This window comes from Agromyces ramosus (assembly GCF_030817175.1).
Lineage (GTDB): Bacteria > Actinomycetota > Actinomycetes > Actinomycetales > Microbacteriaceae > Agromyces > Agromyces ramosus_A.
The window spans coordinates 2,878,475-2,936,145 of record NZ_JAUSYY010000001.1; the positions used below are offsets into that span (position 1 = coordinate 2,878,475).

The 57,671-nt window shown below is 70.9% G+C and carries 48 protein-coding genes (2 of these 48 running past the window's edge); 25 read left to right on the top strand and 23 right to left on the bottom strand.

What is annotated here, in order from left to right; all coding sequences use genetic code 11:
- A protein-coding gene (locus QFZ26_RS13530) for a hypothetical protein (protein WP_307042947.1) crosses the window boundary here: on the top strand, positions 1 to 232 show its 3' end. 650 nt of this gene lie to the left of the window's left edge; 232 of the gene's 882 nt are visible here — the last part of the coding sequence; the start codon falls outside the window, past its left edge; its stop codon occupies positions 230 to 232.
- A gap of 263 nt (positions 233 to 495) precedes the next feature.
- Positions 496 to 4,500 (top strand): metallophosphoesterase, encoded by a 4,005-nt coding sequence (locus QFZ26_RS13535; RefSeq protein WP_307042949.1) that lies wholly within the window; start codon positions 496 to 498, stop codon positions 4,498 to 4,500.
- A 156-nt stretch (positions 4,501 to 4,656) separates the two neighbouring features.
- On the opposite strand, the gene QFZ26_RS13540 is transcribed toward QFZ26_RS13535, so the two are convergent.
- From QFZ26_RS13540 to QFZ26_RS13550, 3 genes are read right to left on the bottom strand one after another with little or no spacing between them, the layout of a single operon-like run.
- Positions 4,657 to 5,535, bottom strand: a complete 879-nt coding sequence (locus tag QFZ26_RS13540; RefSeq protein WP_307042951.1) for a sugar phosphate isomerase/epimerase family protein — start codon at positions 5,533 to 5,535, stop codon at positions 4,657 to 4,659.
- Positions 5,532 to 6,791: a dihydrodipicolinate synthase family protein gene (locus QFZ26_RS13545; RefSeq protein WP_307042953.1), complete on the bottom strand. Its 1,260-nt coding sequence runs from the start codon at positions 6,789 to 6,791 to the stop codon at positions 5,532 to 5,534. The genes QFZ26_RS13540 and QFZ26_RS13545 overlap by 4 nt, the downstream gene beginning before the upstream one ends.
- Positions 6,792 to 6,793: 2 nt before the next feature.
- Entirely contained in the window at positions 6,794 to 7,987 is a 1,194-nt protein-coding gene (locus QFZ26_RS13550) for a Gfo/Idh/MocA family protein (protein WP_307045081.1), read from the bottom strand.
- A gap of 284 nt (positions 7,988 to 8,271) precedes the next feature.
- Here QFZ26_RS13550 and QFZ26_RS13555 point away from each other — a divergent pair, with 284 nt between their 5' ends.
- Genes QFZ26_RS13555 through QFZ26_RS13570 form a run of 4 tightly spaced genes read left to right on the top strand, consistent with a single transcriptional unit; the run spans position 8,272 to position 12,977 of the window.
- Positions 8,272 to 9,129: an SDR family NAD(P)-dependent oxidoreductase gene (locus QFZ26_RS13555; protein ID WP_307042956.1), complete on the top strand. Its 858-nt coding sequence runs from the start codon at positions 8,272 to 8,274 to the stop codon at positions 9,127 to 9,129.
- The gene (locus QFZ26_RS13560; protein ID WP_307042958.1) at positions 9,126 to 10,697 is read left to right on the top strand and encodes an aldehyde dehydrogenase (NADP(+)); all 1,572 of its coding nucleotides are present in this window, start codon (positions 9,126 to 9,128) and stop codon (positions 10,695 to 10,697) included. Before QFZ26_RS13555 ends, QFZ26_RS13560 begins: the two co-directional genes overlap by 4 nt.
- The gene (locus QFZ26_RS13565; RefSeq protein WP_307042960.1) at positions 10,697 to 12,001 is read left to right on the top strand and encodes an enolase C-terminal domain-like protein; all 1,305 of its coding nucleotides are present in this window, start codon (positions 10,697 to 10,699) and stop codon (positions 11,999 to 12,001) included. The genes QFZ26_RS13560 and QFZ26_RS13565 overlap by 1 nt, the downstream gene beginning before the upstream one ends.
- 7 nt (positions 12,002 to 12,008) lie before the next feature.
- Positions 12,009 to 12,977, top strand: a complete 969-nt coding sequence (locus QFZ26_RS13570; protein WP_307042962.1) for an MBL fold metallo-hydrolase — start codon at positions 12,009 to 12,011, stop codon at positions 12,975 to 12,977.
- Positions 12,978 to 13,050: 73 nt separating this feature from the next.
- Here QFZ26_RS13570 and QFZ26_RS13575 read toward each other — a convergent pair whose 3' ends face one another.
- Genes QFZ26_RS13575 through QFZ26_RS13615 form a run of 9 tightly spaced genes read right to left on the bottom strand, consistent with a single transcriptional unit; the run spans position 13,051 to position 22,472 of the window.
- Positions 13,051 to 13,977, bottom strand: coding sequence for a 5-dehydro-4-deoxyglucarate dehydratase (locus tag QFZ26_RS13575; RefSeq protein ID WP_307042964.1), 927 nt, complete (start codon positions 13,975 to 13,977; stop codon positions 13,051 to 13,053).
- Positions 13,974 to 14,699: a GntR family transcriptional regulator gene (locus QFZ26_RS13580; protein ID WP_307042965.1), complete on the bottom strand. Its 726-nt coding sequence runs from the start codon at positions 14,697 to 14,699 to the stop codon at positions 13,974 to 13,976. The genes QFZ26_RS13575 and QFZ26_RS13580 overlap by 4 nt, the downstream gene beginning before the upstream one ends.
- Positions 14,700 to 14,749: 50 nt before the next feature.
- A complete protein-coding gene (locus QFZ26_RS13585) occupies positions 14,750 to 15,748 on the bottom strand; it encodes an aldo/keto reductase (protein ID WP_307042967.1) in 999 nt (332 codons plus the stop codon).
- Entirely contained in the window at positions 15,745 to 16,635 is an 891-nt protein-coding gene (locus QFZ26_RS13590) for an amidohydrolase family protein (RefSeq protein ID WP_307042969.1), read from the bottom strand. The genes QFZ26_RS13585 and QFZ26_RS13590 overlap by 4 nt, the downstream gene beginning before the upstream one ends.
- Positions 16,636 to 17,439: a ribonuclease activity regulator RraA gene (locus QFZ26_RS13595; protein WP_307042971.1), complete on the bottom strand. Its 804-nt coding sequence runs from the start codon at positions 17,437 to 17,439 to the stop codon at positions 16,636 to 16,638.
- Positions 17,436 to 19,394 (bottom strand): hypothetical protein, encoded by a 1,959-nt coding sequence (locus QFZ26_RS13600; RefSeq protein WP_307042974.1) that lies wholly within the window; start codon positions 19,392 to 19,394, stop codon positions 17,436 to 17,438. The genes QFZ26_RS13595 and QFZ26_RS13600 overlap by 4 nt, the downstream gene beginning before the upstream one ends.
- A 3-nt stretch (positions 19,395 to 19,397) precedes the next feature.
- Positions 19,398 to 20,258 carry a carbohydrate ABC transporter permease gene (locus QFZ26_RS13605; protein ID WP_307042976.1) on the bottom strand — a complete coding sequence of 287 codons (861 nt, stop codon included), beginning with the start codon at positions 20,256 to 20,258 and terminating at the stop codon, positions 19,398 to 19,400.
- A complete protein-coding gene (locus tag QFZ26_RS13610) occupies positions 20,255 to 21,232 on the bottom strand; it encodes a carbohydrate ABC transporter permease (RefSeq protein ID WP_307042978.1) in 978 nt (325 codons plus the stop codon). Before QFZ26_RS13610 ends, QFZ26_RS13605 begins: the two co-directional genes overlap by 4 nt.
- On the bottom strand, positions 21,222 to 22,472 hold the full coding sequence (locus tag QFZ26_RS13615) for an ABC transporter substrate-binding protein (RefSeq protein ID WP_307042980.1): 1,251 nt from the start codon (positions 22,470 to 22,472) through the stop codon (positions 21,222 to 21,224). Before QFZ26_RS13615 ends, QFZ26_RS13610 begins: the two co-directional genes overlap by 11 nt.
- Before the next feature lie 175 nt (positions 22,473 to 22,647).
- Between QFZ26_RS13615 and QFZ26_RS13620 the strand changes: the two genes are divergently transcribed.
- The gene (locus QFZ26_RS13620; protein ID WP_307042982.1) at positions 22,648 to 23,586 is read left to right on the top strand and encodes an aldose epimerase family protein; all 939 of its coding nucleotides are present in this window, start codon (positions 22,648 to 22,650) and stop codon (positions 23,584 to 23,586) included.
- Entirely contained in the window at positions 23,583 to 25,544 is a 1,962-nt protein-coding gene (locus QFZ26_RS13625) for a hypothetical protein (RefSeq protein ID WP_307042985.1), read from the top strand. Before QFZ26_RS13620 ends, QFZ26_RS13625 begins: the two co-directional genes overlap by 4 nt.
- Positions 25,545 to 25,571: 27 nt before the next feature.
- Here QFZ26_RS13625 and QFZ26_RS13630 read toward each other — a convergent pair whose 3' ends face one another.
- On the bottom strand, positions 25,572 to 26,435 hold the full coding sequence (locus tag QFZ26_RS13630; RefSeq protein ID WP_307042988.1) for a helix-turn-helix domain-containing protein: 864 nt from the start codon (positions 26,433 to 26,435) through the stop codon (positions 25,572 to 25,574).
- A gap of 105 nt (positions 26,436 to 26,540) precedes the next feature.
- Here QFZ26_RS13630 and QFZ26_RS13635 point away from each other — a divergent pair, with 105 nt between their 5' ends.
- Positions 26,541 to 29,609, top strand: a complete 3,069-nt coding sequence (locus tag QFZ26_RS13635) for a DUF5107 domain-containing protein (protein WP_307042990.1) — start codon at positions 26,541 to 26,543, stop codon at positions 29,607 to 29,609.
- A 43-nt stretch (positions 29,610 to 29,652) separates the two neighbouring features.
- On the opposite strand, the gene QFZ26_RS13640 is transcribed toward QFZ26_RS13635, so the two are convergent.
- Positions 29,653 to 30,702 carry a LacI family DNA-binding transcriptional regulator gene (locus tag QFZ26_RS13640; protein WP_307042992.1) on the bottom strand — a complete coding sequence of 350 codons (1,050 nt, stop codon included), beginning with the start codon at positions 30,700 to 30,702 and terminating at the stop codon, positions 29,653 to 29,655.
- 215 nt (positions 30,703 to 30,917) lie between these two features.
- Between QFZ26_RS13640 and QFZ26_RS13645 the strand changes: the two genes are divergently transcribed.
- A complete protein-coding gene (locus tag QFZ26_RS13645; protein WP_307042994.1) occupies positions 30,918 to 32,243 on the top strand; it encodes a Gfo/Idh/MocA family protein in 1,326 nt (441 codons plus the stop codon).
- Positions 32,244 to 32,323: 80 nt separating this feature from the next.
- Here QFZ26_RS13645 and QFZ26_RS13650 read toward each other — a convergent pair whose 3' ends face one another.
- From QFZ26_RS13650 to QFZ26_RS13675, 6 genes are all read right to left on the bottom strand, one after another.
- The gene (locus QFZ26_RS13650; protein ID WP_307042996.1) at positions 32,324 to 32,794 is read right to left on the bottom strand and encodes a DUF4383 domain-containing protein; all 471 of its coding nucleotides are present in this window, start codon (positions 32,792 to 32,794) and stop codon (positions 32,324 to 32,326) included.
- A 147-nt stretch (positions 32,795 to 32,941) separates the two neighbouring features.
- Entirely contained in the window at positions 32,942 to 34,102 is a 1,161-nt protein-coding gene (locus QFZ26_RS13655; RefSeq protein WP_307042998.1) for an MFS transporter, read from the bottom strand.
- On the bottom strand, positions 34,103 to 35,587 hold the full coding sequence (locus QFZ26_RS13660; RefSeq protein WP_307043000.1) for an aldehyde dehydrogenase (NADP(+)): 1,485 nt from the start codon (positions 35,585 to 35,587) through the stop codon (positions 34,103 to 34,105).
- Complete coding sequence (locus QFZ26_RS13665) at positions 35,584 to 36,696, bottom strand: mandelate racemase/muconate lactonizing enzyme family protein (RefSeq protein ID WP_307043002.1); 1,113 nt, start codon at positions 36,694 to 36,696, stop codon at positions 35,584 to 35,586. Before QFZ26_RS13665 ends, QFZ26_RS13660 begins: the two co-directional genes overlap by 4 nt.
- Positions 36,693 to 37,634 carry a 5-dehydro-4-deoxyglucarate dehydratase gene (locus tag QFZ26_RS13670; protein ID WP_307043004.1) on the bottom strand — a complete coding sequence of 314 codons (942 nt, stop codon included), beginning with the start codon at positions 37,632 to 37,634 and terminating at the stop codon, positions 36,693 to 36,695. Before QFZ26_RS13670 ends, QFZ26_RS13665 begins: the two co-directional genes overlap by 4 nt.
- Positions 37,631 to 38,548: an NAD-dependent epimerase/dehydratase family protein gene (locus QFZ26_RS13675; protein ID WP_307043006.1), complete on the bottom strand. Its 918-nt coding sequence runs from the start codon at positions 38,546 to 38,548 to the stop codon at positions 37,631 to 37,633. The genes QFZ26_RS13670 and QFZ26_RS13675 overlap by 4 nt, the downstream gene beginning before the upstream one ends.
- A 143-nt stretch (positions 38,549 to 38,691) precedes the next feature.
- On the opposite strand from QFZ26_RS13675, the gene QFZ26_RS13680 reads away from it, so the two are divergent.
- The 10 genes from QFZ26_RS13680 to QFZ26_RS13725 all read left to right on the top strand — a co-directional run bounded on the left by QFZ26_RS13680 (position 38,692) and on the right by QFZ26_RS13725 (position 49,268).
- Entirely contained in the window at positions 38,692 to 39,705 is a 1,014-nt protein-coding gene (locus QFZ26_RS13680) for a LacI family DNA-binding transcriptional regulator (RefSeq protein WP_307043007.1), read from the top strand.
- Positions 39,706 to 39,737: 32 nt separating this feature from the next.
- Positions 39,738 to 40,820, top strand: coding sequence for a M24 family metallopeptidase (locus QFZ26_RS13685; RefSeq protein ID WP_307043009.1), 1,083 nt, complete (start codon positions 39,738 to 39,740; stop codon positions 40,818 to 40,820).
- Positions 40,821 to 40,877: 57 nt separating this feature from the next.
- A complete protein-coding gene (locus QFZ26_RS13690) occupies positions 40,878 to 41,894 on the top strand; it encodes a DUF6807 domain-containing protein (RefSeq protein WP_307043011.1) in 1,017 nt (338 codons plus the stop codon).
- Positions 41,887 to 42,987, top strand: coding sequence for a Gfo/Idh/MocA family protein (locus QFZ26_RS13695; protein WP_307043013.1), 1,101 nt, complete (start codon positions 41,887 to 41,889; stop codon positions 42,985 to 42,987). The genes QFZ26_RS13690 and QFZ26_RS13695 overlap by 8 nt, the downstream gene beginning before the upstream one ends.
- Positions 42,980 to 43,966, top strand: coding sequence for a hypothetical protein (locus tag QFZ26_RS13700; RefSeq protein WP_307043015.1), 987 nt, complete (start codon positions 42,980 to 42,982; stop codon positions 43,964 to 43,966). The genes QFZ26_RS13695 and QFZ26_RS13700 overlap by 8 nt, the downstream gene beginning before the upstream one ends.
- Before the next feature lie 116 nt (positions 43,967 to 44,082).
- The gene (locus QFZ26_RS13705; protein WP_307043017.1) at positions 44,083 to 45,384 is read left to right on the top strand and encodes an ABC transporter substrate-binding protein; all 1,302 of its coding nucleotides are present in this window, start codon (positions 44,083 to 44,085) and stop codon (positions 45,382 to 45,384) included.
- Between the two features lie 147 nt (positions 45,385 to 45,531).
- Positions 45,532 to 46,479 (top strand): carbohydrate ABC transporter permease, encoded by a 948-nt coding sequence (locus QFZ26_RS13710; protein WP_307045083.1) that lies wholly within the window; start codon positions 45,532 to 45,534, stop codon positions 46,477 to 46,479.
- The gene (locus QFZ26_RS13715) at positions 46,476 to 47,396 is read left to right on the top strand and encodes a carbohydrate ABC transporter permease (protein ID WP_307043019.1); all 921 of its coding nucleotides are present in this window, start codon (positions 46,476 to 46,478) and stop codon (positions 47,394 to 47,396) included. The genes QFZ26_RS13710 and QFZ26_RS13715 overlap by 4 nt, the downstream gene beginning before the upstream one ends.
- A gap of 7 nt (positions 47,397 to 47,403) precedes the next feature.
- Positions 47,404 to 48,066, top strand: coding sequence for a hypothetical protein (locus QFZ26_RS13720; RefSeq protein ID WP_307043021.1), 663 nt, complete (start codon positions 47,404 to 47,406; stop codon positions 48,064 to 48,066).
- Entirely contained in the window at positions 48,063 to 49,268 is a 1,206-nt protein-coding gene (locus QFZ26_RS13725; protein WP_307043022.1) for an alpha-L-fucosidase, read from the top strand. The genes QFZ26_RS13720 and QFZ26_RS13725 overlap by 4 nt, the downstream gene beginning before the upstream one ends.
- A gap of 17 nt (positions 49,269 to 49,285) precedes the next feature.
- Here the strand turns inward: QFZ26_RS13725 and QFZ26_RS13730 are convergent, their stop codons facing one another.
- On the bottom strand, positions 49,286 to 49,798 hold the full coding sequence (locus tag QFZ26_RS13730) for a hypothetical protein (protein WP_307043025.1): 513 nt from the start codon (positions 49,796 to 49,798) through the stop codon (positions 49,286 to 49,288).
- Between the two features lie 156 nt (positions 49,799 to 49,954).
- Positions 49,955 to 50,905 (bottom strand): DMT family transporter, encoded by a 951-nt coding sequence (locus QFZ26_RS13735; RefSeq protein ID WP_307043027.1) that lies wholly within the window; start codon positions 50,903 to 50,905, stop codon positions 49,955 to 49,957.
- Between the two features lie 98 nt (positions 50,906 to 51,003).
- Here QFZ26_RS13735 and QFZ26_RS13740 point away from each other — a divergent pair, with 98 nt between their 5' ends.
- The 5 genes from QFZ26_RS13740 to QFZ26_RS13760 all read left to right on the top strand — a co-directional run bounded on the left by QFZ26_RS13740 (position 51,004) and on the right by QFZ26_RS13760 (position 57,228).
- Positions 51,004 to 53,067: a beta-galactosidase gene (locus tag QFZ26_RS13740; RefSeq protein ID WP_307043028.1), complete on the top strand. Its 2,064-nt coding sequence runs from the start codon at positions 51,004 to 51,006 to the stop codon at positions 53,065 to 53,067.
- Positions 53,068 to 53,110: 43 nt separating this feature from the next.
- Positions 53,111 to 53,836, top strand: a complete 726-nt coding sequence (locus QFZ26_RS13745; protein WP_307043030.1) for a ThuA domain-containing protein — start codon at positions 53,111 to 53,113, stop codon at positions 53,834 to 53,836.
- On the top strand, positions 53,833 to 54,921 hold the full coding sequence (locus QFZ26_RS13750; RefSeq protein ID WP_307043031.1) for a glycerate kinase: 1,089 nt from the start codon (positions 53,833 to 53,835) through the stop codon (positions 54,919 to 54,921). The genes QFZ26_RS13745 and QFZ26_RS13750 overlap by 4 nt, the downstream gene beginning before the upstream one ends.
- 205 nt (positions 54,922 to 55,126) lie before the next feature.
- Positions 55,127 to 56,401, top strand: a complete 1,275-nt coding sequence (locus QFZ26_RS13755) for a multidrug effflux MFS transporter (RefSeq protein WP_307043033.1) — start codon at positions 55,127 to 55,129, stop codon at positions 56,399 to 56,401.
- A gap of 83 nt (positions 56,402 to 56,484) precedes the next feature.
- Positions 56,485 to 57,228, top strand: coding sequence for a phosphatase PAP2 family protein (locus QFZ26_RS13760; protein WP_307043035.1), 744 nt, complete (start codon positions 56,485 to 56,487; stop codon positions 57,226 to 57,228).
- Positions 57,229 to 57,583: 355 nt separating this feature from the next.
- Here QFZ26_RS13760 and QFZ26_RS13765 read toward each other — a convergent pair whose 3' ends face one another.
- Positions 57,584 to 57,671: the 3' portion of a LacI family DNA-binding transcriptional regulator gene (locus QFZ26_RS13765; RefSeq protein WP_307043037.1), read on the bottom strand. The gene runs 935 nt beyond the window's last position; the window shows 88 of its 1,023 coding nt (coding positions 936–1,023); its start codon lies beyond the right edge, outside the window — the gene reads right to left on this strand; its stop codon occupies positions 57,584 to 57,586.

The window sequence follows — 57,671 nt, forward strand, 5'->3', positions numbered from 1 at the left end:
CATCTGGATGCTGTGGGACTCGCGCTGGTCGGCGTTCCGGTGGGTGTTCCAGGCGCAGCTCGTGAGCCTCGGCTGCATCGTGCTCGCGATCGTGCTGCGGTTCGGCGACTTCGAGTGGGAGCGCCCCTCGGCCTGGATGTTCACCGCCTGCATCGCCGTCTCCGCGGTGGTGTACGTGGTGTTCTACACCGCACTCGAGCGGCGGCGGCACCGCGCCAGCGCCAGCCTGTAGCACGGCGCCCGTACCGCTGCGGTTCGGCGACCGTTCCGAGCGGGCGGCGTACCACCGCCCGTCGCCGCGTCTTCCCCCGGCGCTTGCCCGGCGTTCACCCCGCCCGTCCACTGTGAGCCTGTGGCGTGCCATCGAGCCTCGGCTCGAGACCGCCCACTCATCGTCGACGAAGAGGAAGGACCGCACACATGCGGCCGAGCACGAGAAGCCCCGGTTCGGGTGGGGCGACACGATGGACAGCACGAGGCGTCGCGGCGACGGCCGTGGTCGCCGCAGCAGTACTCGTGGCGGGCATGACCGCGCCCGCGGCATCCGCTGCCCAACTGCCGATGCCGAAGCCGAAGCCGGCGCCGACCGCGCAGGCGAGCGCGCCGACCCTCACGCCCGAGGACGGCGCGTGGCTCGAGGGAACCGTGACGGTCGCCGCCGACGCGACCACCGCGGGCGACTCCGTTGCGAGCCTCGTGATCGACGGGCAGCCGATCGGCGCGTCGACGACCCCGGGCGTCTCGCACCTGCGCTTCGACATCGGCAGCAACTCCGCCGCGCTCTCGTTCCACAACTGGATCGTCGTCAACGGCCAGCGCATCGACCAGGACCGTACGTGGGTCTCGGAGCGGGTCGACCTCGAGGTGCCGAACGACTGGCTCGTCACCGGTGAGAACATCGTCGAGATCTTCGCGGGCACTGCGAACGCCGCGTGCGGCGTCAACTACGACGACTTCGTGGTCAACGACGTGAGCCTCGAGCTGGTCGGCGAGGTCGCCGACGGCGAGGACAACCCCTTCAGCTTCAGCTTCGGCGACGGCGACTGCGGCAGCCAGGCCGGCGACATCGTGCACGCGGAGCTCTCGTTCTTCGTGCTCGGCGACCCGATGGGCTCCACGGGCCTCGCGGCGGAGGTCGACACGACCACGCTCGCGAACGGCCCGCACTCGATCGTCGCGACGACCGCCGCCGGCGGCACCGTCTCGCACGCCGTCTCGGTCAACAACGCGCCCGTGGGTGCGCCGCTCGTCGCACCCGTCGACGGCACGCTCGTTCGCGGCATCCACACCGTCTCGGCGTCGCAGCCCGCTGGCGCCGACGGCGGCGTCTCCACGCTCACCGTCGACGGCGCCGCGCCGCCGGCAGCCGCCAGCCTCGGCACCGGCTCCTCGACGTTCAGCTTCGACGTCGGCAGCAACTCGATCGAGCACCGCTACCAGAACCACCTGCTCGTGAACGGCCACAAGGTCGACCTCCTCGGCGACCACGTGAGCACGCGAGTGGATGTCCCGGTGCCGAACCGCTACCTGGTGGCGGGCGTCAACGTCGTCACGATCGTCGCGGGCGACATCAGCTCGACGTGCGGCGCGAACCTCGACGACTTCACGATCTCCAACCTCGCGCTGACGATCGACGCGGGCACGGCGGCCGGCGACGGCGTCGCGCCGTCGTACGTGATGGGTGACGGCAACTGCGGCTCGTCGACGACGGCCCTGCCGACCGCCGAGACGCGGTGGACGATCGACGCGCCCGCCGTGGCCGTGCTGCCGACGCTCGGCTCCGGCGAGGCGACCCTCAGCTTCGACGTCGGTTCGAACTCCATCGACTCCTCCTTCGTGAACCTGCTCTTCGTCAACGGCGTCCGTTACGTGCTCGGCGGCGACTTCGTGAGCGAGCGCGCGAACGTCGTGATCCCCAACGAGTGGCTGCTTCCCGGCTGGAACACCATCGACGTCGTCACCGGAACGCAGCCGAACGCCTGCAACCGCGACGACTTCGTGATCTCCAACGTCTCGCTCACGCCCGCCTCGGGCACGGCGAGCGGCCAGCGACTCAAGTCCACGTACGCGATGGGCGACGGCACGTGCGGCTCGAACATCAACTCGTTCCGCGAGATCGACCTGCACTTCGTCGTCGAGGGCGCCACCGCCCAAGGCCTGCGCGCCGAGCTCGACACGACGGCCATCGCCGACGGCGCGCACGTGCTCGCCGCGGCATCCACCACCGGCGAGACCGCGACCCGGCAGCTGCTGACCGACAACACGGCGCCCGCGATCTCCGCGAGCACGCCGGGGGCCGGCGCCACCATCGACTCGTCGGTCGCGCTCGACGTGCAACTCGACGACGCTTCGGGGCTCATGGGCACTCCCGAGCTCACGCTCGACGGGGAGCCCGTCACCCTCGGGTCGCTCGTCGGACCGGGGCTCGGCGCCGGCGACCACACCATCGCCGTGACCGCGACCGACGCGCTCGGCAACCAGGCGACGCGCGAGGTCGTGTTCGCCTCGGCGGGCATCCCCGGCGTGCCGGCCGACCTCGCTCCCGAGTCGGGTGCCACCGACGTGTCGGGCACGGTCACGCTCGAGGCGACCGTCGGCGAGCCCGACGGCGGCGACGTGGCGGCGACGTTCACGCGGGCCGAGATCCTCACGCCGAACCAGGGCTGGCAGGGGTCGTCGACCGAGGTGCCGACGAGCCTCACCGTTCCGGGTGAGGCGAAGGTAGGCGACACGAAGGCGCTCGCGCCCGGCGACGGCGTGACGCTCGACTCGCCCGCGAGCCGTGAGGTCGCGTACCAGCGCTTCGACGTGCAGGTGAAGGGCCAGGTCGCCGAACCGGTCCTGCGCTGGGAGGGCGTCATCGACCCGACCCGCGTCGTCTCGCTGCGGGCGTGGAACCTCCAGACCGCCGCCTGGGACGTGCTCGCGAGCTCGCGAGGCGCACTCGACGGCAACACCGTGCTCACCGCGATCGTCGACGCGCGCTACCTCGACCGGCAGCAGGTGCACGTCATGGTCACCGGCGAGGACCCCTTCGCCGACGAGCTCGACGCCGGCGTCGAGGGCTTCGCCGACCCGTCGTCGTACGACTTCTCGATCGCGCACTTCACCGACACGCAATACCTCTCCGAGGGTGCGGTCGAGCAGGAGACCGAGGCGGAGCGTGCGATCTGGGAGCGGGCCTACGGCGAGACCACCCGGTGGATCGCGGAGAACGCCGGCGAGCGCAAGATCGAGTACGTCGCGCACACGGGCGACATCATCGAGAACAACATCCGCACGCCGGCGGATGAGGCGATGATGCAGCAGGTGATCGGCGAGTTCGAGGTGTCGTCACGTCAGCAGCAGGTGCTGGATGACGCGGGCGTGACGAACCAGGTCATCGCCGGCAACCACGACAACCGTTCGGGCAGCGAGAACGGTGCGGGGGCGATGTACAACCAGTACTTCGGTCCCGACCGCTACGCGGCGGCAGACGACCTGTGGATCGACGCCGAATACGGCGGTCCGTGGCGCGAGGGCGACAACCAGAACAACTACACGCTGTTCTCGGCTGGCGGGCTCGAGTTCGTCTCGGTCGGCCTGTCGTACGGGGTCACGCGCGAGGAGGCCGAGTGGGCGAACTCGATCTACCAGCGCTATGCCGACCGCAACGGCATCCTGCTCTCGCACGACTACCTCGCGGCGAGCCCGCAGCGCGACGGCCGCAACTCGGGCTTCGCGGCCCCCGACGGCTCGATGCTCTACAAGACGGTCGTGGAGGCGAACCCGAACGTGTTCCTCATCCTCGCCGGTCACGTGCACGGCGTGGGGACGAACGTCAAGCCCGAGGTCGGCCAGGTCGGCCACGGCGTCGTCGAGCTGCTCGCCGACTACCAGGCCTACACGGTCACGGCCGAGGAGCTGGGACTCACCGAGATCGGCGGCTACCAGCCGACCGACCGGCTGCGGTTCGGCGCGAGCTACCTGCGCCTGCTGCAGTTCGACGTGGATCGAGCCGAGATGATCGTCGACACGTACTCGCCGTTCCTCGACGACTTCGGGGCGGGCGAGTACGACCCGGCGCTGCGGTACGACCCGCAGGCGGACAACATGGTGCTCCCCGTCGACATCACCTCGCGCACGACGAGCTTCCACACGGACTCGCTCGCGCTCTTCAACCCGGTCGCGGTGATCGGTGAGACGACCGCCGCGTCGGGCGGTGTCGCCTCGGTGGAGTGGCGCGGGCTCAAGCCCGCCACCGCGTACGCCTGGTTCGTCGTGGCGCGCTCCACGGGCGGCGGCGCGACGCCGTCGCTGCCGAGCGTCTTCGTGACCACGGATGAGCGCGGCGAGAAGGGCAGGCTCGCGCCGGAGCTCGCGCCGTACGCGACGCCGACGCCGAGCCCGTCGCCGACGCCGAGCCCGTCGCCGACGCCGACACCGTCGCCGACACCGACCGCGCCGGCCACCGGCGCGCCGACCGCGCCCGAGCCGACGGAGGTCGCGCCGGGCGAGTGACACGCACCCGCTGAAAGAGGGACGCCGCCCCGGCCTCGTGAGGTCGGGGCGGCGCTTCTGGTCCACACCCGGCGCCGAGAGTGCAGTCGATGTCGGAATGCGCGGGCTATTCCGACACCGGGAGCACTCTCGGTGCGCCGGCGCATCTCGCGCGGGCTATGCGGTGACGGATGCCGCAAGGTGCGGCGCGACCACCCGGTCGAACGAGGCGGCGGTGCGCTCGACGACCTCGGGCCACGGGGCATCCCAGATGCCCTGATTGAAGATCTCGACCTCGATGTCGCCCGTGTATCCGGCCGCTTCGACGGCCTCGGTGAACGCGGCGAAGTCGATGACGCCGTCGCCCGGGTAGTGCCGGGCGAGCAGCACGTCGGCGGGCAGCGGGGTGGCCCAGTCGCACACCTGGTAGCTCGCGATGCGGCCGGATGCCCCGGCGCGGGCGATCTGCGCGAACGCCTCGGGATCCCACCAGATGTGGAACGTGTCGACGACGACGCCGACCGCGGCCGCGTCGAACGGTTCGGCGAGGTCGAGCGCCTGCTCCAGCGTCGAGACGACGGCGCGGTCGGACGCGTACATCGGGTGCAGCGGCTCGATCGCGAGGGTGACCCCGGCGGATGCCGCGTCGGGCGCGAGCTCGGCGAGGGCGTCGGCAACCCGTGCGCGGGCGCCCGCGAGGTCGGTGGATCCGGCGGGGATGCCGCCGGCGACGAGCACGAGCACCGCCGCCGAACCCGGCGCCCCGGCCGCGGCGAGGGCGGCGGTCTCGTCGATCGCCCGGCGGTTCTCGTCGATCGCGGCACGGCGCTCGGCGCCCTCGGGCAACGTGAAGAAGCCGCCACGGCAGAGGCTCGAGACGCGCAGGCCCGAGTCGGCGAGTCGTCGCGCCGCCTCGTCGAGGCCGACCGCGGCGACGGGCTCACGCCAGAGGCCGATCGACTCGTAGCCGCCGGCCACGGTGAGCCGCAACGCCTCGTGGAACGGGGCGTACTTGATCGTCGCCTGGTTCAGCGACAGGCGCGGGTGGGCGCTCATGCGAGGAGCCCGACGCTCTCGGCGGCATCCGTCGCCTCGGCCTCAGCCGACTTCTCAGCCGACTTCTCAGCCGATTCCTCGACCGGCTTCGCGGTCGCGAAGTCGATGCCGTTCACCGCGAGCATCGAATGCCATCGGGCCGCCGCGAGCTCGGGACGCTCGAGCGCACCCGAGGCGTTCGCGCGGCGCACGATCTCAGAGAGGTGGGGGAGGCTGCGAGCGGCATGCAGGCCGCCGACCATCTGGAACGCGGCCTGGTGGCCATTGAGCCACGAGAGGAACGCGACTCCGGTCTTGTAGTAGTACGTCGGGGCGGCGAACACCTGCTGCGAGAGCGCTTCAGTCGGGCCGAGGATGTCGCGGTACGCCGCGACGTCTCCGCGGTCGAGCGCCTGGATGGCCGCGGAGGCGCTCGGGGCGAGCGCCGCGAAGGCGCCGAGGAGCGCATCGGAGTGCCCGCGCTCATCGCCTTCGATGAGACCCACGTAGTGGAAGTCGTCGCCCGTGAACATGCGCGCCGACTCGGGGAGCTGCTCGCGCACCGCCACCTCGGCGCCGGCGTCGAGGAGGCTCATCTTCACGCCCGAGACCTTGTCGCGGTTGTACTCGATGATCTGGAGCAGCGTCGCCGCTGCGGCATCCGTGTCGGCCGATCCGAAGTAGCCCGCGAGGCTCGGGTCGAAGGCGGTGCCGAGCCAGTGCAGCACGACCGGCCGACCTGCCGCCGCGAGCACCTCGCGGTAGACGCGGCGGTAGTCGTCGGGGGTGCGTGCCGCGCGCGCCAGGTGGCGGCTCGCCATGAGCACGACGCCCGCGCCCGCGTCTTCGGTGAGGTGCAGTTGCTCCTTGTAGGCGTCGATGACCTGCTCGAGCGAGATGACCTCGTCGGCGATGTGATCGGTGTTGACGCCGACCACGAGCGCGCCGCCCACGGATGCCGCTTCGGCGGCGCTGCGGGAGATCAGCTCGCGCGTGGCGGCGGTGTCGAGGCCCATGTTGCGCTGCGCGGTGTCCATGGCGTCGGCGACGCCGAGACCCCACGACCACACGTGGTGGCGGAACGCGAGCGTGGCATCCCAGTCGATCTCGGCCGGCGCCCCCGGCGTGTTGTCGGCGAACGGCTTCGGCACGACGTGCGCTGCCGCATAGGCGACGCGACTGGTCAGCGGATGCCGCGGCTTCGTGTGCGCCGGCGCCTCCGCGAGCGGCACGGCGGTGAGGCCGCCGTCCGCGTCGATGAGGGTCAGGGTGGTCATGGTCAGCGTGCCCCGGTGAGCTCGGACGCCCCGACCTCGGCGTCGGCGACGGATGCCGCGGCATCCGTCGACCCGAGCGTGACCTCGGGCAGCTCGATGCGGCGGCCGTCGCGACTCGAGGCGAGACCCCGCTCGGCGAGGAGGACGCCGCGTGCGCCCGCGAGGAAGTCGTAGGGGTTCGGGGCGTCTTCGACGACGTGCCGGATGAACTCCTCCCACTGCGTCTTGAAGCCGTTCTCGAAGACGTCGTTCGTCGGCACCTCGAGCCAGTCGGCGTCGTAGTCGTGGCTGTCGGCGAGGTCGGGGTTCCAGACCGGCTTCGGCGTGGCGTTGCGGGGCTGGATCTTGCAGCCGAAGAGACCGACCACGGCGGAGCCGTGCGTGCCGTCGACCTGGAACTCGACGAGCTCGTCGCGGTTCACCCGCACCGTCCAGCTCGAGTTGAGCTGCGCGACGATGCCGCCCTCGAGCTCGAAGATCGCGTAGGCGGCGTCGTCGGCGGTGGCGACGTACTCGTCGCCGCGCTCGTCGACCCGGCTCGGGATGTGGGTCGAGGCCTTTGCGTAAACCGACTCGACGCGGCCGAAGAGGTTCTCGAGCACGTAGTTCCAGTGGGGGAACATGTCGACGATGATGCCGCCGCCGTCTTCGGCGCGGTAGTTCCAGCTCGGCCGTTGCGCAGGCTGCCAGTCGCCCTCGAACACCCAGTAGCCGAACTCGCCGCGCACCGAGAGGATACGCCCGAAGAAGCCGGAGTCGATGAGGCGCTTGAGCTTCTGGAAGCCCGGGAGGTAGAGCTTGTCGTGCACGACGCCGTTCTTCACTCCGGCCTCCTTCGCGAGGCGCGCGAGTTCGAGCGCCTCTTCGAAGCTCTCGGCGGTGGGCTTCTCGGTGTAGATCGCCTTGCCTGCCGCGATGGCCTTGCGGATCGCCTTGGCACGGGCCTTCGTGACGAGGAAGTCGGCGTAGATCTGCCAGCGGTCGTCGGCGAGCGCCTCGTCGAGGTTCGTGGTGTAGTGCTCGAGGCCGTGCTTCTCGGCGAGTTCGGCGAGTTTCGCCTCGTTGCGCCCGACGAGGATCGGCTCGAGCTGCACCCGAGTGCCGTCGGAGAGCTCGACACCGCCCTGCTCGCGGATCGCGAGGATCGAGCGCACGAGGTGCTGCCGGTAGCCCATGCGTCCGGAGACGCCGTTCATGATGATGCCGATGGTCGACTCTGCCACGGTGGTTCCTGTTCAGCCGGGAGCGGGTGGCGGAGACCGCCGCACCGCTGCGGGAAAGCGTTTACCCGAGTGTAGGTCAGAGGGGAGGGGTTTCGCAAGATCCGGTCTCATTCGAACCGGGAGCGTCGCATTCGAACGCGTTCTCCACCGACTATCGATGATCGATTAGATTTCAGGTACGGTGGATGTCAGTCGCCCGGGCGCTGGCATCGACGCCAGCCGTGTCCCCGCCGGCGCCCATTCGAGGAGAACACCGGATGCCACACAGCGACGGCCGACTGCACGATCGGGTCGCATTCGTCACGGGGGCCGGCCGCAACATCGGCCGTGCCATCGCCCTCGCCTGCGCCGCCGAGGGCGCGCGGGTCGCCGTCGCCGATGTCGACCACGACGGTGCCGAAGGCGTCGCGCGCGAGATCAGCGACCTCGGCGGCCGGGCCATCGCCCTCACCGGTGACGCGGGCGACTTCGCCGACGTCGATCGCATGTTCGCCGACACGGAAGAGCACCTCGGCACCGTCGACCTCCTGGTGAACAACGCCTATGCGCGGCTCGGCGCCACGAACTGGGCGTCGTTCCTGACCGTCGACCCCGCCGACTGGTCGCAGTTCGTGACCCGCAACACCGACATGTTCTTCGGCTGCACGCAGCGCGCCGCCCGCGCCCTGGCCATCGAGGAGCGACCGGGCGCCGTCGTGAACATCAGCTCGAACGGCTCCGACCGCGCACACCGCAACCACATCGCGTACGACTCCGTGAAGGGGGCGATGGACGCGTTCACGCGTGCCACCGCGGTCGACCTCGCGCCCTGGGGCATCCGGGTGAACGGCATCCGGCCCGGCAACATCGCGATCTCGAACGAGCCGGCGGAGGTGTGGCCCGATGGCCGGCGTGCACATCAGGGATCCCAGATCCCGATGGGCCGCCCAGGCTCGCCCGACGAGATCGCCGCAGGCGTGGTCTTCCTCGGATCCGACGACGCCTCGTACGTGACCGGCCAGACCTTCAACATCGACGGCGGCCTGCTCACCCAGGGCCGTTCGCCGCAGGTCGAGTTCGTGACCGTGTACACCCCCGAGAACATCGGGCCGTTCTCGCGCCGGTTGCGCGGATGACCTCGGAGAACCAGACGATGACGATGATCATGAGCCTCGATGCCCGCGGTGCGACCGAGCCCCGAGCCGTCGCACCGCAGACCGACATCGTCGGCGTCGACGACGCGGTCGTCCGTGCCGAGGCCGCATCGCGGGTGCTCGCCGCGAGCTCACGTGCCGACCGTGCGCGGCTCCTTCGCGCACTGGCCTCGGCGCTCGAAGCGCGCGGCGCCGAGATCATCGCGGCCGCCGACCGCGAGACCGCGCTCGGGGTGCCGCGCCTCACCGGCGAGCTCGCGCGCACGAGCTTCCAGCTCCGGCACTTCGCCGAGGTCGTCGAAGACGGGCACTACCTCGCGGCGACGATCGACCACGCAGATCCGGATGCCTCACCCGCGCCTCGCCCCGACCTGCGTCGCATGCTCGTGCCGATCGGGCCCGTGGCGGTGTTCAGCGCGAGCAACTTCCCGCTCGCCTTCAGCGTGGCCGGGGGCGACACCGCGAGCGCGATCGCCGCAGGCAATGCGGTCGTGGTGAAGGCGCATTCGGGGCATCCGCTCACCTCGATGCTCACGGCCCGCGCACTCCGCGCGGGCGCCGCCGAGGCCGGATTCCCTGATGACGTCGTCACGGTCGTGTTCGGCACGCGGGCCGGGGTCGACCTCATCACCCACCCGCTCGTCGCGGCCGGCGCCTTCACCGGCTCGACCGCAGGCGGCCGCGCCCTCTTCGACCTCGCGGCGGCACGGCCCGTTCCCATCCCGTTCTACGGCGAGCTCGGCAGCATCAATGCACTGGTCGTGACGGATGCCGCACTCGCCGAGCGCTCGGCGGAGATCGCCGCGGGCCTCGCCGCCTCGTTCACCCTCGGCGCCGGCCAGTTCTGCACCAAGCCCGGACTGGTGCTGGTTCCTGCCGGAGCGGCCGGGGATGCGCTCGCCGAGTCGGTCCGCGAAGCGGCGTCCCAGGTCGAGCCCGCGCCCATGCTGAACTCGCGAGTCCGCGACGGATGGTCGGCGTCGATCGCCACGCTCACCGCCTCGCCGCACGCGACCACGCTGCTCCACGGCGACGAGCCCGGCGCGCTCGCGGCCGGCGTCGTGCTCGTCTCGATGGAGGCCCGCGACGTCATCGCCGCCGGTGCCGACGCGCTCGCCTTCGAGGAGTGCTTCGGCCCGTCGACGCTGCTCGTCCGCTACACCACCACGGCGGAGCTCGACGAGGTCGTGCGGCTCGTGCCGGGCTCGCTCACCGGCACCGTGCACGGTGGCAGCGAGGAGGAGCACGGGGCATCCGTCGCCGCCCACGCCTACCGCGCGCTCGCCGAGCGCTGCGGGCGCGTGCTGTGGAACCAGTTCCCGACCGGCGTGTCAGTCACGTGGGCGATGCAGCACGGCGGCCCGTACCCGGCGACCACGGCGGCCGGTTCGACCTCGGTCGGGGCATCCGCCATTCTCCGCTTCCTCCGGCCGGTGGCGTTCCAGAACGCCCCCGACCTGTTGCTGCCCGCCGAACTGCGCGACGACAACCCGACGGGCGTGCCGCGCCGCGTCGACGGCCGACTCGACCCGACCCCCGAGGAACTGTGATGACCCCTGCCGAGCGCCGCTCCATCATCGAATCGGTTAGCGTGACGCCGATCCTCATCGAGGACGGACCCCTGCTCAACATGCAAGGGGTGCACCAGCCGTACACGCCGCGTTCGATCATCGAGGTCGTCACCGTCGACGGCACGACCGGGCTCGGAGAGACCTACGGCGACTCCGCCGTGCTCGCCGTCATCGAGCAGTTCGCAACGCACCTGCCCGGGCGCTCGGTGCTCACTCCGAACGACCTCTGGGCGCTCGCGGCCGAGGTTCTCCGGCCCGATACCGTGCCCGCCAAGCTCGTCGAGAATGCGCCCGGACACAACATCTTCGGTGACAACAGCATGCTGAAGCTGCACTCCACCGTGGTCTCCGCGTTCGAGGTGGCATTCCTCGACGCGAGCGGCCACCTGCTCGGCGTGCCCGTGCACGCCCTGCTCGGCGGCAAGGTGCGCGACCGCATCGACTTCGCCGCGTACCTGTTCTACCGCTGGGACGCCCACCCCCAACCCGACGCACCGGTCGACGAGTGGGGTGCCGCCCTCGACCCGGAGGGGATCGTCGCGCAGGCGGCGCGGATGATCGAGCTGCACGGGTTCCGGTCGCTGAAGCTGAAGGGCGGCGTCTTCCCGCCCGACGAGGAGATCGCGGCCGTCACGGCCCTCCACGAGGCGTTCCCCGAGCTGCCGTTGCGCTTCGACCCGAACGGCGCGTGGTCGGTGGAGACGAGCATCCGCGTCGCCCGCGAGCTCGAGGGCATGATCGAGTACCTCGAGGACCCCTGCCTCGGCCGTGCCGAGATGGCGGAGGTGCATGCGGCGACCGGCATGCCGCTCGCCACCAACATGTGCGTCACCGACTTCGGCGAGTTCCCCGAGGCCGTCGCACTCGATTCGATCCAGGTGCTGCTCACCGACCACCATTACTGGGGCGGCCTGCGTGCCACGCAGCAGCTCGCGGCGGTGTGCAACACGTTCGGCCGGTCGTTGTCGATGCACTCGAACAGCCACCTGGGCATCAGCCTGGCCGCGATGGTGCAGGCCGCGGCCTGTGCCGAGGGCGACTTCCACGCGTGCGACACGCACCGCCCGTGGCAGACCGAAGACGTGATCACGCGCCCGCACCGCATCGTCGATGGGGCGATCGAGGTGTCGGATGCCCCGGGCCTCGGCGTCGAGCTCGACCGCGCCGAACTCGCCCGCCTCCACGAGCGGTGGAAGCGCAGCGACGTGCGCGATCGCGATGACGTCGCGGCCATGCAGGTGAAGGATCCGACCTTCGTGAAGCCCGCCGTGCCGCATTGGTGATGACGCCGTGATCACCGAGATCGCTCCGGGGGTGCACCGCATCGAGGTGCCCCTCGGCGTGCGGCGCAACAGCGTGCACCTCGTCGTCGGGGTCGACTCCGTGCTGCTGTTCGACGCGGGCATCGCCGGGCAGATGCCCGACGTGCTCGCGTCCGCGCTGGCACACGTCGGACGGTCGCTCGACGACCTCAGCCACGTGGTGTTCTCCCATTGCGACATCGATCACTGGGGCGGAGCGGGCGACGTGCGCGAACTCGCGCCCATGGCGATGTTCGCGAGTCACCGCGACGAGCAGGCGCTCGTGGAGGACACCGAGGTTGCGCTGGCACGGCGGTACCAGGAGTTCGCCGCCGACCACGGGGTCGGCTGGGACGAGGAGTTCCACGATCTCCAGCGCAGCCGCGCCCGTCCCGTGCCCATGGACGCCGCCCTGTCGGGGGGCGAACGCATCGACCTCGGCGGCCGGATCGTCGAGGTGCTGCACGTGCCCGGTCACTCGCGCGGCCACCTGGCGGTCTGGGATGTCACGACCCGCACCCTGCTCGTCGGCGACGCGGTGCTCGGCGATTCGGTCTTCGACCTCGAGAACCGGCTCGTCATGCCACCGAACTACCGGTACCCGTCGGACTACCGCGCGACCTGCGCGAGGCTCGCCGGGCTCGAGCCCGAATGGCTGCTCGCGGCGCACTTCCCGGCGATGGGGCGCGACGAGGCCCGGCGATTCCTCCGCAGCTCGATTGAGTACTCGGAGGTCGTCGAGGCGGCGCTCCGTGATGCGCTCGCAACCGCCATCTGCGCCTCGACGCTCGAACTCGTGCGCACGATGCAGTCGAAGCTCGGCCCGTGGCCGGTGCCGCTCGGAGACTTCGGCCTCGCCGCGATGCTCATCGGGCACCTCGAGGAATGGGTCGCCGACGGCCGGGCCGAGCAGTCCCGCACGGCCGCGGGCCGGGTCGAGTGGGCTCTGCGCGCCTGACCGGCGATGCGCTGCACCTGACGAAGGCGGCCCGACACCTCCGTGTCGGGCCGCCTTCGTGTGGAGGGACGCGTCAGGCCGCTCGTGTGCCGACGGCTTCGGCGGCGAGCTGCCGGCCGAGGTCGAGGAGCCGCGCGAGCTCGGTCAGCTGCGCGGGCGACGGGTCGACGAGCGGGGGACGAACCGAGCCGACAGCCACACCCGACAGGCGCAGTCCGGCCTTGACGAGCGACACGCCGAAGCCGGCCGTCTGGTCGCGGAGCCTGGCCAGCGGGAAGTAGAACCCCGTGAGCAGTCGCTGTCTGGTGTCGTCATCGCCGTCTTCGATGGCCCGATAGTAGGCGACCGCGATCTCGGGCGCCATCGCGAACACAGCCGACGAGTACAGCGGCACGCCCACGCCGCGGTAGGCCCCCTGTGAGAGTTCGGCGGTGAGGAGGCCATTGAAGAACTGGAGGTCGTCACGGCCTGAGGCACCGACGGCGCTCACGATGTCTTGAACGAGCGCGACGTCGCCGACGCCGTCTTTGAATCCGACGACCTTGGGGTTCTGCGCGAGCCGCACCATCGACTCGGCGGTGTACCCCGCAGTGCCGCGGTGGTAGACGATCACCGGCAGGGGAGAGGCCGCGGCCACCGCTTCGATGTAGTCTGCGGTGCCCTCGGCGGGACCGGCGATCAGGTACGGGGGCAGCACCAGCAGCGCGTCGGCGCCGGCGTCGGCTGCGGAGCGGGCGCACTCGACGGCGTGGGCGAACTGCCCGCCGGTGCCGGCGACGACCGGCACGCGTGAGTCGACGACCGAGACGGTCTTCGACACCACGCGGGCGACCTCGGACGCGCTCAGCGCGTTGAACTCGCCGGTGCCGCACGCGGGGAAGACGCCGCCCGGCCGGTGCGCGAGCCGGGTCTCGACGTGATCGGCGAGCACGTCGAGGTCGACCTCGCCGTTCGCGGCGAACGGGGTGACGGGGAAGAACAGGACGCCGTCGAACCTCATTCGCCGGCCTCGCTCGACTCGCCGGCCTTGCTCGACTCGTCGGCGGTCGGCGGTCCGGCGAGGTCGCGACGACCCATCGCGTGCTCATAGACCGCCGTGACCGCCTCTTCGGGGTCGCCGTGCTCGAGCAGTTCGACGAGCTTGCCATGGTCCTTCACGACGGCCATCCATCCGCCGTGGAAGCCCGGGTCGCCGATGACCCGCTGGCTCACGATGATCGGCTCGAGGACGCTCCACACGCGGGTGAGCACGGCGCTGCCGCTGCGCTCGGTCAGCGTGCGGTGGAACGCGAGGTCGGCGCCGCGGAGTCGGCCGATGTCTTCGACCTCGGCGAACTCCTGCATCTGTGCGACGATCTCGCGGAGTTCGGGCAACTGGCGTTCGGTGGGGCTGCTGTCGGCGATGAATTGGGCGGCCGCGCGCTCCACCGACGCCCGGATCTCCCGGGCGGTCGCCGCCTCGCCCTTCATGATCTCGGTCACGTAGCTGCCGCGCCGCGGGAACGACGTGACGAGGCCCTCGAGCGCGAGGCGCTTCACCGCCTCGCGGATGGGAGCCTGGCTCACGCCCATGCGCCGGGCGATGTCGGACTCGACGAGCCGCGAGCCCGGAGGCTGGCTTCCATCGACGATGGCGGCACGAATCAGCCGGTAGGCCTTGTCTGAGAGCAGTTCGCCCTCGCCGAGTCGAGCGTACGCGGGCGTGGGATCGGGGATTCTCACCGGGCTAACGATAGTCGATTGGAACGTTTCGGACGGGGCGGGCGCGCCATTCATGAGATACCTCCGGAGTGGACGGAACGGTTCGGTGAGGGGACGAGAGAGCGGCGATCGAGGTCGTCCCACAGGGCCGGCGGAACGTGCTCGTCGAGCAGCCGAACAGTCTCGACGATCTGCTCGGGGGTATCGGCGCCGACGATGACCGCGGCCACGGCCTCGGCGGCGAGGGAGTACCGCAGGGCCGCCGACGGCAGGCGCACTCCGTGGTCGGCGCACACGTCGCCGATGCGCCTGGCGCGCTCGAGCAGCTCGGCAGGGGCCGGCCGGTAGTCGTACTTCGCGTCGACGGGAACCGTGTCGGTGGCGAGGATGCCGCTGTTGAATACGGCGGCGTTCAGCACCCGGATGCCCCGCGCCGCGCACTCGGGGAGCAGCTCGGCCGCCGCCTCCTGGTTCAGGAGGGTCATCCGCCCGGAAAGGAGGACGGTGTCGATCTGCGTCTCCCGTACGAACCGCAGGAGCAGGTCGACGTGTGAAGTGCCCACGCCGATGCTGGTGATCGCGCCCTCATCCTTCATCGCCTGCAGGGCAGCGAAGCCCGTGGTCAGCGCGGCCTCGGGGTCGAGCTGCGGGTCGTGCACGAAGACGATGTCGATGCGGTCGGTGCCGAGGCGCGCCCGACTGTCGTCGAGCGTGCGCCGGATGCCGTCAGCCGTATAGTCGATGACGCGCTGCGTGTCGGGGTGGGGACGCTCAGCGGTGCTGCCGCCCGTCGGCGACTCGAGGCGTCGTCCGACCTTCGTGCTGATCGTGTAGTCGTCGCGGTCGCGACCGCGGAGGGCGCGTCCGACTCGCCACTCCGAGAGGCCTGCGCCGTAGTGCGGCGCGGTGTCGAAATGACGGATGCCGACATCCCAGGCGGCGTCCACGATGGCCGTCGCCTCGTCGTCGGCGAGGGCGCGGTACAGGTCACCCAGCTGGGCGCAGCCGAGCGCGATGTCGGGGCGTCCACCGCCGCCGGGGCGACCGATGCCCCGAGACGCGGCGATCATGCGGTGCTCCCGGCGGGCGCTGCGGCAACCGATGGGGCCCGGTATGCGCGCGCGGCCGTGCCGGCGAACACCGCATCGAGCTCGGCGTCGCTGAGCGGCCCCGCGAGTTCGATCGCGCGGCCGACGCGCGCGGCGTAGTCGTCGGTCGTGCTCGAGATGGGCCAGTCGGAGCCGAAGAGCATCCGGTGGGGGCCGAACACGTCGATCGCGTGCGCCACGAGCGCTGCCGCGTCGGGCCGGGTCTCCCGCAGGATCCGTCCGGAGAGCTTCACGACGGCGTTCTCGCACGCAGCGATCGCGGCGATGCCGTTGCGCCACGCCTGCACGCCGCCTTCCGACTCGTCGGGCAGCCCGCCGAGATGGTCGACCACGAACGAGACCGACGGATGCCTCCGGCAGAGCCGGGCTGCGGCATCCAGGTCGGCGCTCGTGAGCAGGAGATCGAACGAGAGCCGGGCTCGCCCGAAGACCTCGAGCGACCGGGACAGGGCATCGCTCTCGAGCCACCCCGCCCGCGCCGCGCCGGGTGGGGAATAGCGCACGCCCGCGAGGTGGTCGCCGCCGTCGAGCATGCGGAGCGCTGCGACATCGTCGTCGACGGTTGCCGACGCCGCGTCGAGCCAGCCCACGACGACGGCGAAGGGTGCGACCTCGTGCGCGATGCCGAGCAGCTTCGCCGTGGTCGTGAGTGATGCGGCCGCCTCGACCAGCACGACGGACTCCACGGTGACCGCCGAAGCGGCCCGCCGGAACTCCTCGATGGTGTGCTCCCGCTGCAGCGACGGCACTGCCCGCTCGAGCCACTCGCCGCCCTCATCCAGCGGATGCCACACATGGACGTGTCCGTCCACGACGCGATCGAGCGCGACGCTCCGGCGATCGTTCACCTAGCGCTCGCCCCCGACGGCGGCCAACTTGGCCCGGGACCACGCCTCGTACTCCTCGCGACTGTTCTCGCTGAGGGGGTAGTAGTCGCTGAGTCGTGCACCCTCATCGAGGCGCATGCGGCTGAATGCCTCCCACTCCTCGTGGGCGCGGGCGGTGCGAATGAGCTCGTCGGCCTTCCGGACCGGTACGACGACGGCACCGTCGTCGTCGGCGACGATGAGGTCGCCGGGCAGGCAGAGCGAACCGCCGACCGCGACGGGGACGTCGTAGCCCCACGGGAAGAGTCCCGCCTGCGACGCGTAGTTGGGCGTGGTGCCCGTGCACCAGATCGGCACGCCCAGCTCGCGCACACGGCGGGCATCGCGGATACGGCCGTCGACCACGATGCCCGCGCCGCCCTTGCGCTTGAAGTAACGCACGAGCATGTCGCCGAGGCATCCGCTGTACGCATCGCCGTAGGCCTGGATCACGAGGATGTCGCCCGGCTGCACCGACTCGAGCGCGGCCCAGAGCGCGGTGCTGCGCTCGACGTACTCCTGCGAGAGACCGCTTGCCACGTCTTCGCGCTGCGGCATGAACTGGAGCGTCAGGGCGGGGCCGGCCACCCGCTGGCCGGGCTCGAGCGGCACCGGCCCGTCGATCCAGGTTCGGCGGATGCCCAGCCCGTGCAGCTTCGCCGACGCGGTCGCCGCGCTGAGCGGGCGGAGCCGGTCGACGAGGTCGACGCTCGGCCGCTCGAACTTCGGCCCGCGAACGGGGAGCGGCCAGACGACAGTGTCCTGGACGGGATCGACGGGATTCATGAGGACCTCCAACGGGGTTCGGTGCTGTACGTCTGGTGTTGCGGAAGCAGGGCCCGGCGCTGGATGCGCAGGGTGAGGTCGATGGTGGAGAGCGCGGGCAGGATGACGCGGACCCGGTTGCTGCCGGCATCTTCGTCGGTGAGCACGGTGGGAATGTCGGCCAGCGGGCTGTATGTGCGCGTCGGGCCGGGCCACTCGAGGTCGCGCCGGTCGTAGGTGACCGACTCGATGAGGTCCTCGCCGTACATGCCAGCCTGCAGGAGGAGCGAGCGGTCGGCGCGGGCGCCGATGTTCACGAGGGTCACGCTCACGGCGTCTTCGGAGATCGAGCGCACGAGTGCCGAGATGTCGCGCGGCAGGCCCGGTGCCTCGGTCTCGGCATCCCAGTACCGGATGCGCGCGAGCGGGAGGCCGCCGTTGTAGAGCGCGGCCGGCGCGCCGTGCACCTGCTGGGAGAGCACCTCGGTGACCACGGGATTCACCCGCTGCCACCAGTGCAGGTCGTTCTCCTGAAGGCCGCCCTCCTTGCGCAGGAGCGCGAGCCGATGGGCCACCTGGCCGAGCGCGACACGGAGCGACTCCTCGGGGTAGTCGGGGTAGGCGCCCCGGAGCCAGGAGAACCACTCGGGCTCATGCCCGGCCTCCTCCTTGTCGCGGAACTGGCGCATCGGCGCCCACGGGTAGCCGGCCTCGTCGCGGAGCTGCTCGACGGTGTCGAGATCGCGCTGCTCACCGCTCGTCCACCAGAGCCAGGTCGGGATGGCGGGGCTGAGCGGCAGCCACTCGAACCAGCCGTCGCGTCCGTAGCGGTGGGGGATGAGCTGGTAGTGCTTGCCGTGGTCGGCGCCGAGCAGCTGTCGCCACTCCGGGGCGCGGCCGACGTCGTCGGCCGGCAGCTCGGAGACCCTCGCCTCGGCGAGCACGGCGGCGAGCGTGTCGCGGGCCATGCCGAGTCCCTCATCGGCACCGTTCACGAGCTTGTCGTTGATGCCCGCGATGAGTGCGGGCGGCTCGACCGAGTGGAAGCCGTGCGGCCAGGTCCAGCCGTAGTGGCCGCCGAACCAGCGGCCGCCGTGCAGCTCGCCGACCTCGCCCGAAGGCCCGACACTGTCGGGGACGATGCCGCCGTTGGCGGCAGCCCGCTGCGACCACGCCGTGACGTACTCGTGGATCCAGTCCGCGAGGCGGGGATCGTGCGAGTACAGCCAGGCGTTCGCCACGAGCGACGTGGACGACAGGTTCGCGGTGACGTCGCCGCGGCCGAGCCGTTGCTGCATCGCCTCGCCCATGCGTCGGCCATTGCCGGGGTCGGCCAGGTCGTCCCAGCTCTCGATGCCCTCGAGGTCGTCGAGCGGGAGCCCCCAGCGGCGCATGTTGTCGACCGCGGGGGTCGTATACGACTCCCACGCCGTGCCCAGCCCCCACCTCGGTCCGCCGGCGCCGTTGTGGGGTGCGACGATCATGCGGCGGGCCGCATCGTAGTTGCCGGCGGGAGAACCCGGGAGGTAGAGCTCCGCGAACCGAAGGGCGCGCTCGCGGAAGGCCTCATCAGCCGGATCCGCCGCGCAGAGCGCGTAGAAGAGGATGAGCGACTCGCCCTGGTGGAACCAGTCGTACCCGCGCTCGAAGTCGTCGACGAGGTACCCGCTGTCGGTGAGCTGGCGGGTGACGCCCTCCCAGCTCTGCTTCACCTGGGCGAGCAGCTCCTCGTCGCCCGCGATCAGGTACAGGATCGGCCAGTTGAAGAACGCCTCGTAGAAGTCGTCGACCCCGTCGCGGTCCTGCTGGGCCCCCACGTATCGGAGGCTCCCGTCGGGCTCGCAGCACGTGTCGACGAACTCCTGCCAGGCGTCTCGCAGCACGTCGATGAGGTGTCGCTGGAGAACGGCCCAGGTCGGAGGCTGGATCAGCGGCACCGTCGCCGTGATCTCGAGGTGGTCGGATGAGTGGCTCATGGCTCAGCCCTTCAGCGCGCCGGAGGTGAGGCCGCCGACGATCCTGCGCTGCATGAAGATGAAGAAGACCAGGATCGGCGCCACGGCGAGCAACAGGTTCGGATACACCAGCGTGTAATCGCTCGTGTATTGACCGATGGCCGCATACACGCCGGTGGTCACGGTGTAGATGCCCGAGGCGGGCCCCAGGATCATCTGCGGGTGGACGAAGTCCGACCAGACGCCGATCGAGTGCAGCACGATCGCCGTCGCGATCGCCGGCTTCATGAGCGGCACGATCACCTTGAGGAGGGTTCGCAGCTGCCCCGCGCCGTCGATCTTCGCCGCTTCGTCGAGCTCGCGGGGGATGGTCTGGATGTATCCGACGTACAGGAAGATCGAGACCGGGATGGTGAGCGTCGTCTCGAAGAGGAGGAATCCTTGGATGGTGCCCATCAGGCCGAGCGACTTCAGCACGTAGATGCCGGGAATGATGAGGGCCTGACCGGGAATGAAGAGCCCGGCCAGGAGGACGAGCATGAGCACTCGGTAGCGACGCTTCAGGCTGCGGGCGATCACGTAGGCCGCCGGCACCGACACGATCAGGGAGATGATGTTGACCCCGATGACGAGGGCGATGGTGACGCCGTAGGCGGCAACCACGTTGAAGCGCGTCGAGGTGAGCGCGCGTGCCATGTAGTCGAACGAGAGGGTCGCCAGATCGAAGCCGAACGGGGTACTGATGATCTCGGCCTGCGGCTTGAACGCATTCACGACGAGCAGGTAGATCGGGACCGCCATGAACAGGCCCGCCAGGACGATGAACGTGAGCCTGAGGGTGCGTGACGGGATCATGCTGCGCCGTTCGACGCGTGCGGAGGTCATGCTGCGACGTTCCTCTCGGCTCGATTGCGGAAGCTGGTGATGGCGACGGTGACCGCCACGACGACGACCATGAGGACGACTGACTGCGCTGCGCCGTAGCCGAGCGACCCGTTCGAGAACGAAACCGCGAGGATCTGATAGGCCACCGTCTCGGTGCGACCGGCGGGCCCACCCGAGGTGAGCGAGAGCACGAGGTCGTAGGTCTTCAGGAGGGCGACGGCCGAGAGCACGATGTTGACGGTGACGACCGGGGCGAGCAACGGCAGCTTCACCTGCCAGAAGATCTGGGACGTGCTCGCCCCGTCGATCTTGGCCGCCTCCAGCATGCTCTCGTCGATGGTCTGGAGCCCCGCCAGGTAGAGCACCAGGTTCACTCCGAACGCGGCCCAGATGGTGACGGCGATGACGCTGAGCGCGGAGAGCGTCGGGTCGGAGAGGAACGGGATCTTGTCGAGCCCGGCAGACTCGAGCGCCGAGTTGATGACGCCGTTGGCACCGAGGATCGCCGACCAGATGAATCCGATCATGAGTGCGCCGATGACGTACGGGTAGAAGAGGAGGGCACGCATGAACGAGTTGAAGCGGGTCGATCGCGTGAGGAGAAGGGCGAAGCCGAGTCCGGCGACGTTGCACCCGAGCGTTCCGCAGATCGCCAGGATGGCCGTGAAGGTGCCGGCGCGAAGGGCCGCGTCGTCTTCGAGGATGCGTTCGTAGTTCGCAGTGCCCACGAAGCCCGGGTTCGGGGAGAACCCGTTCCAGTTGGTGAGGCTGAGGTAGAACGCGATGCCGATCGGGATCAGCACGAACAGGGTGACCATGATGAAGGCCGGGGCGACGAAGGCGACCTGGCCGGTGCTGTCGAGGAAGGCGCGGCGGCGGCGGGAGATCGCACGAGGAGCCGTGCGCTCCGCCCTTTCGGGTCCTGCAGCCCGGAGGACTGCAGGACCCGAGGGGGTGGTGATCTTATTGAGCATTCGCAGTCCACCAGTCGTCGAGCAGCGTGATGCCGCCCTCGACCGAGTCACCGACGTAGAGGCCCTGCACGACGACCTTCACCTGGTCGCCGTAGCCCAGCGGCGCGATGTTGGAACCGAGCCCGGCACCGGGAGTGATGAAGCCGGTGCTGTCGTCGGCCAGGGCGAAGATGGCGTTGGTGAGATCGGACGCCTCGTAGGGGTAGCCCTCGCGGTAGTTGCCCTCGACGGACAGCGCCGTGGTGACGGCGGTCTCGTCGCTCGTCAGGTACTCCACGATATCGAACGCGAGGTCCTTCTTGTCGGAGGTGTCGAGCACCCCGTAGGTGACGGCCGGGTTGCCCGTCAGCGGGCCGGGCTTGCCATCGAACGTCGGTGCGCGGAACACGCCGACCTCGAAGTCCGTCGCGGCCTCGTCGATCGTCGGGACGATCCAGCTGCCCATGGTGTAGGTGGCCGCCTTGCCAGACGTGAACGCCGCGGTGGCGTCGTCGTAGGTGAGGGCGTTCGCATCGGCCGGAACGAGGCCCTGGGCCACCCAGTCGGCGTAGACCTGGAGGTAGTCGTGGTAATTGCTCTCAGCGAAGGAGACCTCACCGGCGTTGCGGTCGGCGATCCAATCGGGCTCGTCGCGCATGACCGTCGGGCCGGCGAGGCCCAGGAACTGGCTGCCCGTGACCCACTCGCCCGCGGTGCTCAGCGGCACGTAGCCGGCGCCCTTCAGCGCGGTCAGCGCTTCGGTGAACTCCTCGACGCTCGTGGGCGCCTCATCGATGCCGGCGGCTTCGAATGCGTCCTTGTTGTAGAAGACCAGGCTCTGCATCTGCAGGCCCGTGCCGACGATCTTCTTCACGCCGTCGACGGCGTTCTCTTCGACGAGGGGGGTGTCGTTGACCCAGTCCTCATCGGGCAGCTCGGCCAGGACCTCGGCCATTGCGATGGGGGCGCCGTCGACGATGTCGGGCTCGGTGCCGGCTGCGAGCTGCTGCTGGAGCGTCTCGCCCACGTTGGTCGCCGGTGCCTCGATGACGACGTCGACGTTCGGGTTCGCCTCTTCCCAGGGGGCCACGAGTGCATCCCAGAACTCGAGCGTCAGCACGGGGGTGACGTTGACGAGCATTCGGAGCTCTGTAGGCTCTGCGGAGGTGTTTTCAGGAGTGCCACTGCACGAGGTCAGCCCCAGCGAGGCGAACGCAAGGGCGGCGGCCACGGGGACGAGCCTGCTGCGGGTTCGGAACATGTTCACAATCCTCCTTGATCATGAGTAATCGGTAATCGATTGTCGATACTCTACGTACGTGCCAGGTCCGCCGCAACTTCGTGGCGGGATCGTGCATGCCGATGCGCGAAACGGACATGGGCCCGGTCGCGGACTCCCCTTAGCGTCGGAGCGATCGCACGCGAGGAGGTGCCCGATGGGGGCATTGCACGAGCTCCGTACCGGAACCGCACGGGCGACGGTCTCCGAGTACGCGGCGGGACTTCGCGGCCTCGAGGTCGCCGGGATCGTGCTCGTGCACGGGGGTGTCGAGCCGTCGCCGCCGCTGAGCGCCGGCGTGGTCCTGGTTCCATGGCCGAACCGGGTCGACGGCGGACTGTGGGAGCTGGACGGCCGCCTCCAGCAGCTGGAGTGCAACGAACCCGAATTCGGCAACGCCAACCACGGACTCCTCTCCCAGACGCGATACGCCGTCGCGTGGGCCGACGCCGACGCGCTGCGTCTCGAGGCGCCGGTCGAGGGACGGGCCGGGTATCCGTTCCGCCTGGCGACCGCGGTCGAGTACCATGCCGTGCCCGACGGCGTGCGAGTGCGACATGAGATCACCAACCTCGGCGACCGGGCTGCGCCGATCGCAGTCGGCGCCCACCCCTACCTCGGCATCGGAGACACGAAGAGCCGCGATCTCGAGATCCGCGTCCGCGCGGGTGCCGTTCTCGATCTCGACGAACGACACATCCCACGGGGCATCAGCTCGGTCGCGGCCGGATCCGACCTCCGCGACTGGACGCCGCTCGATGACGTGATGCGGCACGGATGCCTCGCGGCGCTCGACGTCTCCGACGGGCTGTTGCGCCATGGGCTCCGCGAACGAGGCGGTGCGGAGGTCGAGCTCTGGGCCGATCCCGAGTTCGGCTACGCGCAGCTGTACATCACCGATGCCCTGCCCGGACTGGGTGCGGGCGAGGTCGCGGTCGCGATCGAGCCGATGACGGCGCCGCCGAATGCTCTGCGGAGCGGGTTCGGCCTGACGTGGCTCGAGCCGGGCGAGCGGTGGTCGGCGGAGTGGGGCATCCGTCTGGTCGCGGGGGATTCGAATCGATCGAGCTGCCGAGAGGCGAGGGAGCACTTGTGAATCAGCCAGCGGACGACATCAACCGGAGTACGGTCGTTCGCGCGACCGTTCCGCTGCACACGCCACCCAACTGGGCGGTGCTGCAGCGGCGGCTCTTCGACCTGCTCGACGACGGCTGGCGCGCCTTCTCCGAGCTCTATTGCGAACCCGACGGGCAGCTCATCTTCGACCAGGCCATCAACAGCCGCGACGGCGCCGACGATTTCTACGAGGCCTTCTTCAACTGGCCGGCGCTGTACCTGCTCGGGGGCGCCGACGACTTGCTCGACGCGGTCAAGCATCACTGGCGCGGGGTCACGACTCAGCTCACCGAGATGGGGATGGTCGCCGACGAGTACGAGGTCGGATACGACTGGTTCCACCAGGGCGAGTCGAACCTGTTCTTCTACGGCATCTGCGCGGCCGATCCCGAGGACGAGGAGTTCCGCGCCCGGGCGAAGAGGTTCGCAGACCTGTACCTGCCCGGCGGCCCGAACTACGACCCCGAGCTCAACACCATCGGGGCTCCCCACAACGGCTCGCGTGGACTGCGGCCGGGCGTCGGCGAGGAATGGGCGAACTACTCGACCCGGTTCACGAACATGCAACAGTACGGTCGTCCTCTGCATCATCTCCCCGGCATCGCAGAGTGGGACGATCTCGCCGATGATGGCAACGCCCAGGCCATGGGGTCCGCGATGCAGAGCCGCATGGGCCTCGGCGACGTCCCGATGAACCTGGCGTCCACCTCGCTCGTGACGAACGCGTGGCTCTACGACGGCGAACCGAAGTACGCCGAATGGGTGCAGCACTACTTACAGGGCTGGGCCGACCGGGCCCACGCGAACGGCGGCATCGTTCCCGACAACGTCGCGCCCGACGGCGTCGTCGGAGGCCTGCACGACGGACGCTGGTACGGCGGGCACTACGGGTGGACGTGGCCGCACGGCCTTGCCAGCGTCGGCATGGGCACCCTCGTCGCCGGCTTGAACGCCTACCTGATCACCGGTGATTCGCGCCACCTCGACTTGGCTCGCGACCAACTCGACGCCGTCATGAACGAAGCGGTGGAAGAAGACCCCACTTCGACGCCGTGGAGCCTGCGCGGTTCGTGGATGTCACGCATGGGCGCCCGCTCGATCAAGCTGACCGGCGCCGCCGAGAAGCCCGGCACGCTCGTTCCGTACCGGTACGGCGAGAACGGCTGGTTCGACTACGGGCCGATGATGATGGCCCTCCCGACGTGGTTGTGGTGGTCCACCATGTCTGCCGACGACCAGGACCGGCTGAAGACCGTCATCGCCGGCAACCCCGGATCGCGCAGCGAGATCACCGAGTTCCGCGACAAGGAGGAAGCCGGCCACGAGTTGCCGTGGCTCTCCTACTTGTGGGGGGTGAATCCCGACTACCCCGAGCTGGCGCTGACGATGGCCATCGGCCAGGCCAACCGCAGGCTCGCGCTCATGGACACGGTCACGCACGACCCGAAGAACGATCACATCCACTTCTGGCAGCAGGTGCAGCCCGTGGTCACCGAGGTGCTGACGCAGTTGACGACCGGCGCACCACAGGTGCTCTACAACGGGGGCCTGCAGGGTGCGCGCGTGCGCTACTTCGACGGGCTGAGAAGACGCCCTGGCCTTCCGAAGGACATCGCGGCTCTGGTCGATGAGGTGACGGCCGATCGTGTCAGCCTCGAGCTCGTCAACCTGGGCGGCCGACAGCCTGCGCAGGTGATCGTGCAGGCCGGGGCCTTCGGCGAGCACCGGATCGACGAGGCCGAGGTCGAGATCGTCGACGGCAGCGACTACCCCGGCGGGCTGATCGAGTTCGCCGCCGCGGCGGTGCGCACAACGACCTCGCGCGTCGTCGTCGGCGACAACCGGCTCACGGTCGACCTTCCTCCGCGGAGCCGGATCCGGCTCACCCTGCAGCTCACGCTGCGCGCCCTGCCGGCGCGGCATCAGTCGATCTCGTGAGCTGATGCACCGACCGCCTGCGCGACGCTAGCCCTTCGACCGAGCGCGATACTCGCTCGGGCTGGCGTCGTGCAGTCTGCGGAAGTGCCGGGAGAAGTAGAACTGGTCGTGATACCCGACGTCGCGGGCGATCTCGCCCACGGGAGCGGTGGTCGTGTCGAGCAGGTGGCGAGCGCGGGCCATCCGCAATGAGGTCTGGAAGGCGAGGACGCCGCCGCCGGTGGCCTTGCGGAATCTCGCACTGAGGTGCGAGGACGACACTCCGACGAGTGCGGCGAGCTCCGAGACGCGGATGTCTCCGTCGAATCGCTCGGAGAGATACTGCATCGCGCGCTCCACCGGGTCGCCCGGTGCCGGCAGCGCCCGGTCGACGACGAGCTGGGTGAGGAGCTTCCATGCCGTGCCGGCCGCGCCGACGAGGTCGGCCGCGGAGTGGCTCCGCTCGAGCGATGAGACGATCTCGTCGAGCAGGGCCGCCGAGCGGTCGATGTGGCGGATCGGCACGATCGGCCGCGCCGGGGTCACCGACATCTCGGCCACGAGCTCGGGCAGGTCGCTTCCGCGCAGATGGCACCAGCAGATCGTCCATGGCGAGTCGGCGGATGCCCCGTACGCATGCGGTGTGCCGTTCGGGATGACGAGTGCCGTGTTCGATCCGATGCGATGCCGGGTGTCGCCGATGGCGGCCCAGCCGGTTCCGGCGACGCAGATGATGAGGATCGTCTCCGCAGCACCCTCGGGTCGCTGCATCAGATGATCGGCCGCGTTCGGGTAGTAGCCGGCGTCAGTCACGACCAACCGACGGGTGATCGGGCGCACCAGTGCCTCCGTGACGACGGGCCGCGGAATGACCGCGAGTCGCTGCTTGCGGAATCCCGCTTCGATGGGCACGGGTCAAGTGTGTCACGCGTGCGTGCCCAGCATCGTCGGATCGTCCATCCCGGCTCCGGGTTCGATCATTCCGGAGCATCCGCTCACCGGGTTGAATCGGAGCAAATGGACGTACACGAAGCAACCCTCGACCTCCCCGGTGCGCCCGCAGAGCTGCAGGCCCGCCTCGACGGCGATGGTGCGGTCGCCTGGCAGCAGCCGGTGACGATTCGCACCTATGAGCCGGCGCCGGCCGACCGCTACCCGATGTTCCTGTCGCGGCGGGTCTACCAGGGCTCGAGCGGCCGCGTCTACCCGATCCCGTTCACCGACCGCATCTCGACGGAACCCGTCGAACGGGAGTGGCAGGCCGTGCACCTCGAGAACCGGTGGCTCCGCCTGATGGTGCTGCCCGAGCTCGGCGGACGCATCCACGTCGGGTTCGACAAGACCGCCGGGTACGACTTCTTCTACCGCAACAACGTGATCAAGCCGGCGCTCGTCGGGCTCGCAGGGCCGTGGGTCTCGGGCGGCGTCGAGTTCAACTGGCCGCAGCATCACCGGCCCGCGACGTTCATGCCGGTCGACGTCGAGATCGAGGAGCACGCCGACGGGTCCGTCACCGTGTGGTGCTCCGACCACGATCCGTTCACGCGCATGAAGGGGATGCACGGCGTGCGACTGCATCCCGATCGCGCGACGATCGAGCTCGTCGTGCGACTGCACAATCGCACGAGCGAGACGCAGACCTTCCTCTGGTGGGCCAACGTGGCCGCGCGGGTGCACGACGACTACCAGTCGTTCTTCCCGACCGACGTGCGCTTCGTCGCCGATCATGCCCGGCGAGCCATCACCGCGTTCCCCGCGGCCGACCGTTCGTACTACGGCGTCGACTACGCAGCCCGGCCCGAGGCCGAGCGGCGCATCGACAGGTACCGCAACATCCCGGTGCCGACGTCGTACATGATCGTCGACACCCAAGACGACTTCTTCGGCGGCTACGACCACGCCGCCGAAGCGGGGTTCGTGCACGTGGCAGACCGGCGGATCGCCCCGGGCAAGAAGCAGTGGACCTGGGGTGACGCGGCGTTCGGGCATGCGTGGGACGACCTGCTCACCGACGGCGACGGGCCGTACATCGAGCTCATGGCGGGCGTCTACACCGACAACCAGCCCGACTTCTCGTGGCTCATGCCCGGGGAGACGAAGCGGTTCACACAGCAGTGGTTCCCCATCCAGCGCATCGGGGTGGTCCACCAGGCGAACCGCGACTGCGCCGTGCACCTCGACGTCTCGGGCGGCACGGCGTCGATCGGCGTGGCCGTGGCGGCCGAGCTGCGCGGGGCGACCGTCGAGCTGCGATCGGCCGCCGACGGCCGAGTGCTGCACCGATGGGCGGGCGACCTGGCTCCCGGCGAACCGCACGTCGCCACCGCGGCGACCCAAGACCTCCCCGCCCACGCGGTCGAGCTCGAGGTGCGGTGCGGCGGCGCACCGGTCATCCGGTGGCGGCCGAGACCGGCGGATGCCGCAACCGCCGAGCCCTGGGTGGCGACCGAGCCGCCCCGACCCGCCGACATCGACAGCGCCGACGAGCTCTACCTCACCGGTGTGCACCTCGCGCAGTACCGGCATCCGACCCGATCGCCGCTGCCCTACTGGCACGAGGCGCTCGCTCGCGATGCGGGGGATGTGCGCTGCAACCTCGCGCTCGCCGATCATCACTACCGGAGCGGGGCGTACGACGCCGCGCTCGCGTGCGTGCGCACCGGATTCGAGCGGCTCACCCGGCGCAACACGAATCCCGCCGACGGCGAGGCGTCGTACCTGCTCGGGCTGATCCTCCGACGCATGGGCGACTCGGCGGCCGCCTACGACGCCTTCGCCAAAGCAGCCTGGGATCGCAAGTGGGCCCACGCGGCCCTCGTGGAGCTCGCGCAGCTCGACGCCGCGGCCGGCCGCGACGACGAGGCCCTCGAACGGGCTCGGGACGCCCGCCGCCTCGACGTCGACGACACCCGCTCCCGCGCGCTCGAGATCGTGCTGCTCCGCCGGCTCGGCCGGCCCGACGAGGCGGAGCAACTGCTGCAGCAGGCGCTCGCCGAGGATCCGCTCGACCAGCTCGCCCGAACCCTCGACGGCCGGAAGCCGGGCCGGGATGCCCGAACGCTCGTCGACGTCGCGCTCGAGCTCGCCGCGATGGGCGAGCGGGCAGCAGCTGCCGGCCTGCTCGAGCGGGCCGCGACCGGAGCGGTTCGGCCGATCGCCCTCTACCACCTCGCCGTCGTGCTCGACGAGATGGGGTTCGCCGCCGACGCGCGCAGTGCACGTCGGGCCGCGGCGGAGGCCACACCCGATCGCTGCTTCCCGAGCGGCCTCGACGATCACGATGCGCTCGAGGCGGCACTTGCAGCCGACCCCGCCGACCTGCGCGCGCACGCCCTCCTCGGAATGCTGCTCTACGACCGCGGCCGCGAAGCCGAGGCGCTCGCGCACTGGCGCGCCACCGTCGACGGTGGCCTCGACGATGCGGTGACGCTGCGCAACGCCGCGATCGCGACGTTCAACGCGACCGGTGACGGGGACGCCGCCTTCGAGCTCTTCGCACGTGCGCTCGCGCTGGCGCCCGACGACGCCCGCCTCTGGTACGAGTCCGACCAGCTGCTCGCGCGCACGGGGGCCGGCGTGGGGGCACGGCTCTCACGCCTCGCCGAGCATCCCGGTGCGGTGCTCGCCCGCGACGACCTCACGATCGAGTGGTGCGACCTGCTCACCGCTGCCGGCCGAGCCGGCGAAGCGAGAGCCGTGCTGCAGAGCCGGCGCCTCGCGCCATGGGAGGGCGGCGAGGGTCGCTCGCTCGCCGCGTGGGTGCGCGCGAACCTCTCACTCGCTCGCGCCGCACTGCCAGCCGATCCGACCGCCGCGCTCGACTTCGCCGACAACGCGCTCGAGGTGCCGCGGAATCTCGGTGAGGGCCGTCACCCGCTCGCGCCGACCGATGAGATCGAGGAGGTGCGGGCAGAGGCGCTCGAACGACTCGGCCGACGTGACGAGGCACAGGCCGCCCGGGCAGCTGCTCGCGCTCCACGCGACGCTGCTCCTGCCGCGGGCGAGTCGACATCGGGACTGCCCGACTACTTCGCGACCTCCCTGCCCGAGCTGCTGCTCTTCGACCCGCCGGCGAGCGGGGCATAGGCACACACCCGGCCGGGCCGGCCGCATCCGAGCTGGCGCCGCGTCAGCTGCGTGGGGGAGTGCTCGGCCGGAGCACGACCTCGGTGCGCACCGCGCCCTCGTTCGCGGCCTCTTCATCGCCGAGGGCGAGGCGAAGTGCGCGGCATCCGATCTCCTCGAGCGGAACGCGAACCGTCGTAAGCGCGGGCGTGACGTCGCGCACGGTCGGGATGTCGTCGAACCCGGCGACCGCGACATCCGTTCCGGGCTCGAGGCCCGCGTCGCGGATCGCGGAGAGCGCGCCGACCGCCATGACGTCGTTGGCGGCGAACACGAGCTCGACCTCGCCGAGCCCGCGTTCGATCAGCTCGCGCATGCCGTCGTAGCCGCCGTCGCGCGTGAAGGCCGCGCGGATGATGTCGTCGTCGTCGAGGGTGCCGCCCGTCGCGGCGAGACCGGCGCGGAACCCGGCGACGCGGTCTGCAGCGGTGCGCAGGCCCTCGCCGCCGGTGATCACGGCGAAACGGCGGTAGCCGATGCCGACGAGCTCTCGTGCGAGCGACTCGGCGCCCGCGCTGTTCTCGACGATGACGGTGCGGAAGTCGAACTCGTTGCGGCTGATGAGCACCACTCGGCCGCCAGACCGTTCATATGCCTCGAGCTCTTCGCCGAGTGCGCCGCCGGTCGGGTCGCTCATCGGACGTGATCCGGCGAGGATCATGACGCGTGGCCGCTGGCCGCGGAGGGTGCGCACAAGCTCGAGCTCGCGCTCGGGGTCGCGCTCGGTCGCGGCCATGGTGACGATGAGTCGCTCGCGGTCGGCCTCGGCGACCACGCCCGCGGCGATCGAGGAGAAGTAGGGGTCGGCGATGTCGGCCACGAGCAGTGCCACCGTCGTGGTCGTGCCGCGAGCCACGGCCTGGGCGGAGAGATTGGGGGAGTAGTCGAGGCGCCGCGCGGCTTCGAGCACGCGCTTGCGGTACTCCTCGTTCACCTTGCGCGTGCTGCCGTTGAGCGAGCGCGACGCGGTGGCGAGCGAGACGCCGGCCTCGCGGGCGACGTCGTGCAGGGTCGCCGGCGTGTTGCGGCTCGTTGCGATGCCGTCGTCGGTCATGCGTCCTCCTGCGTTCGCCGCTCCTCATGGGCGCCTCGACTCTACCGCGCCGACCCCATGGCAGCCCGGGAGGTTTGGCCGCCGGGCGGTGCGGATGATAGAACTGAGACAACACTGAGATAGCGCTTTCCCGCCTGAGCGCAAGTAGGACGACGGCGTCGCGGATGTCCCACGGGAAGCGCTTTCTCATAACCTCGACCCGAGTGGAGCACGCGATGGCGCAGCAGGAACGGTACGGACTCATCGGCACGGGCAGCCGCGCCGGCATGTACGTGCAGGCGCTCATCGGCGACCACGCCGACGTCGCCCGGCTCGTCGCGTGGAGCGACGTGAACCCCGGGCGCCTCGACGTGTACGAGCGCGAGGTCGTCGCGGCGGGGCATCCGTCGCCCGTTCGCTACGCCCCCGAAGACCTCGAGCGCATGATCCGCGACGAACGCCTCGACCGCGTGATCGTGACCACGCCCGACTTCACGCACGCCGACTTCGTCGTGCGGTCGTTGCGCGCCGGTGCCGACGTCGTCGTCGAGAAGCCGCTCACGATCGACGCCGAGAGCGTGCGCCGCATCGGGGAGGCGATCGCCGAGACCGGGCGCGAGGTCATCACGACGTTCAACTACCGCTACAGCCCGCGCAACTCCACGCTTCGCAAGGTCATCGCCGGGGGCGGCATCGGGCGGGTCACGAGCGTGCACTTCGAGTGGGCGCTCGACACCGTGCACGGCGCCGACTACTTCCGCCGCTGGCACCGCCAGAAGGCGAAGTCGGGCGGGCTCTTCATCCACAAGGCGTCGCACCACTTCGACCTCGTGAACTGGTGGATCCAGGCCACGCCCACGCGGGTGTTCGCGAGCGGCGGCCTGCGGTTCTACGGCGCGGACAACGCCGCCGCCCGCGGACTCGGCAAGCGGCCCTCGCGCGGCACCGGCGTCACGGGCGACCCGTTCGCGCTCGACCTCGCCGCCGACCCGCGCATGAAGGAGCTCTACCTCGACAACGAGGAGCACGACGGGTACCTGCGCGATCGCGACGTCTTCGACGCCGACATCACGATCGAGGACAACCTGGCCGCCCTCGTCGACTACGACACCGGCGCGACCATGAGCTACTCGCTCAACGCGCACGCACCCTGGGAGGGTTACCGCGTCACCGTCAACGGCACCGAGGGCCGCGCCGAGCTCGAGGTGGTGGAGCGCGGTGCCGTGCTCATCGGCGACGACGGCCGCGTGGTCGTCGACCCGAGCATGCACCCCGACCATTCGGCGGTCGACGAGGTGCGCCCCGACTCCGAACGGCTCGTGCTGCAGCGCCACTGGGAGGGTGCCCAGGTCGTGCCCATCCCGGCCGGCATCGGCAGCCACGGCGGCGGCGACGCATACCTGCTCGACCACCTGTTCCACCGCGTCGCCGTCGACGAGCCGCTCGACCGCGTCGCCGGATACGTCGACGGCGTGAAAGCCGTGTCGGTCGGCATCGCGGGCAACCTGTCGCTTGCGAGCGGCGCCCCCGTGCTGATCTCGGAGCTCGAGCTGGGCATCTGACGGATGCCGCGCGGCGGCGTCGGATCTGCGCGGGGACGGTGCAGCGTGCCGCCCCGCGCAGACCCGGGACCCCTCGGGCGCTACGCCCGGGCGGTCCCCGTCGTGGTTCGGACGTCGCGCCGGCCGAGGAGCAGGCCGAGGGCGATCATGCCGATGGCGAGCAACGCGTGCAGCCAGTTGTCGGCCGAGTTCAACGGCACGAAGTTCGCCGGGTGGTCACCGCTCAGGAACACCCCGTAGACGAGCAGCACCGCGTAGACGACACCGCCCCAGATGAGGTAGTTGCGCGCCCCGGCAAAGCTCCTCGCCACGACGACTCCGGCGACGCCGAAGAGCAGGTGCACGATGTTGTGGAGCACCGACACCTGGAAGATCCCGAGCAGCATGGCCCCGGAGTCGTGGCCCGCGAACTCCATCGTCTCGAAGTTCGTGGTCAGGCCCGGGATGAACCCCGCGATGCCGACGACCAGGAAGACGATGCCGACGACCAGGGCGGCCTTCTGCACGGCCGTTTCGGCGTATCTGGCGACTGGGTTGGCTGTGTTGGACATCTGTGTTCCCTTCAGCGGGTCGGGGAGTGGTGCGACTCCATTCGCCATGATGTGCGTCGCTCACCGGATTCGTCAGGGGGTTGATTTCGCGGGCGAGCAGCAGTTTCAATACGCACGATGCCTCCAGCCCGACGTCGGCGCGGCGGTTCAGCGATCGATGGGCTCGGCCGATCGGGGGTACGCGACGAGCATCGCGCCCGAGGCGATCCAGATGAGCCCGATCGCGACGATGAGCACCTCCGCGCCGAGCCCGGCGGCGATGCCCGCGACCGCCGCACCGGCGGCGGCCGCAGCCGCGCGGAGCCCGGCGCCGACCGTGAACACCTGCGAGCGCAGCGTCGGCGGGCTCTGCTGCTTGCGGATGAGCAGCATGGCGGCCGAACTGGCCGCGGTGAACAGGCCCGACACGCCGATCGCGGCGATCGTCCACGTCGTGCCGACATCGAGCGCCGCGAGCACCGTGAACACGCCGGTCGCGGCGAATCCGACGCCCATGGTGACCTCGGGCCTGAAGCGCGGCGGACTCGCCGAGTTCCACAGCGCGCCGAGCAAGCCGCCCAGCGCGAAGGCCGTGACGATGATCGCACCCTGCGCCGCATCGCCGGTGCGCGCGACCGCGAGGGCGACGGCGGCGATCGCGAGGCCGCCGGAGCCGAACTGGCTGACGGTGCCGCTGGTGGTGACGACGGCGAGCGGCCGGTGCGTCGCGATGTGGCGGAAGCCCGCCGCGATCGTCGCGAGCATCGACCCGTGCGGCTCGCCCGGGAGCGGTCGCAGCCGCAACGGGATCGTCGCGATCGCCCCGAGTAGCGCGCTCCCGGCCATCAGCAGGGTCGCCGCACGGGCTGAGCCGAGTGCGGTCGCCGCGGCGACCGCGGCCGGACCGGCGACCGCGCCGAGGTTGTAGGCGAGCGCGTCGATCGCGTACGCCCGTCGTTCGTCGGGGATGACCTCGGTGACGAAGCTCGAGAGCCCGCCCATCAGGAACGGGATCGCCGTGCCGGCGATGACGAGCGCGACGGCGACCGACCACACGGGAAGGTCGCCGAGGAAGGCGGCGACGGTGAACGCCGCGGCCGTCACCAGCCCGGCACCGGCCATGAGCACGCCGGGCCGGTGCGTGCGGTCGAGCACGGCGCCCACGATCGGCGCGGCGAGGATGCTCGGACCGAGCGCCGCGGCCGCGAGCAGCCCGCCGAGCGCGACATCGCCGAGTTGTTCGACGGCGAGCACGGGGATCGCCACCGTGATGCCGCCCACCGCCAGGCGGGGCGGCGTGGCGGCAGCCAGGTATGCGCTGACGCCCACTCAGCCGACCGGCGAACCCGGGAGCGTGAGCACCCCATCGACACGGCGGGGGATGCCGAGGGGGTTGGCTTCGCGGAGCTCGGCGGGGAGCGCCGACTCGGGCGCATCCTGATACGCGACCGGGCGCAGGAAGCGGCGCAACGCGGTCACGCCCACCGAGGTGTGGATCGAGGTCGTCGACGGCCACGGTCCGCCATGCTGCTGCGCCCAGCTCACCGCGACACCCGTGGGCCAGCCGGCGAAGAGCACGCGTCCGGCGATCTCGGCCAGCACGTCGACGATGCCGCCGATTTCCTCTCCGGGCTCGGCGTGCACCGTGGCCGTGAGGCTGCCGCCGATGGCCCGAATCGCGTCGAGGGCGTCGTCGAGGTCGTCGTAATCGACGACGAGCGTCGACGGGCCGAAGCATTCGGTGAGCAGCGCCGCCGGGTCGGCGAGCACCGTGTCGGTCGTCGTGGCGAGCACGACGGCCGAGCCGGTGCCCGGCTGCTGGACGGCGTCGCCCGCGACGACCGTGATGCCGTCATGGGCGACGAGGCCGCCCACCCCGTCGGCGAATGCCGCGGCGATGCCGTCGGTCAGCATCGGAACCGGCCGGGTCGCCCCGACGGCCGCGCCGACCCGCTCGGCGAAGCCCGCCGCCGCGGGGACGAAGACCACGCCGGGGTTCGTGCAGAATTGCCCGACGCCGAGGGTGAAGGATGCCGCGAGGCCGGCCGCGAGCTCGTCGGCGCGGGCGTCGAGCGCGGCCGCCGTGATCAGCACGGGGTTCACGGCGCTGAGCTCGCCGTAGAAGGGGATCGGATCGGGCCGGCCCGACGCCAGGTCGAAGAGGGCGCGGCCCCCGTGCAGCGAACCGGTGAATCCCACGGCCCGGATCGCCGGGTGCTGCACGAGCGCGACACCCGTCTCGCGCCCCTCGACGAGCGCGAACACGCCGTCGGGTGCGCCGGCCGTGGCGAGTGCGCGGCCGACGACCTCGGCCGTGCGACGCGAGAGCCGCGGGTGCGCGGAGTGCCCCTTCACGATCACGGGGCATCCGGCTGCGAGGGCCGACGCGGTGTCGCCGCCCGCGACCGAGAAGGCGAACGGGAAGTTCGAGGCACTGAACACCGCGACCGGGCCGAGCGGGCGGAGCATGCGCCGGAGGTCGGGGCGCGGCGGGATCGTGTCGGCGTTCGGGTGATCGACGGTCGCCTCGAGGTAGGAGCCCTCGACGACCGCCTCGGCGAACAGGCGCAGCTGCGAGGTGGTGCGCGCGAGCTCGCCGGTCAGGCGCGGCGTGCCGAGGTGCGACTCCTCGTCGGCGATCGCGATGAGCTCGGGGCCTCCGGCGTCGAGGGCGTCGGCGACCGCGGTGAGCCAGGCCGCACGCTCGGCGGCGGTCGACGCGATGGTGACGGCGAAGGCGCCGCGGGCGGCATCCGCCACCTCGTCGAGCGAGGCGTGGGCGGCGGTGCCGGTTGCGGCTTCGGTGGTCGTCATGATTCCTCCGTGGGATGAACGGATGCCGCGGCATGCGCTCGGTCGTCGATGAAGCGAATGCCGAGTCCAGTCTGCCCTGTCGTGCGCACGGTATTGCCGTCGACCGCGACAGGGGAGGGCGCGGCGAGTGCCCCGAGCTCGTCGAACGCGGCATCCTCCACCGCCTCGACGAGGTGGTCGCCGGGCAGCACGAGGGCGAGCTGCGCCGAGAGCTCGAGGAGCAGGTGCGGTGCGAGCTCGATGCCGCGCTCGGCGGCGGCGGCGGCGATGGCGAGGAACGGCGTGATGCCGCCGACGCGCACGATGTTCGGTTGTACGACGTCGACGACGCCGGCATCCATGAACTCGGCGAAGCGGTAGCGGGTGTGCAGGTTCTCGCCGAGCGCGATCGGCACCTCGATGCGCTCGCGGAGCGCGATGTGCGCGGCGAGGTCGTCGGCGCGGAGCGGCTCCTCGATCCAGGTGAGGTCGAAGCGGGCCAGCGCATCGATCGCACGCTCGGCCTGCTCGAGGCTCCAACGCTGGTTCGCGTCGATCATGAGGCGGCGATCGGGACCGATGACCTCGCGTACCGCGGCGAGGCGCTCGATGTCGTCGGCCACATCGGGGCTCCCGACCTTGACCTTCACCGCGTCGAATCCGGAGGCGACCCAGCGTTCGGCTTGGGCGACGAGCTCGGGCAGCGGGTAGTGCAGGTTCACGCCGCTGCCGTAGACCTCGGCCGTCTCATGGCGGCGGCCGAGGTGGTCGGTGATGCCCGCGCCGGCGCGGCGCGCGGCGAGATCCCAGAGGGCGAGGTCGAGTCCCGCCATCGAGATCGTCGTGATGCCGCCGCCGCCGCCCTCGTGCAGGTGCGTCCAGAGCGGCGTCCAGAGCGACTCGGCGTCGGCGTCGCGGCCGATCGCGAACGCGGTCACGTCGTGGTCGAGGTGCGCCTGGACGGCGGCTGCGCCGATCGAGGGCGTCCACGAGAACCCGTGGCCGCGGTCGCCCGCGCTGTCTTCGACGACGACCTCGACGAGCGAGAGGTCGCGGACGTCGGGCCCCCAGGCGCGATGGAGGGGCACGCGGATGCCGCGCGTCGAGATGCGCCGGATCGTCGTGGTCACCGCACCGCGCCCGCCGCCTCGAGTCGCGCCGCGAGCGCGAGCCCGTCGTCGAGGATCGTCGCGAGGCGGGCCTCCTGCGCGGCCGTCGGGTCGACGAGCGGGGGACGCACCGACCCGACCGGCAGGCCGCGGAGGCGCAGGCCCGCCTTGATCAGAGAAACGCCGAACCCGGGGGTCTCGTCACGCAGCCGCACGAGCGGGGTGTAGAACTCGCGCAGGAGCGTCATGCGCGTTGGCTCGTCGCCGTCGGTATAGGCGCGATAGTGCAGCGCGGCGAGCTCGGGGAGCATCGCGAACGCGGCGGAGGAGTAGAGCGGGATGCCGATGCCGCGGTAGGCGCCCTGGCTGAGCTCGGCGGTGAGCAGGCCGTTGAAGAACTGGAGCTCGCGTCCGGTCGCCCCGGCGGCGAGCACGATCTCCTGGGCGAGCCCGATGTCTCCCGTGCCGTCCTTGAAGCCGATGACGCGGGGGTTCGCGGCGAGGCGTGCGATGGCGTCAGCCGTGTACCGGGCGGTGCCGCGGTGGTAGACGATGACCGGCACGTCGGTCGCGGCGGCGACGGCCTCGACCCACGCGACGAGCCCGTCGGTGGTGCCCGACACGAGGTAGGGGGGCAGCAGGAGCAACCCGTCGGCGCCTGCAGCTTCCGCGCCGCGAGCGAGCTCGACCGCGTGGCCGAGCGGGCCGCCGGCGCCCGCGATGACGGGGACGCGGCCCGCGACGACGTCGACGGTGGTGCGTACGACGTCGACGACCTCGCGTTCGGAGAGCGCGTGGAACTCACCGGTGCCGCACGCGGGGAAGACCCCGCCGGGGCCGAAGGGGAGCCGGCTCTCGACGTGCTCGGCGAGCAGCGTGAGATCGACGGCCCCGTCGGCGGCGAACGGCGTGACGGGGAAGAAGAGCACCCCGTCGAAGACGGGAGCGGGCCTGGTCATGATGCCCTCGATTCACGGCGGGGTCCGGATGCGGCGGATGCCGCGTGGAGCTCGCTTCGCCAACTGCGTTCGGGTCGCCAGCCGAGGCGCTCGGCAGCCTTGTCGATCGCGAAGACCGGCCGCGAGCCGGTGAGTGCGTCGCCCGCGTCGCCGAGCGCCGGCGCGAACTCTCGCCAAAGCTCCGCAACCGGCCTCGTCGCGAGTGCGTCGGCCGCTCCGACGAAGAATCCCTCGCCGTCGACGGCGGAGATTGCGGCCGCCAGCCACGCGTCGACGAACGCGGCCGCGTCGCGCGCGTCGAGGTAGTTGAAGAGGCTGACGGCGGCGAGCGCGGGATCGGCCAGTCGCTCGGCGACGGTGTGTCCCTGCTGGGTGGGCGCACCCGCCCATTCCTCGGGGGAGATGACGTAACAGGGGCGGAAGAAGCCGTAGGCCCCGGGCGTCGTTCGCGAGAACATCCGCACCGACTCCTCGATCACGACCTTCGAGAGCGCGTACGCGTTGGATGGCGCGACGGGGTGCGCTTCGTCGATCGGTACCGAGGCTGCTTGCCAGCGGGGGGTGCCGTAGCCGATGACCGTGGGGCTGCTCGCGGCGAGCACTCGGCTCACGCCGGCGCGTGCCGCCGCTGCGAAGACGGTGTGGGCGAGCGTCGTGTTGGTCAGGAGGATCTCCCGCTCGGGGGCGCTGAACGGCACGGCGATGCCGGCGAGGTGCACGAGCGCGTCGGCACGCACGTCGTCGAGGAGCCGCTCGGTCGCCCCGGCGTCGAGCAGGTCGAGGGTGCGTTCCTCCACGCCGTCGAGGCCTGCGGCGGCACGGTCGACGCCCACGACCGAGTGGCCGGATGCCGCGAGCCCCGCGCAGACGCTCCGGCCGAGCCGGCCCGACGAACCGGTGACGATGACGCGCACGTATGCTCCTTGCCGCAAGGTGAGAAACCGCTTTCCCACGGAAAGCCTAGGCGAGGACCGGGGCCCGCGGCAACTCGACGGGTACACTGGGGAACCGATTTCCCGCGCGGCGCGGGAGACCTCGACGAGGCACTGGAGGCGGCGTGGGAGAGCGGACGCGGGCGATCACCATCGCGGACGTCGCGGCGCGCGCGGGCGTCTCGCAGGCCTCGGTCTCGCGGGTCCTGAACCGCAAGCAATCGGTCGATCCTGCGATCGTCCGGGCGGTGCAGGACGCGATCGACGTGCTCGGCTACACGCCGAGCGTCGCGGCGCGGAGCCTCGTGCACGGGCGCAACGACACGATCGCGATGGTCGTGCCCGACCTCGAGAACCCGCTGTTCCAGGGCATCCTCAAGGGACTCAGCCTGGCCGCGGCATCCGATCACTACCGCGTGCTCGTGGCCGACACCGCCGAGGTGGTCGACGACGAGGAGGCCACGGCCATCGAGGCACGCCACCGTTGCGACGCGCTCGTGCTCTGCGCGCCGCGCATGCCGGAGGAGCGACTGCGACGGCTCGTGGCCCGCGTCGCACCGGTCGTCGTGGTCAACCGCCCGTTGCCGGGAGCCGAGGTGCCGATCGTCGGCGTCGACTACGCCCGGGGGATCCGCGATCTCGTCGACCATCTCCGGGGGCTCGGGCACGAGCGCATCGCCTACGTGAGCGGCCCGGCCGCGAGCGCCTCGAACGCCGAGCGGCTCCGGGGCGTCGAGGAGGCGTCCGCGGCTGATCCGTCGGTGCGCATCGACGTGATCGCCGGCGGATCGCGTCTCGACGACGGCTACATGGTCGCCGAGGCCGTCACGAATGCCCGGGCGGCGGGCGTGACCGCGGTGATCGCGTTCAACGACCTCGTCGCCCTCGGCCTGATGACGAGGCTCACCGAGCTCGGCGTCAGCGTGCCCCGCGACCTCTCGGTGGCGGGCTTCGACGACGTGCCGATGGCCCGCTTCTCGACGCCACGGCTGACGAGCATGTCGGTGCCGCGGGGCGAGATCGGCGCGCAGGCGTGGGCGCGACTCCGCACGCTGATCGCCGGAGGCCCGATCGAGCACTCCGTGCTGTACCGGCCGCGCCTCGAGATCCGAGACAGCACCGGGCCGGTCGCAGCGTGACCGGCGTGAGTGCCGTGGGCGACGCTGCGATCGTGGCTGCTCCGACTGCGCATGCGGCCACCCCGTCGCCACGCGATCGAGCTCGGAAGCGCGACCGGGTGCTCGAGTTGCTCGGGCGTCACGGCGCCGACGCCATCGTGCTCCGCTCGCACACGGCGGTCGCGTGGTACCTCGACGGTGCCCGCACACACGTCTCGCTCGCCGGCGATCCGGTGGCGGCCGTCGTGGTGTCGCCGGCCGGCGATGAGCTGCGGGTCTTCGACAACGAGGCCGATCGCCTGCTCGACGAAGAGCTCGGGTCGATCGGCGATCTCGCCGTGACCCGGGTGCCCTGGCACGACGTGCTGGTGCCGACCGGGCGGGCCGTGATCGAGGAGGCCGAGGTCGCGGCCGGACTCCGGGCGGCACGCGCGAGCCTGCTGCCCGCCGAGCTCGCGCGCTATCGCACGCTCTGCCGCGAGGTCGCCGAGGCGTTGACGGATGCCGCGACCGCCGCCGACCCGTCGGACTCCGAACGCGACGTGGCCGCTCGGCTCGCCGCCGACCTCGTGGCCCGTGGCATCGACCCGCTCGTGACGCTCGTCGCCGGAGCCTCGAGGCTCGCATACCGGCATCCGCTGCCCACCGCCTCGACCCTCGGCGAGCGCGCGATGCTCGTGGTGTGCGGGCGCCGCCACGGACTCATCGCGAACGCGACACGCTGGGTGAGCTGGGGCGGAGCGCATGATGCCCCCGCCGCGCGGCGCATCCTCGAGGTCGAGGCGGCCTTCCTCGACGCGACGCGAATCGGCGACACGCTCGGGGAGGCGTTCGAACGCGGCATCGCGGCATACGCGGCGCACGGCTTCGATCGTGACGAGTGGCGCCGGCACCATCAGGGCGGCGCCGCCGGATACGCGGGGCGCGACCCGCGTGGCACGGCCGCCGTCACCGACCTGGTGCAGGCCGACCAGGCGTTCGCATGGAATCCCACTGCGCCGAAGGCGAAGGTCGAGGACACCGTGCTCGTGCGACGCTCGGGCCTCGAGGTCCTCACGCTCGATCCGCGTTGGCCGACGACGCGAGTGGGCGGCCTCGACCGCCCGCTCGAGTTCGACCGTGTAACATCGGGATAGCGCTTTCCCACCTGCTGCTGCGGCGGAGGCCGCGCCCGACCACGATCCCGAGGAGTGATGATGGAGCAGATCCGCATCGACGAACTGGTCGACCGCGTGCGGTTCGCCGCGAACGGGTCGATGCTCGCCGAGTACGTGCACCTCCCCACCGACGTGCAGCTCGAGTCGCCCCGTCCGTACTTCAGCCCGATCCGCACGCTCGGCGGCGAGGTCGTCAGCCTCTTCCGGCCGCACGACCACGTGTGGCACAAGGGCATCGCGTGGTCGCTGCCCGTCGTCGGCGACGAGAACTTCTGGGGCGGCCCCACGTTCGTGTCCGGCCAGGGGTACGTGCAACTGGCGAACAACGGCACCCAGCAGCACCGGTCGTTCGACGAGCCGGCGGATGCCTCGGCCGACCCCGACCCCGACCTCGACCTCGACGTCGCTGCACCCGACCGCCTCGTGGAGACCCTCGACTGGGTGACCGAGGCAGGAGAGACGGTCTTCGAGGAGCACCGCACGCTCGGCGCCACGATCCTCGACGCCGAGACGCCGGGCGCGGCATCCGATGCCTGGCTCCTCGGCTTCCAGACCCGAATGCGCAACATCACCGATCGCCCGATCCCGCTCGGCTCGCCGACCACCCGCGGTCGCGAGAACGCCGGCTACGGTGGGCTGTTCTGGCGCGGGCCCCGCTCGTTCACCGGCGGCACCGTGCTCGCGCCGGGCGTCGCCGGCGGTGACGAGCTCCGCGGCACGCGTGCGCCGTGGATGGGATTCTCGGGCCGGCACGACGGCTCGGGCGGTGCATCCACCGTCATCATGATCGACGACCCCGGCAACGTGCAGCACCCGCCGCAGTGGTTCGCCCGCAGCGAGGAGTTCGCGTGCCTCTGCCCCGCACCGTTCTTCAGCGAGGAGCACACGGTCGAGCCCGGCGGCACGCTCGTGCTGCGCTACGGGGTGGTCGTCGCCGACGGCGCGAGCGACCCCGACCGTGCCGCGCGGCTCGCGGCTGCGGCATCCGTCGCACTCATCCGCATGCTGCCTGCCCCCGCCGCGACCTCGACCCACAAGGAGACCGATGCCTGAGTCCGCCCCGCTCCGAGCGGCGATCCTCGGCACCGGCGCGATCGCGAACGCACACGCCGTCGCGCTCGCCGCCGCCCCCGACGCGGAGCTCGTCGCCGTCGCCGACCGCGACGTCGCACATGCACGCGCATTCGGCGAGCGATGGGGTGTCGACGACGCCGCGGTCTTCGGCTCGCTCGACGAGCTGCTCGCGAGCGGCGGCGTCGACGTGCTGCACATCTGCACCCCGCCCGGCGTGCACGCCGAGCAGGCGATCGCCGCACTCGACGCGGGACTCCACGTGGTCTGCGAGAAGCCCGCCGCGCTGTCGCTCGACGAGCTCGACGCGATGACGGATGCCGCGCGTCGCAACGATCGCCGGCTCGCCGTGGTGTTCCAGCAGCGAACCGGCACCGCCGCCGCGCACGTGCGCGGCCTCCTCGACTCGGGTGCGCTCGGGAGGCCGCTCGTCGCGACCTGCCAGACCCTGTGGTACCGCGACCCCGCCTACTTCGCAGTGCCGTGGCGCGGCAAATGGGCGACCGAGGGCGGCGGGCCGACGCTCGGCCACGGCATCCACCAGATCGACCTGCTCGCCTGGCTCCTCGGCGACTGGGCGAGCGTGCAGGGCCAGCTCTGGCGCCTCGGGCGCGAGACGGAGACGGAGGACGTCTCGACCGCGGTCATCGCCTTCGAGGGCGGCGCCGTGGCATCCGTCATCACGAGCGCGCTCTCGCCGCGCGAGACGAGCTCGATCCGCATCGACACCGAACTCGCGACCGTCACCGTCGACCACCTCTACGGGCACGCGCACGAGCATTGGCGCATCACGCCCGCGCCGGACGTCGATGCCGAGACCGCCGCTGCCTGGGCGCTCCCCGAGGTCGAGGAGGCGAGCGGACACGACCCGCTCGTGCGCGACATCTACGCGGCGCTCCAGTCGGGTGAGCCGCTGCCGTCGACGGCGTCGGATGCGTCGCGCTCGTTCGAGATCGTCACCGCCATCTACTCCTCCGCGGCGAGCGGCGCGCTCGTCACCCCCGAGACGCTCCGCGCCGATGCCGACCGACGCCGCAGTCTCGAAAGCCCCGTGGTCGACCTGCGCCGTGCCTGACGACGCCCTCTTCCACGACCCGGTGCACGACGGGGCGACGGATCCGACCGTCATCCGCCGGCGCGACACGGGGGAGTGGTGGATGTTCTACACGCAGCGCCGCGCCTCCGTCGACGAGCCCGGCGTCGCGTGGGTGCACGGCTCCCGCATCGGCGTGGCACGGTCGCACGACGGTCTCGCGTGGCGCTACGCCGGAACCGCCACGGGGCTCGAGCGGGGTGCGGGACCCGAGACCCACTGGGCACCTGAGGTCATCGACGACGGCACCCGGTACCGCATGTACCTCACGGTGATCGACGGCGTGCCCGATCGCTGGGAGGGGCATCCGCGCCGCATCGCCGAGTACGCGAGCGACGACCTCGAGCACTGGCGACTCGTCGGCGAGATCCCGCTGAGCTCCGACCGCGTGATCGACGCGTGCGTCGCGCGCTGCCCCGATGGTCTGTGGCGCCTCTGGTACAAGGACGAGGCGGATGACTCGACCACGTGGGCGGCGGCGAGCGACGACCTCGAGTCGTGGCACGTCGAGGGCCGCGTGATCGGTGGGCGTCCGCACGAGGGCCCGAACGTCTTCCCGCTCGGCGGCTGGTGGTGGATGCTCGTCGACGAATGGCGGGGCATGGGTGTGTACCGCTCCGCCGACGCCGTGACGTGGACGCGGCAGGGCGGGCCCGATGAGGTGATCCTCGGCGAGCCGGGCCGGCGGCGGGGCGATGCGACGTTCGGGCGCCACGGCGACGTCGTCGTGACGGGCTCGAGGGCGAGGGTGTACTACTTCACGCATCCGCACTGGGACGGGTCCGAGCTGGGCTCGAGTGACGATCCCGATGCCCGGAGGAGCGCGGTGTTCGCCGCTCCGCTCGTCGTCGAGGGCGGAATGCTCATCTGCGACCGTGACGACGTGCTGGTGGAAATGCCTTCCGATCGGCGATTCGCTCATCGGAACGAGGCAGCACCGAGGCGGCAGATAACGAATTGAAACGATTTTCCTCGTCAGGTTGACCGGTGGCATCGCCTGAGCTACATTTGGGGAAGCGCTTTCCCACACGGCGTGAAATGCACCAGGCAGACAGAGACGTTTCCGGGAGGACAACGATGTTCAACATTCGCAATCGCCGCATCGCGGTGGCCGCAGCTGCGCTCAGCGCGAGCGCGGCACTCGTGCTCACGGGGTGCGCGGGCGGCGGCGGCGAAGAGCCCGCCGCGACCTACGATCCCGACGAGGAGGTCACGCTCAACCTCGCCTTCTGGGGCAACGACGTCCGCGCCGCCCTCTACGAGGAGGCCATCGCCGCGTTCAACGAGGAGTACCCGAACATCACGGTGAACTCCTCGTTCCTCGGCTTCCCCGAGTTCTGGGAGAAGCGCCAGACCGAGGCCGCCGGCGGCGGCCTGCCCGACGTCATGCAGTTCGACTACTCGTACCTCCGTCAGTACTCGGAGAACGGCCTCCTGCTCGACCTCGAGCCGTACCTCGGCAACATCATCGACACCGAGCCGCTCAGCGAGAACATCCTCCAGATCGGCGTCGTCGAGGGTGAGACCACCGGCATCCCGACCTCCACCAACGCCTGGGGCCTGTTCTCGAACCCCGTGCTGCTCGAGCAGCTCGGTGTCGAGGAGTTCGAGGGCGGCAGCTGGGAGGACTACTCAGAGTGGATGCAGCAGGCGACGGATGCCGGCGCCGGCGCGATCTGGGGCGGCACCGACTACACGGGTCGCATCCAGAACTTCGAGATCCAGCAGCGCGCCGCCGGTGAGGACCTCTTCACCGAGGACGGCGAGCCGAACTTCACCGAAGAGGACCTCGCCGCGTTCTGGGAGCAGGGCGACGAACTTCGCGACGCCGTCATCCCGCAGCAGCGACTCGAGGAGATCTACCCGCTCTCCGGTTTCGACGCAGCGCTCACGGCCAGCGAGCTGACCTGGGACAACTTCGGCGCCGGCTACCTCGGCAACCTGGGCGAGGGATACACCGAACTCGGCCTCGTCGCTCCGCCCGTCACCGAGGAGGGCGCGAAGGACCTGTACCTGAAGCCGTCGATGCTGCACTCGATCGCCTCGACCACCGAGCACCCCGAGGCGGCGGCGACGCTCGTCAACTTCCTCGTGAACTCGCCTGAGGCCGGCGCCATCTTCGGCACCAACCGCGGCCTGCCGGCTTCGGAGACGATGCTCGAGGGCGCAGAGCTCGACCCGCTGGGCCAGCAGATCCGCGACTACGAGGAGTCCATCGCCGACCGCCTCGGCGACGCGCCGCCCGTGCCGATCGTCGGCTACGGCACGCTGGAGGAGAAGTTCCGCCAGCTCGGCCAGGAGCTCGGCTACGGCACCCTGACCGTCGACCAGGCTGTGGACCAGTTCTTCTCCGAGATGGACGTCGTCCTCAACCAGTAATGCCCTGAGCGGTCAACCCCGGGCCCGGTGGGCACCACCCCGCCGGGCCCGGAGTACTGTTTCTCGCAAGAACCGGAGTACCACGTGAGCACGGAAACCGAATCGATCGTCACGGCAGAGGCCGGGTCGAGAAGCGTTCGCCAGGCGATGCGGCAGTCGCGACGCGACGAGAGCCGCAAGCTGCCGTCGAGCGCCGGCCGCCGGGCGGCGGCACGTCGCGAGACGGCGGCCGGATATGGGTTCCTCATCCCCTGGCTGATCGGCTTCGCCGGTCTCACCCTCGGGCCGATGATCTACTCGCTGTACCTCGCGTTCACCAAGTACAACCTGTTCACCGAGCCCGAGTGGGTCGGGTTCGACAACTTCGTGCGCATGTTCACCGACGACCCGAACTACATCCAGTCGGTGCAGATCACCCTCGTCTACGTGCTGGTCGGCACGCCGATCAAGCTCGCTGCCGCGCTGGCGATCGCGATGCTGCTGAACTACCGCGACGTCGGCTCGGGATTCTTCCGGTCCTCCTTCTATGCCCCCTCGCTGATCGGTGCATCGGTGTCGGTCGCGATCGTGTGGCGCGCCATGTTCTCCACCGGCGGTCCCGTCGACAACTCGCTCAGCTTGTTCGGCATCAACCTCGGCGGCTGGGTCGGCAACGTGGACCTCGTCATCCCCATGATGATCCTGCTCGCCGTGTGGCAGTTCGGCGCCCCGATGGTCATCTTCCTCGCCGGCCTCAAACAGATCCCGCAGGAGCTCTACGAGGCCGCAGAGGTCGATGGCGCCGGTCCGGTGCGCAAGTTCCGGAGCGTCACGATCCCGATGCTCTCGAGCGTGATCTTCTTCAACCTCCTGCTCGAGATGATCAACGCCTTCCAGGTGTTCACCTCGGCGTACATCATCTCCAACGGCTCGGGCGGGCCCGCGGGCATGACGAACTTCTACACCCTCTACCTCTACAAGCGCGGCTTCGCAGACCTGCAGATGGGCTACGCCTCGGCGATGGCCTGGGTGCTCGTCATCGCGGTCGCGATCATCGCCTTCATTCTGTTCAAGACCCAGAAGTCCTGGGTGCACTACGCGGGAGAGAACCGATGACCACCTTCGAAGCCCCCCGCGTCGAGGTCGTCGAGAACGCCCTCGAACCCGACTCGCAGATTCAGCCGCGCCGCCGCGTGAAGCGCAAGACCGTCAACACGCTCATCTGGTTCGTGGTGCTCCTCGCCATGACGGCGATCGTGCTGTACCCGTTGGTCTGGCTCGTGTTCGCCTCGTTCAAGCCCTCGAGCGAATTCGGCTCGAACCCCGGCCTGATCCCCGAGAGCCCGACGGTCGACAACTACTTCAAGGTCATCGAGGGCATCGGCGGCACCCCGCTCTGGCAGTTCTTCGCCAACTCGTTCTTCATCGCGATCATGGCGGTGATCGGCACGCTGTTCTCGTCGGCGCTCGCCGCCTACGCGTTCGCCCGCATCAAGTTCCGCGGTGTGGGGCTGCTGTTCGCGGCGATGATCGGCACGCTGCTGCTGCCGTTCCACGTGATCATGATCCCGCAGTACATTATCTTCAATAAGCTCGAGCTGGTCGACACGTACGTGCCGCTGATCCTCCCGAAGTTCCTCGCCACCGAGGCGTTCTTCGTGTTCCTGATCGTCCAGTTCATCCGCAACATCCCCCGCGACATGGACGAAGCGGCCCGCATCGACGGCGCCGGGCATCTCCGCATCTTCTTCTCGATCATCCTGCCGCTCATCAAGCCGGCGCTGATCACGAGCGCGATCTTCACGTTCATCTGGACCTGGAACGACTTCCTCGGTCCACTCCTCTACGTGAACAGTCCGGAGAAGTACCCGCTGCCGATCGCGTTGCGCCTCTACAACGACGCGACGAGCACCTCCGACTACGGGGCGACCGTCGCGGTGTCCTTCCTCGCACTGCTGCCGATCCTCATCTTCTTCATCGTCTTCCAGCGCTTCCTCGTCGCCGGCGTCGCGACGCAGGGCTTGAAGGGCTAGGTTCCGGATGTCCCGAGCGACCGATCGTGCCGCCCGCCGTGCCGCCCTCTCCGGAAGCGGGCCGACGAGCGACGCCGCGCCCACCGCCCGGTTCCCCGGGGCGAAGAGCGCCTTCGGGCTGCTCGGCGAGGTCCTCCTCGTCGGCATCCTCGTGGGGCTCGTCTCGCTGCCCGTCGTGACGCTTCCCGCCGCGCTCGCCGCGGGAGTGCGACACCTGCGCCGCTTCCTCCGCGCCGAGCACTCCGGCCTCGAGCGGTTCTGGCGCGACGTGCGTGCGGCGCTGCTCGGCGGCATCGGCATCGGCGTGGCATCCCTCGTCGTCACCGCGGTGCTGCTGCTCGACATCGACCTCGCCTCGACGGGCGTGCTGCCCGGCGGCCCGCTCGTCGGCCTCGTCGGCTGGCTCGGCCTCGCGGCCCTCGTGCTCGTGCTCTTTAGCGCCGCCGGCCACTGGTCGCCGGAGTCCGGCTGGCTCGGCGCAGTTCGTGCCGTGCCGGGAGCGCTGCGCGCCGACCCCGCGGGAGCCGCGTACCTCCTCGCGACGGCGGCGTTCGCCGGCATCGTCACGTGGCAGCTCTTCCCGCTGCTGATCCCGGCACTCGGATGCGTCGCCCTCGCGATCGTCGCGGTTCCCGAGCGCCCGCGGCGCGCGCACGGGGCCGCGCAATGAGCGCAGGCGGCCGCTCGCTCCCGCACTGGGCGGGCGACGCGAGCCTCGGCATCTTCGTGCACTGGGGGCCGTACTCTGTGCCCGCCTGGGCGGAGCCGACGGGCGCGCTCGGCGCGGTGCCCGACGATGAGTGGTTCGCGCACAACGCCTATGCGGAGTGGTACGCGAACACCATCCGCATCGAGGGCTCGCCGGCAGCGGAGCACCACGCGCGCGAGTTCGGCGGCGCGCCGTACGCCGACTTCCTCGACGACTGGCACGCCGAGGCGTACGACCCGGTCGAGTGGGCGCGCCTGTTCCGGGACGTCGGCGCCGATTACGTCGTACCGACGACCAAGCACCACGACGGCGTCGCCTTGTGGGACGCGCCCGGTTCGGGCGACCTCACGACGGTCGCACGCGGACCCCGGCGCGACCTGATCTCGCCGCTCGCCGACGCCGTGCGCGCCGAGGGCCTCCGGTTCGGCGTGTACTACTCGGGCGGGCTCGACTGGGCGTTCACCGACTTCCCGCCGCATCGCTCGAGTGACGAGGTCACGAGTCTCCGGCCGACGGATGCCGCCTACAACGCCTACGCGCACGCCCACGTCGTCGACCTCATCGACCGTTTCCGTCCCGACCTCATCTGGAACGACATCGATTGGCCCGATGCCGGCAAGCAGCCGGGGTCGCACTCGCTCGAGTCGCTGCTGGCGCACTACCGCGAGGTCGTGCCCGGCGGCATCGTGAACGACCGGTGGGGCGCCGACGTGTGGGACTACCGCACGAGCGAGTACGACCACGACACCGCGCACGAGGCATCCGTCGGCTGGGAGCACTGCCGCGGCCTCGGCTTCTCGTTCGGCTACAACCGGGTCGAAGACGAGTCGCTCACGCTCTCGCCGCGCGAGCTCGCACGCCTCTACGCCGACGTGGTCTCGCGCGGGGGCCGGTTGCTGCTCAATGTCGGACCGACCGCGGCGGGGGAGATCCCGGCGGTGCAACGTCGAACGCTCGAGGGCGTCGCACCGTGGATGTCGCGTGTGAAGCCGCTCACGGTCGATCGGCGCATGCTCGCGCCCGGCGAGATCGAGGTGACGGATGCCTCGTGGTGGCGCGCATGGCGCACGGCCGATCGCCTCGTGGTCGTCACGGATTCCGCGGACGCCGCGGTGCGGCCTGTCGACGGCGACGAGGTCGTGCTGGTGACCCTTCCGGCCTGACGGACCGAGTCACCCGCTCACTTGCCCTTGCCCTGCTCGGCGCCCTTGCCCTCGTCGGCGCCCTTGCGTTCCTCGCCCTTGCCGTCCTCGCCGTTGTCGCCTTCGCCGCCCTTGTCGCCTTCCTTCTTCTCACCCGGCTGCTCGTTCGGCTGGTTCTGCTGGCCCTCCAGCCGGGTGATCTGCTCCTGGAGACGGGCCTGCTCGTCCATCAGTCGCTGCCGCTCGGCCGCATCGGCGGCGGCGGCGATCGCCGTGTCGATGTCCTGGCGGACCAGCTCCATCGCCAGAAGGATGGAGTCGAACCGCTCTTCACTGACCTCACCCGCCGCCCGGGCGTCGGAGAGTCGTTCCGCCATCGCATCGAGGCTGCTGAGCGCGCCGGTCCAGTCTCCGGCTGCACTGGCCTGTGCGACGGCGACCACCTGCTGCCGCAGGCCGTCCTTCGTGGTCTCGTCATAGCCCGCAGCGCAGGAGGTCAGCACGAGCGTCGCGGCGGCGGCGACGGCCCCGGCGAGAATGCGCAGTCGCATGATGACCCCTCACGTCTCCCGTCACGGTACCGAGCAGGCCGCCCGGGTCGCAGGGGCTTGACGGCGGCCGAATCGACCCTCCCGTGCGCGCCCCCTCGACCGGCGCCGACGAGAGCACGCGACGAGCTGCTGTGCGCCGTGAACTGGACCGCTGGGTCAGTCGCGCGAACGGCCCACCGGCTCGGGGGACGGCTCCGGGCTGACGTTCGCGAGCTCGGGCTGGGGCGTGCGGCGCCGCGAGAGGGCGACCCCCACGAGGGCGATCACCCCGCCGACGATCGCGAGCAGGGCCGGCACCTCGCCGAACAGGATGAGGGAGAGCACGATCGTCACGGGCGGCACGATATAGGTCGAGACGCCGAGCTGCCCGGCGGGCATCCGTGCCAGTGCGTACGACCACGTCGTGTAGCCGAGCGCGGTGGGAATCGCGCCGAGCCAGATCATGCCCACGATTCCTTCGACCGGTGCCGACTGCAGGTCGGTGATGAGCTCGCCGGCGAACGGCGTGCAGACGAGCATCCCGATGACGCAACCGAGCCAGACCACCTGGGCGTTGGGCAATCTCGCGAGCACGGGCTTCTGGAACAGCACGCCGGCGGCATAGGTGAGTGCGGCGAGCAGCGCCCACAGCACGCCGATTCCAGCGCCGAGCACCGAGCCGCCGGTGCCGACGCCGATGAGCACGACGCCGAGGAACGCGACGAGGGTGCCGATCACGACCCATTTGGGCAGGCCCTCGCGGAGGAGGATCCCCGCGCCGAGCGTGATCAGGATGGGGCCGATGTTGACGATCATCGCGGTGGTGCCTGCGTCGAGAGACTGCTCGGCGATGTTGAGCGCGATGCTGTAGCCGCCGAACCACAGGCCGCCGAACCCGAGCAGCAGGAGCCACTCGCGACGGGTCGGAGCGACCCACGCGTGCCGCAGCAGCAGCGGGGCGAGCAGGATCGCGCCGACGACGAGCCGTCCGAGCGCGAGGGCCCCGGCGTTGAAGTGGGGTGCGGTCCCTCGGACGACGATGAACGCGCTCGCCCAGGCGAGGATCGTCACGCCGATGGCGACGTAGACGAGCGGGGTGACGGTGTTCGTGCGTTGCGTGGTGCTCACAGGCTGACGCTACTTGCGCGTGCGGGCGTCGCGAGCGAAGTGGCAGTCGATCGCGGGACGACGGCGGAAACCCGTCGGTGCACGATAGGCTGGGAGTCATGCCGGAATACGCTTTCCCGGCACTCGCTTCCGCACCCGCTTCCCGCCCTGCGACGATGGAGGACACACCCGTGCACTACGGCGCCGACTACAACCCAGAGCAATGGCCTGAAGAGCTCTGGCCCGACGACGTCGCGCGCATGCGTGAGGCCGGCGTCACGATGGTGAGCCTCGGGATCTTCTCGTGGTCGCGCATCCAGCCGCGCGAGGGCGAGTTCGACTTCGCCTGGCTCGACCGGGTCATCGACCTGCTGCACGAGGGCGGCATCGCCGTCGACCTCGCCACCGCAACGGCGTCGCCGCCGCCGTGGGCGAGCGCCGCCTACCCCGAGCTCCTCCCGCAAGATGAGAACGGCGCCACGTACTGGCCGGGCAGCCGCCAGCAGTTCGCGCCCTCGTCGCCGGTCTACCGGAGGCTCGCCGCCGAGCTCGTGACGGCGATCGCCGAACGGTACGCGGGGCATCCGGCCGTCGTCATGTGGCATGTGAACAACGAGTACGGCTGCCACCTGAACATGGACTTCTCGGATGCCGCGCGCGACGCGTTCCGCACCTGGCTCGAGCGGCGCTACACCACGGTCGACGCGCTCAACGAGGCGTGGGGCACGAACTTCTGGTCGCAGCGCTACGGCGGCTTCGACGAGGTGTTCCCGCCGCGGAAGGCGCCGTACAGCCACAATCCCGGGCAGCTGCTCGACTACCGCCGGTTCACGAGCGACATGCTGCTCGAGTGCTATCTCATGGAGCGCGACATCATCCGCGCCGCCGGGGCGACGCAGCCGATCACGACGAACTTCATGGGCGCATTCAAGCCCGCGAACTACGCCCAGTGGGCCGAGCACCTCGACCTGATCAGCGACGACGCCTATCCCGACCCGAACGACCCCGAGTCGTTCCGCGCGGCGGCGTTCCAGCGAGACCTCGCGCGCTCGCTGAAGCCCGAGGTGCCGTGGGTCCTCATGGAGCAGGCGACGAACGCCCTCAACTGGCGCCCGACGAACGCGCCCAAGGCGCCCGGGCAGATGGCGGCGCTCAGCGCGCAGGCGATCGGGCGCGGCGCCGACGGCATCCTGTTCTTCCAGTGGCGGCAGTCGCGGGCGGGCGCCGAGAAGTTCCACTCGGCGATGCTGCCGCACGCCGGCACCGACACCCGTACCTGGCGCGAGGTCACCGCGCTCGGCGAGCAGCTCGCCACCTTGCCGGAGCTGCCTGCCGGCGCCCGCGACGCGAAGGTCGCGCTCGTCTTCGACTGGGAGAACTGGTGGGCCGTCGAGTCGAGCGACCACCCGATGAACGGGCTCGACTACCTCGCGGTCGTGCAGGGCTGGTACCGGGCGCTGCACCGCCGGCACGTGCAGGTCGACCTCGTCGCGCCCGAGCAGGTCGACGGCCGGTACGCGCTCGCCGTGGCGCCGCTGCTCTACCTCCTCCGTGACGAGGGGGCCGCGGCCCTCACCACCTTCGTCGAGGGCGGCGGGCACCTCCTCGCGGGTCCCTTCACCGACGTCGTCGACGAGTACGACCGGTTCCGCGACGGCGGATTCCTCACACAGCTCGGCGAGCTCTGCGGCATCCGACTCGACGACTTCGGCGCGCTCGTCGCACCCGGCGCGACCGGCCCGGGGGAGCGGGAGGCCCGCTTCGCGGGCGATGCGCTCGCGGAGTCGATGGGCACGCTGCTCGCCGAGGAGATCGCGGTGGCGGTGACGGATGCCACGGTCGAGGCGTCGTTCACGAGCGGCCGTCGCACGGGGCATCCGGCCCTCACCGCACGCCGCGCCGGCCGCGGCGTCGCCCGCTACCTCGCCACCGTGCCCGACGAGGCCGGCACGCTCGCCGTGGTCGACCGCGTGCTCGCCGACGCGGGCGTCGAGCCCGTCGTCGCCGGCCTCCCGGCCCACGTCGAGGCGGCGCGCCGCGGCGCGCTCGTGACCCTCGTGCACCACGGCGCCGGTGCGCCCGCGCTCACGATCCCGATCTCGGGCGTCGATGCCGTGACCGGCGAACGCGTCGACGGTGTCACACTCGGCCCGTTCGACTGGGCGATGATCCTCGAGGGCTGAGCTGGGCCGGGGATACGATGCAGAAGACATGAGGAGGCCGCTGATGCACGACGCGATCATCCTGAGCGGAACGGGCCGGTACGCCGACCCGTGGCATCCGTTCGCCGACACGAGCGAGGCGCTCGCCGACCTCGTGCGCGACGCCGGCTTCACCGTGCGCATCGCCGACGACCCCGATGCCGCACTCGCTTCGCTCGACGACGCGGCGCGGCTCATCGTCGTGAACGCGGGCGACCCCTTGGGACCGAACGCGAACGCCGGCGCGGGCGCCGACGGCGACCGACCGGTCCCGCCCGAGGCATCCGTCATCGCCGCGGGCGACGCGGCGCTCGACGCGGCGATCGATCGCGGCATCGGCATCCTCGCCGTGCACGCGGCGGCTTCGAGCCTGCGCGACCACACGACGTTCGGACGGGCGCTCGGCGGGCGGTGGCTGCGTGACGTCTCGTGGCATCCGCCCATCGGCGAGGCGCACGTCCACGTCGTGGGCAACCACGCGATCGTCGAGGGCCTCGACGACTTCACCGTGTTCGACGAGCGCTACACGGGCCTCCGGCTCCTCGACGTCGTCGAGCCAATCGCCGAGCACACCGAGGGCGGGGTCCGCCATCCGCTCGTGTGGGCCCGGGAGTTCGGCCGTTCGCGGCTCGTCTACGACGCGCTCGGCCACGATACGCGCTCGTACGAGTCGGCCGGTCACCGCGAGCTCCTCGCGCGCGCACTCGACTGGCTCTCACGGGTGCCGGCCGCGACCGCGGGCGACGCGTGAGCCGCATCGTCATCGCGCCCGACTCGTTCAAGGGCACGGCGAGCGCCGCGGATGCCGCGGCCGCCCTCTCCCGCGGCTGGCACGCTGTGCGCCCGGGCGACGACGTGGTGCTGCGTCCCATGGCCGACGGCGGCGAGGGCACCATCGACGCGTTCGCCGCGGCGGTGCCCGAGGCGCGGCACATGCCGGTGACGGTGCGCGGCCCGGTCTCCGAGCCGGTCGGCACCCACTGGCTGCTGCTTCCCGACGGCTCCGGCGTCGTCGAGCTCGCGGCGACCTCGGGCATCACGCTCCTCGATCCGCTCGCAGCGCTCGACGCGCACACGGCCGGGTTCGGCGAGGCGATCGCCGCGGCGCTCGACCACGGTGTCGACCGGTTGCTGCTCGCGCTCGGCGGCAGTGCGTCCACCGATGGGGGGGTCGGCGCGCTCGCCGTGCTCGGTGCGCGGTTCCTCGATGCCTCGGGCCGTCCGATCCGGCTCGGCAACCGCGGGCTCGGCACGCTCGCCCGCGTCGACCTGTCGGGCCTCCGCTCGTTGCCGCCGCGTGGCGCGGTCATCCTGGGCGACGTCGACAACCCGCTGCTCGGTGCCCGCGGCGCCGCGGCGGTGTTCGGCCCGCAGAAGGGTGCGGATGCCGCGGCGGTCGACGTGCTCGAGTCGAATCTGACACGGCTCGCACGGCTCCTCCCGGCCGACCCGCAGGCGCCCGGTTCGGGGGCGGCCGGCGGAACCGGCTTCGGACTGCTCGCCTGGGGAGCGCAGATGGGCGGCGGGGCGGGCGTGGTCGCCGAGGCGATCGGCCTGTCCGGCTCGCTCGCGGGCGCCGCGTTCGTGATCACCGGCGAGGGCCGGTTCGACGGGCAGACCGCGGCGGGCAAGGCCCCTGCCGAGGTCGTGGCGCTCGCGCGGCAGCTCGGCGTGCCGGTGGCGCTGGCGGCTGGGGCGATCGAGGCCGATCCGGCGATGGCCGGGTTCGCGGCATCCGCCTCGCTGTCGTTGCTCGCGGGCGGCGCGGCGGCGGCGATGGCCGACACCGTGCACTGGCTCGAGCAGGCCGGCGCGGAGCTCGCTCGCTCGGTGTGACCCTGCGTTGTGAAATCGGTGGGAATCCGCTTCCCTGGGGGTCGCGCTGCACCCGGTGGCACGCTAGACTCGACCGAGTCGAATCGATTCGAGGCCAGGCACGGCCAGCGAATCTCCAACGGCGCCCCACGTGGGCGCCGTCCTCCTTTTATCCCGGCGTCCGAGGGCGTGCGCCGCCATCTCCGAGCACGCCCCGGGAACCCGCATGTCCTCAACCGCCTCCATCCCCATCATCCGGCCCGACGACTACAACCGTCCGGCGCACCCCGGCGACCTGCTCAGCCGTCGCCAGCGACTCGTCTACGTGCTCGTGCTGGGGGCGCTCACCGCACTCGGGCCGTTCACGGTCGACCTCTACCTGCCCGCGTTCCCCGTGCTGCAAGACGAGCTCGGTGTCTCGGCGGCTGCGGTGCAGCTGACCCTGACCGGCACGATGGTCGGCTTCGGGTTCGGCCAGCTCATCGTCGGCCCGTGGAGCGACAAGGTCGGCCGTCGACTGCCGCTGATCCTCGCGACGCTGCTGCACATCGCGGCATCCGTCGGCGCGGCCCTCGCACCCGACATCGCCTGGCTCTCGGCCTTCCGCCTGCTCCAGGGCTTCGGCGCAGCGGCCGGCGGCGTCGTGGCCATGGCCATGGTGCGCGACCTGTTCGGCGGCAAGCCGCTCGTGCGCATGCTCTCGCGACTCGCCCTCGTCAACGGACTCGCCCCGGTGCTCGCGCCCGTCATCGGCTCGCAGCTGCTGCAGTTCATGGACTGGCGCGGCGTCTTCTGGGTGCTCGCCGGCTATGGCGTCGTCGTGGTCGCGTCGGTCGGCCTGCTGATCGTCGAGACGCTCCCCGAGTCCCGGCGGCACGTGGCGGGCCACTCGACGCTGCGCGCACGCTACGCGGCCCTCTTCCGCGACCGCGTGTACCTCGGTGCGGCGGTCATCGGCGGCATGACGTTCACCGGGTTGTTCGGCTACCTGTCGACGTCATCGTTCCTGTTCCAGGAGCTGTACGCCTTCACGGCGCAGCAGTACGGCCTGCTCTTCGCGGTGAACTCGGTCGGCATCATCATCGGCGTGCAGACGAGCTCGCGGCTCATGCGCGGGCGCGTCGCGCCGCAGTGGATCCTCGCGGTGACCACGATCGTGCACCTCGCGATGGCGGTGGCCATCATGGTGCTCGACACCTCGGGTGCCGGATTCTGGGGCACGGCGATCCCGCTCTGGATCTACATCCTCGCGTGCGGCTTCTCGTTCCCGGCCGTGCAGGTGCTCGCGCTCGCCCACCACGGTGCCGAGGCCGGCACCGCCGCCTCGCTCCTCGGCGCGCTGAACTTCGGGCTCGCCGGACTGATCTCCCCGCTCATCGGCCTCATGGGCGTCGGCAGCGCCGTGCCCATGGCCTTCGTCATGCTGCTCGCCGCGACCGTCGCGGTGGCGGCGCTCTGGGGACTCGTGCGGCCGAAGACGGTGCCCCCGCTCAGCGACTGAGCGGGGTGTCGGACGCCGCGGCATCCGTCGACTCAGCCCAGCGGATGACACGGTATGCGGGCGGCCGGCGCTAGCGTGAAGTGATGACCACCCCAGCGAGACGCGACGCCGAGGCGAAGATCGTCGGTCGCCGTGCGCCCCTCTTCGCCGGCATCGGCGCCCTGTTCATCGCCCTGCTCCTCGGCATCGTGATCGCCGCACGCGAAGGCGGGCTGCCGTTCGAGCTCGACGAGGAGTGGGCTGAAGACATCGTCGAGATCCGGGGGCCGGTGGGCGACTGGCTCGCCTACGGCATGAACGCGCTCGGCGGCGGAGTCATCGGCGTGTTCATCGTGCCGATCGGCGCCGCACTGCTGCTGGTGCTGGTGAAGAGACCTTGGGCGGCGCTGTACTTCGTCACGGCCTCGGCGGCGAGCGCCGGCGTCGTGCAGCTGCTGAAGGAGCTGTTCGGCCGCGCGCGTCCGGAGTACATCATCGTGGCCACCGACACCGGCTCATTCCCGTCGGGGCATGTGGCGAATGCGGCGACCATCGCGGTCGTCGTCGGCGTGATCGCGCCCCGCGTGTGGGTGTGGGTGCTCGGCGCGGCGTACACCGTGCTCATGGCGCTCAGTCGCACGTACCTCGGTGCCCACTGGGTGACCGACACCATCGGCGGCGCGCTCGTCGGCGCGGCCGTCGCGCTGCTGCTCTGGGCGGCGTTCGCCTATCCGCTCGAGCGCGAGCGCCTGGCGTGGGGCGAGCGGCGGCGCCTCGCCTCGTCGTCCGAGCCGCCGCCGCCTGCGGTCGCAACCAGCGAGTCTGCGCCGCCTGCGGCCGACACCTGAGCTCGCCGCCCTGGGCTGCCCCCGGTCGCCCCGCTCGCCACCTCGCTCCACCACGCCGTGCGCACGCGCCGAGTGGGTCGCAACTGGCCGGAATCCGGCGCTCATGCCGACAAGTTGCGACCACTCGACGTCCGGCGGCGCGTGTCGCGCGCCGGCGCGCGAGCGGGGCCCACCAGATGGCGAAGTGGCGGGGTGCCACGTGGGTCGGGCGGCGTGGGTGACGGATGCCACGAGAGTGCGCCTCGTGTCGGAATCAGGTCCTCATTCCGACACCAGGCGCACTCTCGACGAGGCTCGACGCGGGACGGCGTCGGCGACGGATGCCGCGTACGGCGTCTCGGGAGCGGCCAGCCACTCAGAGGCGCGCGGGCGCCGACTCGCGCACGGCGATGCGGTACTCGGCGAGGAGCAGCGACGGGGCCGGCAGCGCGTCGGGGTCGTCG

What these genes read in the sequence shown, in the direction of transcription:
- QFZ26_RS13730 (WP_307043025.1), bottom strand. Translation starts at nt 49,798, where the DNA reads ATGCGACTGCGCATTCTCGCCGGGGCCGTCGCCGCCGCCGCGACGCTC.
- QFZ26_RS13575 (WP_307042964.1), bottom strand. Translation starts at nt 13,977, where the DNA reads ATGAGGTTCGACGGCGTCCTGTTCTTCCCCGTCACCCCGTTCGCCGCG.
- QFZ26_RS13755 (WP_307043033.1), top strand. Translation starts at nt 55,127, where the DNA reads ATGTCCTCAACCGCCTCCATCCCCATCATCCGGCCCGACGACTACAAC.
- QFZ26_RS13660 (WP_307043000.1), bottom strand. Translation starts at nt 35,587, where the DNA reads ATGACGACCACCGAAGCCGCAACCGGCACCGCCGCCCACGCCTCGCTC.
- QFZ26_RS13720 (WP_307043021.1), top strand. Translation starts at nt 47,404, where the DNA reads ATGTCCCGAGCGACCGATCGTGCCGCCCGCCGTGCCGCCCTCTCCGGA.
- QFZ26_RS13615 (WP_307042980.1), bottom strand. Translation starts at nt 22,472, where the DNA reads ATGTTCCGAACCCGCAGCAGGCTCGTCCCCGTGGCCGCCGCCCTTGCG.
- QFZ26_RS13550 (WP_307045081.1), bottom strand. Translation starts at nt 7,987, where the DNA reads ATGAACGGCGTCTCCGGACGCATGGGCTACCGGCAGCACCTCGTGCGC.
- QFZ26_RS13620 (WP_307042982.1), top strand. Translation starts at nt 22,648, where the DNA reads ATGGGGGCATTGCACGAGCTCCGTACCGGAACCGCACGGGCGACGGTC.
- QFZ26_RS13560 (WP_307042958.1), top strand. Translation starts at nt 9,126, where the DNA reads ATGACCTCGGAGAACCAGACGATGACGATGATCATGAGCCTCGATGCC.
- QFZ26_RS13740 (WP_307043028.1), top strand. Translation starts at nt 51,004, where the DNA reads ATGCCGGAATACGCTTTCCCGGCACTCGCTTCCGCACCCGCTTCCCGC.
- QFZ26_RS13545 (WP_307042953.1), bottom strand. Translation starts at nt 6,791, where the DNA reads ATGACCACCCTGACCCTCATCGACGCGGACGGCGGCCTCACCGCCGTG.
- QFZ26_RS13745 (WP_307043030.1), top strand. Translation starts at nt 53,111, where the DNA reads ATGCACGACGCGATCATCCTGAGCGGAACGGGCCGGTACGCCGACCCG.
- QFZ26_RS13595 (WP_307042971.1), bottom strand. Translation starts at nt 17,439, where the DNA reads ATGAATCCCGTCGATCCCGTCCAGGACACTGTCGTCTGGCCGCTCCCC.
- QFZ26_RS13670 (WP_307043004.1), bottom strand. Translation starts at nt 37,634, where the DNA reads ATGACCAGGCCCGCTCCCGTCTTCGACGGGGTGCTCTTCTTCCCCGTC.
- QFZ26_RS13555 (WP_307042956.1), top strand. Translation starts at nt 8,272, where the DNA reads ATGCCACACAGCGACGGCCGACTGCACGATCGGGTCGCATTCGTCACG.
- QFZ26_RS13725 (WP_307043022.1), top strand. Translation starts at nt 48,063, where the DNA reads ATGAGCGCAGGCGGCCGCTCGCTCCCGCACTGGGCGGGCGACGCGAGC.
- QFZ26_RS13710 (WP_307045083.1), top strand. Translation starts at nt 45,532, where the DNA reads ATGCGGCAGTCGCGACGCGACGAGAGCCGCAAGCTGCCGTCGAGCGCC.
- QFZ26_RS13760 (WP_307043035.1), top strand. Translation starts at nt 56,485, where the DNA reads ATGACCACCCCAGCGAGACGCGACGCCGAGGCGAAGATCGTCGGTCGC.
- QFZ26_RS13645 (WP_307042994.1), top strand. Translation starts at nt 30,918, where the DNA reads ATGGCGCAGCAGGAACGGTACGGACTCATCGGCACGGGCAGCCGCGCC.
- QFZ26_RS13715 (WP_307043019.1), top strand. Translation starts at nt 46,476, where the DNA reads ATGACCACCTTCGAAGCCCCCCGCGTCGAGGTCGTCGAGAACGCCCTC.
- QFZ26_RS13585 (WP_307042967.1), bottom strand. Translation starts at nt 15,748, where the DNA reads ATGATCGCCGCGTCTCGGGGCATCGGTCGCCCCGGCGGCGGTGGACGC.
- QFZ26_RS13695 (WP_307043013.1), top strand. Translation starts at nt 41,887, where the DNA reads ATGCCTGAGTCCGCCCCGCTCCGAGCGGCGATCCTCGGCACCGGCGCG.
- QFZ26_RS13610 (WP_307042978.1), bottom strand. Translation starts at nt 21,232, where the DNA reads ATGCTCAATAAGATCACCACCCCCTCGGGTCCTGCAGTCCTCCGGGCT.
- QFZ26_RS13600 (WP_307042974.1), bottom strand. Translation starts at nt 19,394, where the DNA reads ATGAGCCACTCATCCGACCACCTCGAGATCACGGCGACGGTGCCGCTG.
- QFZ26_RS13650 (WP_307042996.1), bottom strand. Translation starts at nt 32,794, where the DNA reads ATGTCCAACACAGCCAACCCAGTCGCCAGATACGCCGAAACGGCCGTG.
- QFZ26_RS13640 (WP_307042992.1), bottom strand. Translation starts at nt 30,702, where the DNA reads ATGACCGACGACGGCATCGCAACGAGCCGCAACACGCCGGCGACCCTG.
- QFZ26_RS13705 (WP_307043017.1), top strand. Translation starts at nt 44,083, where the DNA reads ATGTTCAACATTCGCAATCGCCGCATCGCGGTGGCCGCAGCTGCGCTC.
- QFZ26_RS13540 (WP_307042951.1), bottom strand. Translation starts at nt 5,535, where the DNA reads ATGAGCGCCCACCCGCGCCTGTCGCTGAACCAGGCGACGATCAAGTAC.
- QFZ26_RS13605 (WP_307042976.1), bottom strand. Translation starts at nt 20,258, where the DNA reads ATGACCTCCGCACGCGTCGAACGGCGCAGCATGATCCCGTCACGCACC.
- QFZ26_RS13565 (WP_307042960.1), top strand. Translation starts at nt 10,697, where the DNA reads ATGACCCCTGCCGAGCGCCGCTCCATCATCGAATCGGTTAGCGTGACG.
- QFZ26_RS13690 (WP_307043011.1), top strand. Translation starts at nt 40,878, where the DNA reads ATGATGGAGCAGATCCGCATCGACGAACTGGTCGACCGCGTGCGGTTC.
- QFZ26_RS13635 (WP_307042990.1), top strand. Translation starts at nt 26,541, where the DNA reads ATGGACGTACACGAAGCAACCCTCGACCTCCCCGGTGCGCCCGCAGAG.